Consider the following 57,671-nt stretch of genomic DNA (forward strand, 5'->3'; position numbering starts at 1 on the left):
GGGTGGATCAGGGTAACAACCATTTTGATGTTGTCGCCCGGCATTACCATCTCTACGCCTTCTGGCAGTTCGATGGTACCAGTCACGTCAGTAGTACGGAAGTAGAACTGCGGACGGTAGCCTTTGAAGAACGGAGTATGACGGCCGCCTTCGTCTTTGGACAGAATGTACACTTCAGATTCGAACTTGGTGTGCGGCTTGATAGAGCCCGGCTTAGCCAGTACCTGACCACGTTCGATTTCTTCACGTTTGATACCACGCAGCAGAACACCAACGTTCTCACCAGCACGGCCTTCGTCCAGCAGTTTGCGGAACATTTCAACGCCAGTACAGGTAGACTTAGCAGTCTCTTTGATACCAACGATTTCAACTTCTTCACCAACTTTGATGATACCGCGCTCTACACGACCGGTAACAACGGTACCACGACCGGAGATGGAGAATACGTCTTCGATAGGCAGCAGGAACGGCTTGTCAATCGCACGCTCTGGTTCTGGGATGTAAGAATCCAGGAAGCCAGCCAGTTCGATGATTTTCGCTTCCCACTCTGCTTCGCCTTCCAGCGCTTTCAGAGCAGAACCACGAACGATCGGAGTGTCGTCGCCCGGGAAATCGTACTGAGACAGAAGTTCACGAACTTCCATTTCTACCAGTTCCAGCAGCTCTTCGTCATCAACCATGTCGCATTTGTTCAGGAACACGATGATGTACGGAACGCCTACCTGACGACCCAGCAGGATGTGCTCACGAGTCTGCGGCATCGGGCCGTCAGTCGCAGCAACAACCAGGATCGCGCCGTCCATCTGCGCAGCACCGGTGATCATGTTTTTAACATAGTCGGCGTGGCCCGGGCAGTCTACGTGTGCGTAGTGGCGAGTCGGGGTGTCATATTCAACGTGAGAAGTGTTGATGGTGATACCACGAGCTTTTTCTTCCGGCGCGTTATCGATCTGGTCGAATGCACGAGCAGCACCGCCGTAGGTTTTAGCCAGTACGGTAGTGATTGCAGCGGTCAGGGTAGTTTTACCGTGGTCAACGTGGCCGATGGTGCCGACGTTAACGTGCGGTTTTGTACGTTCAAATTTTTCTTTAGACACGGCTATATTCCTTACTATAGTGCTCTCCCCTATGGAGAGAGCACGGGACTTAGGTTTTAATCCTGTGGATTATTTACCACGGGCTTCAATAACGGCCTGAGCAACGTTGTTCGGCGCATCGTCGTACTTCAGGAACTCCATGGAGTAAGAAGCACGGCCTTTGGTCAGAGAACGCAGCTGGGTTGCATATCCGAACATTTCAGACAGCGGAACTTCAGCATGGATAACAACGCCAGTGACGTTGGATTCCTGACCACGAAGCATACCACGACGGCGGCTCAAGTCACCGATTACGTCACCGGTGTTCTCTTCCGGAGTCTCTACTTCAACCTTCATGATAGGCTCAAGCAGAACTGGTTTCGCTTTCTTAAAGCCATCTTTGAAGGCGATAGAAGCGGCCAGTTTAAACGCCAGCTCAGAGGAGTCAACGTCATGGTAAGAACCGAAGTGCAGACGCACGCCCAGATCAACAACCGGGTAACCAGCCAGCGGGCCAGATTTCAGCTGTTCCTGGATGCCTTTATCAACGGCCGGGATGTATTCGCCAGGAATTACACCACCTTTGATGTCGTTGATGAACTCGTAGCCTTTCGGGTTTGAACCCGGCTCCAGCGGGTACATGTCGATAACAACATGACCGTACTGACCGCGACCACCAGACTGCTTAGCGTGTTTACCTTCGATATCGGTAACTTTCGCGCGAATCGCTTCGCGGTAAGCAACCTGAGGTTTACCGACGTTCGCTTCAACGTTGAATTCACGCTTCATACGGTCAACGATGATGTCGAGGTGCAGCTCACCCATACCAGCGATAATGGTCTGGTTAGATTCTTCGTCAGTCCATACGCGGAATGACGGGTCTTCTTTAGCCAGACGGCCCAGAGCCAGACCCATTTTTTCCTGGTCAGCTTTGGTTTTCGGTTCTACCGCGATGGAAATTACCGGCTCAGGGAATTCCATACGTTCCAGAATGATCGGGTGATCCGGGTCACACAGAGTGTCACCAGTGGTCACGTCTTTCAGACCGATTGCAGCAGCGATATCGCCCGCGCGAACTTCTTTGATCTCTTCACGTTTGTTAGCGTGCATCTGTACGATACGGCCGAAACGTTCACGTGCAGTTTTCACGGAGTTCAGGATGGTGTCACCGGAGTTAACCACACCAGAGTACACGCGGAAGAAGGTCAGGTTACCCACGAACGGGTCGGTAGCGATTTTGAATGCCAGAGCAGCAAACGGCTCGTCATCGCTAGCATGACGCTCAGCAGGAGTATCTTTACCGTCGTCCAGAATACCGTTGATCGCAGGTACGTCTACTGGGGATGGCAGGTAATCAATTACCGCATCCAGCATCGCCTGAACACCTTTGTTCTTGAACGCAGAACCACAGGTTACCAGGATGATTTCGTTGTTCAGAACGCGCTGACGCAGAGCTTTTTTGATCTCTTCTTCAGTCAGTTCTTCACCACCCAGGTATTTCTCCATCAGCTCTTCTGAAGCTTCTGCAGCGGACTCGATCAGGTTCTGGTGCCATTCTTCAGCCAGTTCCTGCATGTCAGCCGGGATATCTTCATAAGTGAAGGTTACGCCTGCATCTTCTTCGTTCCAGTTGATGGCTTTCATTTTCACCAGGTCAACAACACCGGTGAACGCTTCTTCAGCGCCAATTGCCAGCTGCAGCGGAACAGGGTTCGCGCCCAGACGGGTTTTGATCTGACCAACAACTTTCAGGAAGTTCGCACCCATACGGTCCATTTTGTTAACGAACGCAATGCGCGGAACTTTATATTTGTTTGCCTGACGCCATACGGTTTCAGACTGAGGCTGAACACCACCAACTGCGCAGTAAACCATTACTGCACCATCAAGCACACGCATGGAACGTTCTACTTCGATAGTGAAGTCAACGTGCCCCGGGGTGTCGATGATGTTTACGCGATGCGGTTCATACTGCTTAGCCATACCAGACCAGAATGCAGTAGTCGCTGCGGAGGTGATAGTAATACCACGTTCCTGCTCCTGCTCCATCCAGTCCATGGTGGCTGCGCCGTCATGAACTTCACCGATTTTATGGTTTACACCGGTGTAGAACAGAATACGTTCGGTAGTAGTGGTTTTACCGGCGTCGATGTGCGCACTGATACCGATGTTACGGTAGCGCGCGATGGGTGTTGTACGAGCCATTTGATTCCTCGTTTATCTTTTAGGCGTTCAATTTAAGTAGCCCAAAGCGGGCTGCTTACTAGAAGCGCCCGCCTGGTGACTAAAACTCCGAAGGGATTACCAACGGTAGTGTGCGAACGCCTTGTTGGCTTCTGCCATACGGTGAACGTCTTCACGTTTCTTAACTGCAGTACCTTTGTTTTCTGCAGCATCAGAAAGTTCGTTCGCCAGGCGCAGAGCCATGGATTTATCACCGCGTTTACGAGCAGCTTCAACGATCCAACGCATTGCCAGGGCATTACGACGGACCGGACGGACTTCAACTGGTACCTGATAAGTAGAACCACCAACGCGGCGAGACTTAACTTCGACAGTCGGGCGCACGTTTTCGAGAGCTACTTCGAAAGCTTCCAGTTCGTTTTTACCAGAACGCTGAGCCAGGGTCTCCAGCGCGCTGTATACGATAGTTTCGGCAGTAGATTTTTTACCATCTACCATCAGGATATTTACAAATTTAGCCAGCAGTTCTGATCCGAACTTCGGATCCGGCAGAATTTTACGCTGACCAATGACGCGACGACGTGGCATGGAAATACTCCGTTGTTAATTCAGGATTGTCCAAAACTCTAAGAGTTTAGTTTGACATTAATATAAAACGTTTGGCCTTACTTAACGGAGAACCATTAAGCCTTAGGACGTTTCACGCCATACTTGGAGCGTGATTGCTTACGGTCTTTAACGCCGGAGCAGTCAAGCGCACCACGAACGGTGTGGTAACGAACACCCGGGAGGTCTTTTACACGACCGCCACGGATCAGGATCACGGAGTGCTCCTGCAGGTTGTGACCTTCACCACCGATGTAGGAAGTCACTTCAAAACCGTTAGTCAGACGAACACGGCAAACTTTACGCAGTGCGGAGTTCGGTTTTTTAGGAGTGGTAGTATATACACGAGTACATACGCCACGTTTCTGCGGGCATGCTTCCAGCGCAGGCACGTTGCTTTTTGCAACTTTGCGTGCACGTGGTTTGCGTACCAGCTGGTTAACTGTTGCCATTAAATAGCTCCTGGTTTTAGCTTTTGCTTCGTAAACACGTAATAAAACGACCTCATACAATATGAGGACGCAGAATTTTAGGTCGGTGTCGAAAAGGTGTCAAGAAATATACAACGATCCCACAATTACCAGGACATCTGGCTGGGATGCTTCACCGTAAGTCTGACGAAGTCAGTATAGCTAACCCTGACGACACTGTCTGAAATTTGACCACTCAAACCGCGGGCCTTAATGTCTTCTTCCAGTACATAGACCTTAATGGAGGCATTTTGCAGACTTTCAAGGAAACGGCTTCCTTCAATTGCCGCCGTCACGCCATCCTGGAGCAATAAAAGCTCATCGTCTTTATCTACCAGGCGAAGAAGAGAGGAGAAATCGGTAAGCCACGCGGAGCGATGTAGTGTGTGCAGCATGAGAGTCTCAAAACCTTAAAATGACGTCAAAGTTGCCTAACTCACGGCGTAAATCTTCCGGTTCAAGCGCTGTCGCATCGACCACAAAATTAACCCCCTGCTGAAGGCCTCGCTCGCGTAATGAGGCAGCGCAGAGCCAACATTGATCGATATCGTACAACCCTAACAGCTTGAAGGTTGCGATATAGTCTCGCGCCAGCACGGCATCCGGTTGTTGTCCCTGGAGGATTTGAAAGACGCCATCGCCGATAAAAAACACGCCGAGGTCTTCCGTTAATGCAGATGTCGCTAGCAATGCATCTAATCCTTCACGGCCAGATGCGCTGCCATGCGGCACGGTAGAAAAGACAAAAGCAACACGTTTCATCAGAACTGCACCACGCGATCGCAGGTCAGGGATGCCTCAGCCAGCGATCCAAGCCCGCTGAGGTTAAAACCTGATTGTAAATTAGCCCCTGCCAGTCCCAGACGCTTTGCTTCAGTTTCATCAACAACGCCGCGACGCAACGCCGCCGCCACGCAGATATTCAGCGTTACACCATGCTGTTGGTTCAGTTGTTGCCAGGCCCGCACCAGATCATATTCATCACTGGCGGGTGAAGTCAGTAAGTTGGCGTTATATACACCTTCTCGATAGAAAAAGACGCTGCATAACTCATGCCCTTCTTCGAGAAGCGCATGTGCAAATTGCAACGCGCTACTCGCCTGCTGCGTGCCATAAGCAGGCCCTGTCACCATGATGGCAAAACGCATTACTTGTCTTGCCCCTGGAAATCGCCGCTTTTGAACTGACGAATATAGAGGTAGACCGTATGTTTGGAGATGTTCAGCCGATCGGCGACCTGGTTGATGGCATCTTTAATATCGAAGATGCCTTTCTCATATAAATTCAGGACGATCTGGCGGTTCTTCGCGTTGTTGGAAACATTGCGATCGGCATTCACTTCTTCGATCGTGAATTCCAGCGTCTGGGTAACCAGATCTTCCACCGAAGAAGCGAAGTTGACGGCAGAGCCCACTTCCGGGGTTTCCGGTGGGATAAAGGTATTCATTATCTGCGAGAAAGGAACATCAAGGTTCATGTTGATGCACAGCAGACCAATCACGCGATGCTCACGGTTGCGAATGGCAATCGTCACCGACTTCATCAAGACACCGCTTTTCGCACGTGTGAAGTAACACTTCGACACGCTGCTATCCGCACCCGTCATATCATGCAGCATACGCAACGCAAGGTCGGTAATCGGTGAGCCAATTTTACGGCCCGTGTGTTCACCGTTAGCAATGCGGATGGCCGAGCATTTCAAATCCTGCAAAGAGTGCAATACGATTTCACAATGGGAACCAATGAGCATCGCCAACCCGTCCACTACCGCTTCGTAGGATTTGAGGATATCGAAGTCGGTTTGATCGAAAGGACGTTGATCCAGCAAATCTAGCTCACTGGTTTCGTTGGTTAAAAGCGACCTGGACATGAAAAAAAGCACTCCTTTTCAGGAGCCTGTCGTTATGTTGTCAGGGCAGGCTCATCACTATTATAGGGGCATCTAAAGTAATACAGCGCACAAGGCGCTTTCCAGTATTAATTATATCCTGTCGATAATAAAAAACCGCCGCCCTGTGGGCGGCGGTTTCTGTTAGCTTATTTTTTGCTGCTGTCTGCAGCTTTATCTGCCGGTGCAGCATCTGGCTGCGCGTCAGCTTTCGGTGCCGGTTTGATGTCTAACAGTTCAACATCAAAGACCAGCGTAGAGTTGGCCGGAATACCCGGGACGCCGGTTTTGCCGTAAGCCAGATCCGGTGGGATAACCAGCTGGATTTTGCCGCCTTTCTTGATGTTTTTCAGGCCTTCAGTCCAGCCAGGGATGACACCGTCAAGACGGAAAGACAGCGGCTCACCACGGGTGTAGGAGTTATCAAACTCTTTACCATCGATCAGCGTACCTTTGTAGTTGACTACCACGGTATCGCTATCTTTCGGTGCAGCGCCAGTACCTTCTTTCTCTACTTTGTAGACCAGGCCAGTAGAAGAGGTTTTAACGCCTTTCTCTTTAGCAAATTTCTCGCGGTAAACTTTACCTTTGGCTTCGTTGTCAGCCGCGTCTTTTTCCATTTTCGCCTGAGCGGAGCTCTTCACGCGCGCTTCAAACGCCTGCAGAGTTTGTTCGATTTCCTGGTCAGACAGTTTGCTCTTGTCTGCAAACGCATCCTGAACACCAGCGATCAGCTGATCTTTATCCAGTTTGATGCCCAGTTTTTCCTGCTCTTTCAGAGAGTTTTCCATATAACGACCCAGGGACGCGCCCAGCGCGTAAGCGGCTTTTTGGTCGTCATTCTTGAATGCTGCTTTGCTGTCAGCAGTAGCGGCTGGTTTCGCAGCATCAGCAGCGAAGGTGATCGGGGCATGCAGAGCAACAGCCATTGTGGTCGCCAGCAGCGTTACTTTAAACAGTGATTTCATCCATATCTCCAGGGCCGGGGCATCTCACCCCAGGGTTAGCTAACATAAAAATGTACTATAAAGCGTTGCAGAACAAATCAACATACAGGCACGCCCTATTATCACCACTTTTCAGACTCTTTTTGTTTAAATTAGTTTCGTTACCGAAGATTGAGTGCTGTGCAAACAAGCAAAGTTAAGTAGAATTCGCCGCAGTCCGCGATCTGCCGGAGAAAAAAGAAAGAGGTGAATCATGCAGGATACAACAATGGAAACTCGCCTGGCTGAACTGGAAAGTCGCCTGGCATTTCAGGAGATCACCATTGAAGAGCTCAACGTGACGGTGACTGCGCATGAACTGGAAATGGCCAAACTGCGCGACCATCTGCGTCTGCTGACGGAAAAGCTCAAAGCAACGCAGCCGTCCCACATTGCGTCGCAGTCTGAAGAGACCCCGCCGCCACATTATTGAGACGTAAAAAAAGCGGGGATATCCCCGCTTTTTTGTGCCGGATGACGACGTAAACGTCTTATCCGGCCTACGGTAGGCCTGATAAGCGTAGCGCCATCAGGCAATCATACCGATCAGTGGCAACCGCAGCCGCCGCCGTTACCTTTACCGCCACCGCCGCAGCAGCCTTCGCCGCCGTGCTCGTGACCATGGTCGTGACCGTGACCACCGCAGCAACCGTCATGACCGTGGTCATGATCGTGGTCGTGACCGTGCGCACCGTGAACGTGGCCGTGAGCCAGTTCTTCTTCGGTCGCTTCGCGGATAGCAACAACTTCTACGTTGAATTTCAGATTCTGGCCAGCCAGCATGTGGTTACCGTCAACCACAACGTGGTCGTCTTCCACTTCGGTAATTTCTACCGGTACTGGACCCTGGTCAGTTTCAGCCAGGAAACGCATGCCAACCTGCAGTTCGTCAACGCCCATGAAGACGTCTTTAGGAACGCGCTGCACCAGGTTTTCGTCGTACTGACCGTATGCGTCGTTTGCGCCAACAGCAACATCGAATTTGTCGCCAACTTCATGACCGTCCAGCGCTGTTTCCAGGCCAGAAATCAGGGAACCGTGACCATGCAGGTAGTCCAGCGGTGCACTCACCGGAGACTCATCAACCAACACACCGTCTTCTGTACGTACCTGATAGGCCAGGCTGACCACCAGGTCCTTTGCTACTTTCATGATATCTCCTGAGCATGGAAAGAATAGTGGCGCAGATTGTAGCGGAATTCTGCACCCGTGTACCCTCTAGCTTAAAAAAAGCTGCGCCATATCGCTAGTCCGGATGAAAAATCCCGATCACTTGCTCTTCTTTGCGAACGTGCTCGCGCGCCTCTTTATCGGCTTCCCGCATCTGATGACCGCACTTAACACACTCAACAATATCGATATTATTTTCGCGCCACATCGCCAGCGTATCCTGCGACTGGCAGGACGGACATTTTGCACCTGCGATAAAACGTTTACGAATTGCCATGGTTATCCTCTACTCAAATTCATCCCAGCCATCCAGCTGACGTCGCTCTTGCTGCATCTCTCGTTGGAAAATTTCCTCCAGCTCGCGCCGGGCTTCCCTGGCTCGAGAGATTTGTACCGTATCTGTATGCACGGGGATCAGTTCCCGCAGCATGCGCATATCCAGCCGCCGAAAATGTAGCTGAGCGCGCTGAGCCTGGTGCGGATGCATTCCCAGTGTAACCAGCGTTTTACGCCCCAACTCCAGCGCACTGGAGAACGTTTCGCGGGAAAACTGCGTCACACCAGCCTGTAATAACTCATGCGCTTCTACACGTCCGCGCGCTCGCGCAAGAATATGCAAATGCGGAAAATACTGTTGGCACAGTTCCACCAGTTTCATGGTGTCTTCAGGCTCATTACAGGTAATAACAATAGATTGCGCCGCCTCTGCCCCTGCGGAGCGCAACAGTTCCACCTGCGTGGCATCACCGTAATAAACCTTATAGCCATATTTACGCATCAGATTCACCGCGCTGATATCCCGCTCCAAAACGGTAATCCGCATTTTATTGGCCATCAACAGACGACCAATAACCTGACCAAAACGCCCAAACCCCACCACAATCACCTGCGGTTTATCATCTTCCACCCAGGGTTTTTCGTCTTCCTCATCCGTGCCGTTAAACTGGCGGGAGAGCCATTTATCAATCAACTTCATCACCAGCGGCGTGGTCATCATCGACAGCGTGACGGTCACCAGCAGCAACGCCATTTGGTCGCCCTGAAACAGCCGTTGCGAGGATGCCGTTGAAAACAGCACGAAAGCGAATTCACCACCCTGACTTAAAACCCCGGCAAATTGCATCCGTTCAGAGCTTCTCATGCCGTTAAGACGCGCCAGCACATATAGCACCAGCATTTTTACGACCACCAGCACGATCACGCTCGCTGCCACCCACAGAATATGGGTGTAGAGCACGCCGAGGTTGAGCGACATGCCAACGGAGATAAAAAACAGCCCGAGCAACAGGCCTTTAAACGGATCGATTGCCGTTTCCAGCTCATGTCGGTATTCGCTTTCCGCCAGCAGCACGCCCGCGATAAACGTTCCCAGCGCCATTGACAGCCCCAGCGCATCCATAAATAGAGCAGACCCCAGCACCAACAGCAGCGTGGCAGCGGTGAACACTTCCCGCACGCCAGAATCCGCAATAAAGCGGAAAACCGGACGCAGCAAATAGCGACCGCCAATCAGCATGCCGGCAAAGGCCAGCACCTTCATTCCCACTTTGATCCAGTCAAAATGTTCGTCAGCAGAACCCGCCAGCAGCGGAACCAGCGCCAGCGCGGGGATCACCGCCAGATCCTGAAACAGCAGCACCGAAAAACCCAGTTGTCCGGATTCACTGCGGTTCATGCCTTTTTCGCGCATCAACTGTAGCGCCATAGCGGTCGATGACATCGCCAGACCAATGCCGCCAACCACTGCCGCCTGCCAGGAGAACGCAGTGAGCATCAATAATCCGGCCAGCACCACCGCGCTCAGCATCACCTGCGCGGCACCGACGCCAAAAATTGAACGCCGCAGTTGCCACAGTTTGGCGGGATTAAGTTCCAGCCCAATGATGAACATCAGAAAGACTACGCCCAGCTCGGAAAAATGCAGGATTTCATCCACATCGCTGATAAATCCTAATCCCCACGGGCCGATAGCAATACCCGCCAGCAAGTAACCCAGCACCGGACCGATACCCAGCTTTGAGGCCAGGGGAACTGCAGCCACCGCCGCGAAGAGGAACAACACTCCCGCTGTCAATAAATCAGAACCTTCCATCAGCGGCCTCCCACAGGGATCGGATTCGCCAGCCAGTCACCATACGCTTTCGCATGGCTGTCCAGCTCCTGCTTCGTTTGCCGTCTGGCCCAGTAAACGATAATTGGGCTCATCCAGTGCATGCGGCACATACCGGCCGTTAGCTCGAAAGGACGCAGCACATCGCTCATTGGATAACGGTTTAGCGCGTCATAGCGGTAGGCACTTTCCGGTTCTCCGGTAGTGATAACGCTACGCCAGTACTTTCCCGCCAGTTGATTCCCTCCGGGACCGCTGGCAAATCCGCGGCTCAGTACGCGGTCAAGCCATTCCTTTAACAGCGCCGGACAGCTATAGGTATAGAGTGGGTGCTGAAAAACAATCACATCATGCTCACGCAGCAGCGCCTGTTCATGCGGAATATCGATAAAAAAATCAGGATAGTGCGCGTAAAGGTCGTGCACGGTAACATTGCTGAGCTGCATGGCCGGTTTAAGCAGAACACGGTTCGCGACCGAGTCCTGAGATTCCGGATGGGCATACAGCAGCAAGACTTTCGCTGGCTGGAACATCATCCCCCTCCCGGTTTTGTCTTTTGTCTATTTTCGACGTTTTGGGCTACCATTGCGCCTCGGTGCGGCAAACGGCCCGCACATTACATTATCATAATGATAAATTAACATAGTCTGAACATACGGCGCCTTATGATTGTTTTCTCATCGTTACAAATTCGTCGCGGCGTGCGCGTCTTGCTGGACAATGCCACGGCCACCATTAATCCAGGGCAGAAGGTTGGCCTGGTGGGTAAAAATGGCTGCGGTAAATCTACCCTGCTGGCATTGCTGAAAAATGAACTCAGCGCCGACGCTGGAGGATTTACCTATCCGGGAAACTGGCAGCTCGCGTGGGTGAATCAGGAAACGCCTGCGTTGCCACAGCCCGCGCTGGAGTACGTCATTGACGGCGACCGCGAGTATCGTCAACTGGAAGCGCAGTTGAACGACGCCAACGAACGTAACGATGGACATGCCATTGCCACTGTCCATGGCAAGCTGGATGCCATCGACGCCTGGACCGTGCGCTCACGCGCCGCCAGCCTGCTGCATGGCCTCGGCTTCTCCAACGAACAGCTTGAGCGCCCGGTCAGCGACTTCTCCGGTGGCTGGCGTATGCGTCTCAACCTGGCCCAGGCGCTGATTTGCCGTTCAGACCTACTGCTGCTCGATGAACCCACCAACCACCTCGATCTCGACGCGGTGATCTGGCTGGAAAGATGGCTGAAAAGCTATCAGGGTACGCTGATTTTGATCTCCCACGATCGCGACTTCCTCGATCCGGTGGTAGATAAAATTATTCATATCGAACAGCAAACCATGTTCGAGTACACCGGCAACTACAGCGCGTTTGAAATCCAGCGTGCGACCCGCCTCGCACAGCAACAGGCAATGTACGAAAGCCAGCAGGAGCGCGTGGCGCATCTGCAAAGCTATATCGATCGTTTCCGCGCTAAAGCAACGAAAGCGAAGCAGGCACAGAGCCGTATCAAAATGCTGGAACGTATGGAGCTGATTGCCCCAGCGCACGTGGACAACCCGTTCCACTTCAGCTTCCGTGAGCCGGAAAGCCTGCCAAACCCGCTCTTGAAGATGGAAAAGGTTAGCGCTGGTTACGGCGATCGCGTCATTCTCGATTCGATCAAACTGAATCTGGTGCCGGGTTCCCGCATCGGCCTGCTCGGTCGCAACGGCGCGGGTAAATCGACGCTGATTAAGCTGCTGGCCGGCGAACTGCCCCCAATCAGCGGTGAGATTGGCCTGGCGAAAGGCATCAAACTGGGCTACTTCGCGCAGCACCAGCTGGAGTTTTTACGCGCCGATGAATCACCCATTCAGCATCTGGCACGCATGGCACCGCAGGAACTGGAGCAGAAACTGCGTGACTACCTGGGTGGATTCGGCTTCCAGGGCGATAAAGTCAGCGAAGAGACACGCCGCTTCTCCGGTGGCGAAAAAGCGCGTCTGGTACTGGCGTTGATCGTCTGGCAGCGCCCTAACCTGCTGCTGCTCGATGAACCAACCAACCACCTGGACCTGGATATGCGTCAGGCGCTGACCGAGGCGCTGATCGATTTTGAAGGCGCGCTGGTTGTCGTCTCGCACGACCGTCACCTGATCCGCTCCACCACCGACGACCTCTATCTGGTACACGACAAGAAAGTCGAGCCGTTTGATGGCGATCTGGAGGATTATCAGCAGTGGCTGAGCGATGTCCAGAAACAGGAAAACCAGGGCGACGAACCGGCGAAAGAGAGCGTTAACAGCGCCCAGGCGCGTAAAGACCAGAAGCGCCGCGAAGCGGAACTGCGCTCCCTGACGCAGCCGCTGCGTAAAGAGATTACCCGTCTGGAAAAAGAGATGGAGAAACTGCACGCACAGCTGGCGCAGGCGGAAGAAAAACTCGGCGACAGCGAACTGTACGACCAAAGTCGCAAAGCCGAACTTACCGCCTGTTTGCAGCAGCAGGCCAGTGCGAAATCCGGGCTGGAAGAGTGTGAAATGGCCTGGCTGGAGGCTCAGGAACAGCTTGAGCAGATGCTGGCCGAGTAGTCATCATTGCCGGATCCGACGCCAACACGTCTCATCCGGCATTTTTGTTGAATTATCCCTGTGTCGCCAGACGCTGGCGGATTTCTTCGAAATGCTCGCGGTTAAACAGCTTGCCGTTGAGAAAACGAGTTTTCAGCTCCCCTTCCTGCTCTTGCTCCCAGGTCTGTTCGTCATGCAGACGCAATTCCCCTTGCTCATCACGTGTGACGCGAAGCAGACCACGGGCTGAACGTTTCAGACCATTATCAGTTTTTGGTTCTTTAAAAATCGTCCGGCCTTTGCCGTCGACTTCTCCCCACGTCGCTTTCATCGCAAAGCCAAAGGTGTCACGTGTGTTGTATTGATAAGTAAAAGAACCAACGCCAAACACGACGTTTGAACTGGCAAATCCTTTCGCTTCCAGACGACGCAGGATCTCATTCGCTCGCTCAAGGGTGATGGAGTCGCCATAAATCAGTCCGACATGCGGGTTGAGCACCTTGTAACCTTTGGCGTTAATCGTGCCGCCAAAAATCTCCCACAGCACTTCCACAGACCCTTTCTCCTGAGCGGAACGAACGCTGCTTGTATCGTCATCTTCGCCAGTACCACACAGGATCTCCACCGGATTGCCGCTATCCGGACGGAATACCACCCGACCTTCACGCGCCAGAATGATGTTCTTCAGTTCGCGGGTATATTCCGTCAGCACCTGCCAGTAGTCCCAGGTATCAGAGACTATCGATACAAATCCTTGCGGGTAGAGATCGGCAATCAGGCGGCGGAAGGTTTCAATCTCATGCTCGCGCTCACCCATACACATCACGCTGTGTTCGGTAGCCGGAATGCTGGCGCCGATAAAATAGGGCTCGCCGTCGGTGTAGTAATCGCGAGCGTACAGCAGAGATGGAATACTGTCGGTCCCTTTAAAGCTTAACAAATGCCCACTGCCCGCCTGCATGGTGTCCTGTAATCCGGACATACCGCGAAATGAAAAGTCATGGCACTGGAAGTCAAGGTGCGTCAGGTCGCTACAGGTTTGCTCTGCCCAGCGAGCGCAGATTTTGCGGTAGTGGTGAGCTATCGTGGCATTTGTTGACGCCTTCCACAGCTCCGCCGACAGCACGGTCTCCAGGTAATTCACCAGCCAGAAAAACTCAGGTTGGGTGTTGATGATAGTTAAAACCGGTACCGCCATCGGGACTTTGCTGCCTTCATCCAGCGCCTTAATGTGCAGCGGCAGATAGCCCAACTGATGCAGTGCACGAATATGGTCCACCGCCACCGCATCTTTGCCCAGATAGCTGTCCATGACCTGTTTGTATTCCCTGACCACCTCGTCTTCCGGGCGGGCAAAGAACGCCTCATTAAACAGGTCGACTAAAAACCACTGCATAAAACCCTGCAGGCCGAAGAATACCAGTTTGCCATCCGCCAACGGCGAGGAGAAAAAGCGATCGCTGCGCGGGGTAAAGTTGGAATACACGCGATGGGTACCCTGCGGATACTGTACGCGATGAGAAACTTTGTAGCCGTCGATAGCCAGAATCGGGTTCATTTTCATAATCAGTCTCTCCCTCAGGCGCGGTAAATCGCGTCAATGTCGATAAGCTCAAGCTGCGGATGTACCAACGCTGGGGCAGCTAAAGAGGTGGTGGTGTAGATCGCGTCAATACCGTTTGCAAACAGGTGATCAACGCCCTTAGAAAAGATACCGTGGGTGACATACAGGCTGACACTGCGGGCGCCAGCATCACGTAACACCTGTGCAGAGCCTATAAACGTACCGCCTGCGTCACACAGATCGTCAACAATCAGCAGATCCCTACCCCTGACGTCTCCGGCCAATAATGCAAATCCCGTCAGGCTGCCGCTTGCCACATCACGTTTTTTGCTCAGGATGGCATACTGCTCCACACCGGCCGCTCTGGCTACGGCATCAATCTTCTTCAGCGATCCCGCATCGGGAGCAACCAGCATCAGCGCGTTTTGCTGAAACAGCCGCGATAATGACGCGCTTTGCATCAGGCAGACCTCCTGGGGGATCGCCACAAAGTTGTCGATTGCAGCCGCCGCCGCATCGCTGTGCGGGTCGAGCACGTTAACCTTGTCAAATTTCAACGTATTAAGCTGACTGGCGAAGACTTTCAGCGCAAAGCTGTCACCCGAGACCATATGTCTGTCCTGACGCGCCCACGGCAGCCAAGGGAGGTCGAGATGGCTGACCAGTACATCGGTCTGATGACGTACCGCCTCAACCAGTTGCGCCAGCAGCATAAAATCGTTCATATCACGCATAGCCGTGGCACGGATGTGCATCAGGCGAGCAAAGGTTGGCAACGCATCGGTGACTTTTAACCAGACAGCACCATCAGGAAAAACACCGCTGGCAACGGCATAGGTCTGGTCGTCCAAAGTTAGTGTCAATTTTATGTTCATCGCGCTTCCCCCTCAATTGTGTCCCTTCGACACAATTAATAATGTCCCTGTGACACATATTAAGCAAGTATAAAATGAATTATTTTTAAGACGTGAGCTAATCCACTGATAAGCAATAAGAAAAAACGAACCTTGCCCCCCGGTGTCGGGCTGGTACACTTGTCAGCGTTACAAATCATCGTGAGTATCTTATGACCACCGAAGCCGACTACCTGAATCAGTACGATGCCAGCCGCTTCCCTTCACCTCTGGTGACGGTAGATAGCGTGTTATTTACCCTGCATCAGCAGGCGCTGTGCGTATTACTGGTCGAGCGGGCAAATCAGCCGCAAAAAGGGCGTTGGGGATTACCCGGCGGCTTTATTGATATCGAAAACGATGATTCAACCCGCGCCACCGCGCTGCGCAAACTCACCGAAAAAACAGGCGTTTCGCCTTCGTGGCTGGAACAACTGGATACCTTTTCCGGCCCTGATCGTGACCCGCGCGGCTGGAGCCTGACGGTCACCTGGTTTGCACTAATCGCCTGGGTAGACTGCGCGCCCCATATCGCCAGCGTCAGCAATGCCCGTTGGGTGCCGGTTGATGAACTGAAAAACTATTCACTCGCGTTTGATCACGAGAAAATCATTACCGCGGCGCTACACCGCTTACGGCAAAAAACGATGTACTCGCTCCTGCCCGTATACTGCTTGCCGGAAACATTTACCCATGGGCAACTGCTCGAAGCCACTGAGGTGATCCTCGGCCAGTCGATCCAGCGTAAAAGTCTGATTCGTCGCTTTGAAGCGTCAGGAATGTTTGAAGATACCGGAGAAAGCGTGGCGACAGGGACGCGTAAAGCCCGCCTGTGGCGACGTAAACACAACGTCGATTTTCATCTTTTCTCGCGTAACCTGCTGACTGACTAGCGACAAAATCACATATTGGCTAACCCGCACGCGCTGTGCGCGGTATAGTTATTCTTTCCGATTATTAATTGCTCCGGTGTTATGGTTGAAATCACGTCCACAGAAATGACCCCACCTACCGACGATTCGCGAGAATTCCGCCCGATGCGCGGTATCAGTAACCGCCATCTGCAGACGATGCTGCCGCGTTTAATTCGCCGCAAGGTGAAGTTCGACGCCCACTGGCAGCGTCTGGAATTGCCCGACGGTGATTTCGTCGATCTGGCGTGGAGTGAAGATCCGCAACAGGCGAAACACAAACCGCGCCTGGTGGTTTTTCACGGTCTGGAAGGCAGTCTGAACAGCCCCTACGCACATGGCCTGATTGAAGCAGCACAAAAGCGCGGCTGGCTGGGCGTGGTAATGCACTTTCGCGGTTGCAGCGGCGAACCCAATCGTCTGAACCGCATTTATCACTCCGGTGAAACAGAAGATGGCACCTGGTTTTTACACTGGCTGGAGCGTGAGTTCGGTCGCGTACCGACCGCGGCGGTAGGTTATTCACTCGGTGGAAACATGCTGGCTTGCCTGCTGGCAAAAGAAGGCAACGATATTCCGATAGATGCGGCGGTTATCGTTTCTGCACCTTTCGTGCTCGAAGCCTGTAGCTACCATATGGACAAGGGCTTCTCCCGGGTCTACCAGCGCTACCTGCTCAATCTGTTGAAAGCCAATGCCTCACGGAAGCTTGAAGCTTATCCAGGTTCGTTGCCGGTGAGTCTGGCCCAGTTGAAATCTTTACGCCGCATTCGCGATTTTGACGATCTAATCACCGCCAAAATCCACGGTTTCGCCGATGCTATAGACTATTACCGCCAGTGCAGCGCCATGCCGTTGCTCAATCGGATAGCCAAACCAACGCTGATTATCCATGCGAAAGACGATCCGTTTATGGATCATCATGTGATCCCGAAACCGGAAAATCTGCCCTCACAGGTGGAGTACCAGCTTACTGAACACGGCGGCCACGTCGGATTTATAGGTGGCACGGTGCGCCGTCCTGTGATGTGGCTGGAATCAAGAATCCCGGACTGGCTGACAACGTATCTGGAGGCATCATCATGATTATCCCCTGGCAAGATATCTCCCCGGACGCGCTGGACAATTTGATTGAAAGCTTTGTCTTGCGCGAAGGCACCGATTATGGTGAACATGAACGCTCGCTCGAACAAAAAGTCGCCGACGTCAAACGCCAACTACAATCAGGTGAAGCCGTGCTGGTGTGGTCTGAACTGCATGAAACGGTCAACATTATGCCGAGGAAGCAGATTCACGAGTAATCCGTAGCCGCCGGCCGACTTTACTATAATTACAACCATTTCATGGAGTTGTTATGTCTGCCAAACATCCGGTGATTGCGGTAACAGGATCCAGCGGCGCGGGGACCACCACCACCAGCCTCGCGTTTCGTAAAATTTTCGCGCAGTTAAATCTGCGCGCCGCCGAGGTGGAAGGTGACAGTTTTCATCGCTATACCCGTCCGGAAATGGACATGGCGATTCGCAAAGCGCGCGATGCCGGGCGGCATATCAGCTATTTTGGCCCTGAAGCTAATGACTTCGGCTTGCTGGAACAAACCTTCATCGAATACGGTCAGACGGGCAAAGGCCAGTCGCGAAAATATCTGCACACTTACGATGAGGCCGTACCATGGAACCAGGTTCCGGGGACATTCACGCCCTGGCAGCCGCTGCCTGAACCGACGGATGTACTGTTCTACGAAGGGCTGCACGGCGGTGTTGTCACCCCGCAGCAAAACGTGGCCCGGCATGTCGATCTGCTGGTTGGCGTGGTACCTATCGTAAACCTGGAATGGATCCAGAAGCTGACCCGCGATACCAGCGAGCGTGGACATTCGCGTGAAGCGGTGATGGACTCGGTGGTGCGTTCAATGGACGATTACATCAATTACATCACGCCGCAGTTTTCCCGGACGCATATTAACTTCCAGCGCGTACCGACCGTCGATACCTCCAACCCCTTTGCCGCTAAGAGCATTCCATCACTGGATGAAAGCTTTGTCGTGATTCATTTTCGTAACCTGGAAGGGATCGACTTCCCGTGGTTACTGGCCATGTTGCAGGGATCATTCATTTCCCATATCAATACGTTAGTCGTACCTGGCGGCAAGATGGGTCTGGCGATGGAATTGATTATGCTGCCGCTGGTACAGCGACTGATGGAAGGTAAGAAGATAGAGTGATGTGGTCTTTTGCCGGATGGCGGCTGATGCCTTATCCGGCCTACGTGTTTATATCCTGTAGGCCTGATAAGTGAAACGCCATCAGGCATGACATCACGCAGCAGCAACCACTTCATAGGAATGGGTAATATTCACTGCCTTTTCCAGCATCAACGCCACGGAGCAGTATTTTTCCGCTGAAAGATCGACGGCGCGGGAGACTGACGCATCTTTCAGATCGTTACCCGTTACGATGAAATGCAGGTTGATGTGGGTAAACAGGCGCGGTGCTTCATCACGACGCTCTGAAGTCAGTTTCACTTCGCAGTTGGTCACATCCTGACGACCCTTTTGCAGGATCGATACCACATCAATTGCGCTACAACCACCGGCAGCCATTAATACCATTTCCATCGGGCTCGGCGCTTTATCACCAGAGTTACCGTCCATCAAAATTTGGTGGCCAGAGGCGGACTCACCGAGGAAGGTTAACCCCTCAACCCACTTTACACGCGCTTGCATATTTCGTAACTCCAATGTTTCAATTTTCCTGACAGATTACGCGCACATAACAATTCTCGCAACGGAAGGCGACCTGCATCATGCTGAAGCGAGACACCAGGAGACACACGGCGAAAGCTATGCTAAAACAGACGGGATGCTACAGTAATACATTGACGTACTGCATGTATGCAGAGGACATCACATTACAGGCTGCAGTATATTTTTGACAGCCCCTTTCCCAGGTAGCGGGAAGCATATTTTTGCAAACCCAGAGGCAGCGTCGTTTTCTGGCTCTGGAGACAGCTTATAACAGAGGATAACCGCGCATGGTGCTTGGCAAACCGCAAACAGACCCGACTCTCGAATGGTTCTTGTCTCATTGCCATATTCATAAGTACCCATCGAAGAGCACGCTGATTCACCAGGGTGAAAAAGCGGAAACGTTGTATTACATCGTTAAAGGCTCCGTGGCAGTGCTGATCAAAGATGAAGAAGGGAAAGAAATGATCCTTTCTTATCTGAATCAGGGCGATTTTATTGGTGAATTAGGCCTCTTCGAAGAAGGTCAGGAACGTAGCGCCTGGGTACGTGCCAAAACCGCATGTGAAGTCGCTGAAATTTCCTACAAAAAATTTCGCCAATTAATCCAGGTCAACCCGGATATTCTGATGCGCCTGTCTTCTCAGATGGCTCGTCGTCTGCAGGTCACGTCTGAAAAAGTGGGCAACCTTGCCTTCCTCGACGTAACCGGTCGTATCGCGCAGACTCTGCTGAATCTGGCGAAACAGCCTGATGCGATGACCCACCCGGACGGCATGCAGATTAAAATCACCCGTCAGGAAATCGGCCAGATCGTTGGCTGCTCCCGTGAGACCGTCGGTCGTATTCTGAAGATGCTGGAAGATCAGAACCTGATCTCCGCACACGGTAAGACCATCGTCGTCTACGGCACGCGTTAACCCCATCGAAGTGGCGCGTTACCCAGTAATGCGCCACTTTTGTTTACTCCGATGTGGCGAAGACTGATATACCACCCAGAGATCAACTACGCACTACGACAAACGCTGGTGCTATGTTTACCTGTGGCTGTTGGTCTGATCATCGGTCAGCTTCATTTGGGGCTTCTCTTTTCCCTCGTCCCTGCCTGCTGCAACATTGCCGGTCTTGATACCCCGCACAAGCGCTTTTTCAAACGCTTAGTCATTGGTGCATCGCTGTTTGCCGGGTGCAGCTTGATCATGCAGCTACTGCTTGCGCAAACTATACCGCTACCATTGATCCTCACCGGCCTGACGCTCATTCTTGGCGTAACCGCCGAGCTAAGCCCCTTGCATGCGCGATTACTGCCAGCCTCGCTTATCGCGGCGATTTTCACGCTCAGCCTGGCCGGGAATATGCCCGTCTGGGAGCCGCTGCTGATCTACGCGCTGGGCACGTTATGGTATGGCCTGTTCAACTGGTTCTGGTTCTGGATGTGGCGCGAGCAACCGCTCCGCGAATCGCTCAGCTTGCTGTACCGTGAATTAGCCGATTACTGTGAAGCCAAGTACAGCATGCTGACCCAGCATGCCGACCCAGAAAAAGCGCTGCCTCCCCTGCTGGTTCGCCAACAAAAGGCGGTGGATCTGATTACCCAGTGCTATCAGCAAATGCATATGCTGTCGGCACATCACAACAACGAATACAAACGCCTGCTGCGTGCCTTTCAGGAGGCGCTGGATTTACAGGAGCATATTTCCGTTAGCCTCCACCAGCCAGAAGAAGTGCAAAAACTGGTTGAGCGTAGCCACGCGGAGCAGGTAATTCGCTGGAACGCGCGAACCGTCGCCGAACGCCTTCGGGTACTGGCCGATGATATTTTGTATCACCGCTTGCCGACCCGTTTCTCGATGGAAAAGCAGATTGGCACGCTGGAGAAAATCGCCAGGCAGCATCCGGACAATCCGGTGGGGCAATTTTGCTACTGGCACTTCAGCCGTATTGCCCGCGTGCTACGGACCCAGCGCCCGCTGTATGCCCGTGACTTAATGGCTGACAAGCAGCGTCGGTTGCCGCTGATCCCTGCCCTGAAAAACTACCTGTCGTTGAAATCCCCAGCGCTGCGCAATGCCGGACGCATCAGCGTTATGTTGAGTATCGCCAGCCTGATGGGCAGCGCTTTACACCTGCCAAAGCCTTACTGGATTTTGATGACAGTCCTGTTTGTTACGCAAAATGGCTACGGGGCGACCCGGGTGCGCATCTTACACCGTTCCGTAGGTACGCTCGTTGGACTGGTTATTGCCGGCGTCACATTGCACTTTCATATTCCCGAAGGTTTCACGCTGGCGGCCATGCTGCTGATCACCCTGGTGAGCTATCTGATCATCCGTAAAAACTACGGCTGGGCTACCGTCGGTTTTACGGTAACGGCGGTATACACCCTGCAACTACTGACGCTGAATGGGGAAGAGTTTATCGTGCCGCGGTTTGTCGATACGGTCATTGGCTGCTTAATCGCCTTTGGCGGCACGCTCTGGCTGTGGCCACAGTGGCAGAGCGGTCTGCTGCGTAAGAACGCCCACGATGCGTTAGAAGCCGACCAGGAGGCCATTCGTCTGATCCTCAGCAACGATCCACAGGCCACGCCGCTGGCGTATCAACGCATGCGCGTCAACCAGACGCAAAACACGCTGTTCAACTCGCTGAACCAGGCAATGCAGGAGCCGGGATTTAACTCGCACTACCTTGCAGACATGAAACTGTGGGTCACGCACAGCCAGTTCATCGTTGAACACATCAACGCGATGACCACGCTGGCAAGGGAACATACGATGCTGACGCCGGATTTGGCGCAGCGGTATCTGGAATCCTGCGAAATCGCGCTCCAGCGCTGTCAGCAGCGGCTGGAATATGATGGACCGGGAAGCTCCGGAGATGTGAATATTCTCGAGGCACCAGAGATGCTGTCCCACGGTCCGTTAAGCACCCTGGAGCAGCATCTACAAAGGGTATTGGGACATCTGAATACCATGCACACCATTTCGTCGGTAGCATGGCGTCAGCGACCGCACCACGGGATCTGGCTGAGCCGTCGGTTGCGGGATATGAAGGGTTAAGCTCGACTGCCGGATGCGCTACGCTTATCCGGCCTACGAATCACAGCTTACCCTGTACGCCATCCGGCAATCAGCCCACCACCTTCGCTACCGCCTGCGCGAAACGTTGCATTCCTTCATCGATATCCGCCTGCTCCACCACCAGCGACGGCGCGAAACGCATCACGTCCGGCCCGGCGTTCAGCACCATCACCCCTTCGTGCGCGGCGGCATAGAGGAAATCGCGCGCCCGGCCTTTAAACTGCGGTTTCAGCTCGGCGCCAATCAGCAGCCCCATGCCGCGAATATCGCTGAAAATATCGAACTGTTGATCAATCTTGTGCAAATGCTGGACAAACGCCTGACGCCGGGCCTGAATGCCTCCCAGCACGTCCGGCGTGTTGATGATATCAAACGCTGCCCCCGCTACCGCGCAGGCCAGCGGGTTACCGCCGTAAGTGGAGCCGTGCGAACCCACGTGGAACGCGGAGGCAATCTCCTGAGTGGTCAACACCGCGCTTACCGGGAAGCCGCCACCGAGCGCCTTCGCGCTGGTGAGGATATCCGGCGTCACGCCGTAGTGCATATAGGCAAACAAATCGCCGGTACGCCCCATTCCACTCTGCACTTCATCAAATACCAACAGCGCCTGGTGCTGGTCACAAAGTTCACGCAAACCTTGCAGGAATTCCGGCGTAGCCGCAGTGACGCCACCCTCTCCCTGAATAGGCTCAACGACCACCGCGCAGGTGTGATCGTCCATCACCGCTTTGACCGCATGCAGATCGTTAAACGGGACATGGATGATATCCGCCGGTTTTGGCCCAAAGCCGTCGGAGTATTTCGGCTGCCCACCAACGGACACGGTAAACAGCGAACGGCCGTGAAACGCATTATGGAAGGCAATGATTTTGGTTTTGAACGGACTATGACGCACGCAGGCATAATGGCGCGCCAGCTTAAAGGCGGTTTCGTTGGCTTCAGTACCGGAGTTCATGAACAGCACGCGCTCGGCAAAGGTCGCATCAATGATTTTACGGCCTAAGCGCAACGCCGGTTCGTTGGTAAATACGTTGCTGGTATGCCACAGGGTTTCGCCCTGGGTTTTTAACGCCTCAACCAATGCCGGATGGCAATGCCCTAACGCGGTCACTGCAATGCCGCCCGCGAAATCAACATACTCTTTGCCCTGTTGATCCCACACTCGACTCCCTTTTCCTTTTACCGGGATAAACTCAGCCGGTGCATAAATCGGCAGAATCACTTCATCGAATGTCGCGCGCGTAATTGCAGTTTGTTCAGTTGCCATGTCATTACCACCCTGTTAAGCAGAAACGCCAGTGAAATTATAATCACAAAATATGAATAAAAAATCACTGAATAGCAACTACAAATCAGCGATTGAGAAAATTAGCCAGCAGCTGATGCCCCTGTTCGCTGAGAATACTCTCCGGGTGAAACTGTACCCCTTCCATATCCCACTCGCGGTGACGAATGCCCATTATCTCCTGCGTTTCACTCCAGGCTGTCACCTCAAAGCACTCAGGAAGCGTCTCAGGGGCAACCACCAGAGAGTGGTAGCGCGTTACCGTTAATGGGTTGGCGAGTCCCTGAAAAACGCCCTGCCCGTTATGGGTAATCGGCGAGGTTTTACCGTGCATCACTTTAGCCGCCCGAACCACACTCGCGCCAAAGGCCTGCGCCATCGCCTGGTGGCCAAGACAAACACCCAACAAGGGGAGCTTACCGGCGAAATGACGAATAACATCCAGTGAGATACCGGCGTCATCCGGCGTGCATGGCCCAGGGGAAATCACGATTTTTTGCGGGTTCAGCGCGTCGATTTGCGCCAGCGTCAGCTCGTCGTTGCGCCGGACAAGGACATCAGCGCCCAGTTCGCAGAAGTATTGGTACAGGTTCCAGGTAAAAGAATCATAGTTATCAATAAGCAGGATCATGGCGGCTCCGGTACATAAGAACCGCGCTATTCTACTCAGTTTCCGGGGCTTCGCTTACCACTTTACGAAATATCGCCCGCAGTGCAGACAGGTCACCCATCGCCCCGCTCTGATTAGCCTGATTCCACTCCTCAACCGGAATGCCATCCCAGCTCAGCATATACCCGGCATGAATCGCTAACTGTTCGAAGAAAATACGCTGCGCCAGGCCACTGCCAATGCGAAACGGATGCAGCACATTGATTTCGCAATAATAGTGGGCAAGACGATCGACAAACTTGTCTTCCGGTATTCCCACCAGCCAGGACTCATCTTCCAGGTCCTGCATCAGCGCATTGCCCTCTTTCTCGATATAGGCGAAGTGGCAAAAGCGAGTATCGCCCTGGTAAATATCGACTTCACGCAGGTGTCCCGCCCAGTCAAAAATATCCCGATACAGCTGGCGATGAATGGCGCACAGGTGCGGTAAGCCCCGTTTAAGCGGCCCCAATTCGATAGTCGCCGCACGCAGTGCTGTCAGTTCATAAGCCGCCTGCGCTAAACGCTGCGCCTGATGAATCCCCAGACGGTTACGCATGACATTCAGGCCCGGATATAAATACGGGTCGCGACCATCACCGAATTTATCGCTCATAGTGCCTCCTCAGCTCTTCAAGACGCGCCAGGGCGTCTTCAGCACTCAGAGTAACCCGTGGAATATCTACGCCTTCCAGCCGTCGGCTGGCCTGGAAATTGGCGTTTCGCCGTTGTTCCCACAGCCTGGACTTTTGTTTATCGGTGAGTTTTTTCACGTGACCTCCCTGAATGAGCCGACACTTGCCACAAGTATAAGCAGCAATTTCGGGTTACGCAGAGAGAGGGGTGAACGCGGGCAAGAACTACCCGCGCAAGATACGATTACGGCAGGACTTTAGCAGAAAGGATAACAATCGGTTTTGACGGGACATTCTGGTATGGACCGACATCATGGGTCTGTACCTGAGAGATCTTATCCGCGACATCCATACCTTTCACAACTTTACCGAAAACAGCGTAGCCAAAGTCGCGCTGGCCGTGATCGAGGAAAGCGTTATCTGCAATGTTGATAAAGAACTGGCTGGTCGCGCTGTCTTTATCCGCTGTACGCGCCATAGCAATCGTGCCGCGAGTGTTACGCAGTCCGTTATCGGCTTCATTCTTGATTGGCGGGTTAGGTTTCTTCTGCTGCATCTGCTCGGTAAAACCGCCGCCCTGCACCATGAAGCCTGGGATCACACGGTGGAACGTGGTGTTGTTATAGAAACCACTGTTGACATAATCGACAAAGTTTTGCACTGAAACCGGGGCTTTCTGACTGTTCAGCTCCAGCTCAATGTTACCAGCAGAGGTTGTCAGCAGAACATGTGGATCACCTTTTGCTGCCAGTGCTGCGGGAGAGAGAGCAGAAAGAGCGAGAACAGCTGCAACAGCCGCCAGAGTCGATTTGAGCATGAGAATTCCTTAACAAGAGCAGAAATGAAGCAAGTGAATTGATTCTAAAGAGCCTTCAAGGACAAGGCCATCCCTTTACTTAATTTTACGTACCTGAAACAAATGTAACCTCATGGCTGCAAGTATCAATGTGATCAAGATCACATAGAAAAATGTAACGCACCAAGTTATTACCAATAAATATTTAAATGCGTCACTAAAGCGCCTAAAATCTGCCCGCTCACGGCGCAGTCAATGCGCCTTACACTTCTATACAGGCCAGTCATGACTAACAGCAATCGCATCAAGCTCACATGGATTAGCTTTCTCTCCTACGCCCTGACAGGTGCGTTGGTAATTGTCACCGGGATGGTGATGGGAAACATCGCAGATTACTTCCATTTGCCCGTTTCCAGCATGAGTAACACCTTCACCTTCCTGAATGCCGGCATTCTGATCTCTATCTTTCTGAATGCATGGTTAATGGAAATCGTGCCACTGAAAACCCAGTTGCGCTTCGGCTTTATCCTGATGGTACTGGCCGTTGCCGGACTGATGTTCAGCCATAGCCTGGCCTTGTTCTCCGCCGCCATGTTTGTATTGGGCCTGGTAAGCGGTATCACCATGTCGATTGGTACGTTCCTGGTAACTCAAATGTACGAAGGTCGTCAGCGCGGTTCCCGCCTGCTGTTTACTGACTCCTTCTTCAGCATGGCCGGTATGATTTTCCCAATGGTTGCCGCGTTCCTGTTAGCGCGCAGCATCGAATGGTATTGGGTCTATGCCTGCATCGGCCTCGTATACGTCGCCATTTTCCTGCTGACCTTCGGTTGTGAATTCCCGGCACTGGGTAAACACGCTCAGCAGTCAGACGCGCCGGTAGTAAAAGAAAAATGGGGGATTGGCGTGCTGTTTCTGGCGATCGCTGCACTGTGCTACATCCTTGGTCAGCTGGGTTTTATCTCCTGGGTCCCGGAGTACGCCAAAAGCCTGGGCATGAGCCTGAACGATGCGGGTAAACTGGTCAGCGACTTCTGGATGTCTTACATGGTTGGCATGTGGGCATTTAGCTTTATTCTGCGTTTCTTCGATTTGCAGCGCATCCTGACCGTACTGGCGGGTCTGGCTACCGTCCTGATGTATCTGTTTATCACCGGTACGCCAGAGCATATGCCGTGGTTTATTATGACGCTGGGCTTCTTCTCCAGTGCGATTTATACCACCATCATTACCCTTGGCTCCCAGCAGACGAAGGTCGCCTCACCCAAACTGGTTAACTTCGTTCTGACCTGCGGCACCATCGGCACCATGCTCACTTTCGTCGTCACCGGCCCTATCGTGGCACACAGCGGCCCTCAGGCGGCATTGCAAACAGCTAACGGCTTGTATGCGGTTGTATTCGTGATGTGCTTTATTCTTGGGTTTGTCACGCGCCATCGCCAGCATAACGCCCCAGCAACGCATTAATCTCACCGCCGGATGGTATCCACATCATCCGGCACATTCTCACCCTCCTCTTCTTTCATTGGTCATGTAGGCCAATTCTTACAAAAACCCCTTAATTTGTACGCTATTTATACAAACACGAAAACCCAAATAATTCCGTCACTTATAAAAATGCTGACAAATCAGTTATATACCTCTTAAGGAGTATATAAGGGCGAATTTGATTTGTATCAATAAGCGCGGTAGCTGAATCGTTAAGGTAGGCAGTAATAGAAAAGAAATCGAGGCAAAAATGAGCAAAGTCAGACTCGCTATTATCGGTAATGGTATGGTCGGCCATCGCTTTATTGAGGATCTTCTTGATAAATCCGACGCTGCCAATTTTGATATTACCGTCTTCTGTGAAGAACCCCGCAAAGCGTACGACCGTGTACACCTGTCTTCCTACTTCTCCCACCACACCGCCGAAGAGCTTTCTCTGGTGCGTGAAGGATTCTACGAGAAGCACGGTGTTAAGGTGTTAGTGGGCGAGCGCGCAATTACCATTAACCGCCAGGAGAAGGTGATCCACTCCAGCGCAGGTCGTACGGTTTACTACGATAAGCTGATCATGGCGACGGGCTCTTACCCGTGGATCCCACCGATTAAAGGTTCGGAAACCCAGGACTGCTTCGTTTACCGCACCATTGAAGACCTCAACGCGATTGAGTCTTGCGCGCGACGCAGCAAACGCGGTGCTGTTGTCGGCGGTGGTCTGCTGGGCCTGGAAGCCGCCGGTGCGCTGAAAAGCCTCGGCATTGAAACCCACGTGATTGAATTTGCCCCAATGCTGATGGCTGAACAGCTGGATCATATGGGTGGCGAGCAGTTACGTCGCAAAATTGAAAGCATGGGCGTGCGTGTGCACACCAGCAAAAACACCAAAGAGATCGTTCAGGAAGGCACCGAAGCGCGCAAAACCATGCGTTTTGCCGACGATAGCGAACTGGAAGTCGATTTCATCGTCTTCTCTACCGGTATTCGTCCACGCGACAAACTGGCCACCCAGTGCGGTCTGGACGTCGCGCCACGCGGCGGTATCGTCATTAACGACACTTGCCAGACATCTGACCCGGACATCTATGCCATCGGCGAATGCGCCAGTTGGAACAACCGCGTGTATGGTCTGGTCGCTCCAGGCTATAAAATGGCGCAGGTTGCCGTTGACCATATTCTCGAAACTGAAAACGCCTTTGAAGGCGCGGACCTGAGCGCCAAGCTGAAGCTGCTCGGCGTTGACGTCGGCGGTATTGGCGACGCGCATGCGCGCACGCCGGGCGCACGTAGCTACGTCTATCTCGACGAAAGCAAAGAAGTCTACAAACGCCTGATCGTTAGCGAAGATAACAAAACCCTGCTCGGCGCGGTTCTGGTAGGCGACACCAGCGATTACGGCAATCTGCTGCAACTGGTGCTGAACGCCATCGAACTGCCGGAAAATCCGGATTCACTGATTCTGCCAGCACACGCGGGCAGCGGTAAGCCGTCTATCGGTGTCGATAAACTGCCGGACAGCGCGCAGATTTGCTCCTGTTTTGACGTCACCAAAGGCATGCTGGTTGCCGCTATCAACAAGGGCTGCCATACCGTTGCGGCGCTGAAAGCAGAAACCAAAGCCGGTACCGGCTGCGGCGGGTGTATCCCGCTGGTAACGCAGGTTCTGAACGCCGAACTGGCGAAACAGGGCATCGAAGTTAACAACAATCTGTGTGAACACTTCCCGTACTCACGTCAGGAACTGTTCCATCTCATCCGCGTAGAAGGCATCAAAACCTTCGAAGAGCTGCTGGCAAAACACGGGAAAGGTTACGGCTGTGAAGTATGTAAACCTACCGTAGGTTCCCTGCTGGCTTCCTGCTGGAATGAGTACATCCTCAAACCGCAGCACACGCCGTTGCAGGACACCAACGACAACTTCCTGGCGAACATCCAGAAAGACGGTACTTACTCCGTGATCCCGCGCTCTGCGGGTGGCGAAATTACCCCTGAAGGCCTGGTAGCTGTGGGCCGTATCGCGCGTGAATTTAACCTGTACACCAAAATTACCGGTTCTCAACGTATCGGCTTGTTCGGCGCGCAGAAAGATGACCTGCCGGAAATCTGGCGTCAGCTGATTGAAGCCGGTTTTGAAACCGGTCACGCGTATGCCAAAGCGCTGCGTATGGCGAAAACCTGCGTAGGCAGCACCTGGTGCCGTTACGGCGTCGGCGATAGCGTGGGCTTCGGCGTGGAGCTGGAAAATCGCTACAAAGGCATTCGTACCCCGCACAAAATGAAATTCGGCGTCTCCGGCTGTACCCGTGAATGTGCGGAAGCTCAGGGTAAAGACGTGGGTATCATCGCCACTGAGAAAGGCTGGAACCTGTACGTTTGCGGTAACGGCGGGATGAAACCTCGTCATGCAGACCTGCTGGCAGCGGATATCGATCGCGAAACGCTGCTCAAGTACCTTGACCGTTTCATGATGTTCTACATCCGTACTGCCGACAAACTGACCCGTACCGCACCGTGGTTAGACAATCTGGAAGGCGGTATTGAGTATCTGAAGTCCGTCATCATCGACGACAAGTTGGGTCTGAACCAGCATCTTGAAGAAGAGATGGCCCGTCTGCGTGAAGCAGTGGTGTGTGAGTGGACAGAAACCGTTAACACCCCATCCGCGCAGGTTCGCTTCAAACACTTTATCAACAGCGAAAAACGCGATCCGAATGTCCAGGTTGTGCCTGAACGTGAACAACATCGTCCGGCCACGCCTTATGAGCGTATCCCGGTGACTCTGGTGGAGGAAAACGCATGAGCCAGTGGAAAAACATCTGCAAAATCGATGACATTCTGCCTGCAACAGGCGTCTGTGCCCTGTTAGGTAACGAGCAGGTTGCGATTTTCCGCCCGTATCACAGCGACCAGGTGTTTGCGATCAGCAACATCGACCCGTTCTTTGAGTCCAGCGTGCTTTCTCGTGGGCTGATTGCTGAACATCAGGGCGAATTGTGGGTTGCCAGCCCGCTGAAAAAACAGCGTTTTCGCTTAAGCGACGGTCTGTGCATGGAAGACGAACAGTTCTCCGTGAAACATTACGAAGCGCGAGTGAAAGACGGCACGGTGCAACTGCGCGGTTAATTAATTTTGGGAGGCGCAACGCCTCCCCTTTTTTGACGTATTTGTAGGTCTTTTATTAGTAGGCCTGATAAGCGTAGCGCCATCAGGCAATTGCACAAGCACATTGCCGGATGGCGGCATAAATGCCTTATCCGGCCTACGGTTACGATTTCTTTTTATTGTTTGTACTTCAAGGATAATCAACACATGTTCACAGACACTATCAATAAGTGTGCGGCTAACGCTGCGCGCATCGCACGCCTGTCGGCTAATAACCCGCTCGGATTCTGGATCAGTTCGGCAATGGCGGGAGCCTATGTGGGTCTCGGCATCATTCTTATTTTCACCCTCGGTAATCTGCTCGACCCGTCCGTTCGTCCTCTTGTGATGGGTGCAACCTTTGGTATCGCCTTAACGCTGGTCATTATTGCCGGTTCGGAACTGTTTACCGGTCACACCATGTTTCTGACGCTCGGCGTCAAAGCAGGCACCATCAGCCACGGTCAGATGTGGGCAATCCTGCCAAAAACCTGGCTGGGTAACCTGGTCGGTTCCGTGTTTGTCGCTCTGCTTTACAGCTGGGGTGGCGGTAGCCTGCTGCCGGTCGATACCAGCATCGTCCATTCGGTTGCTCTGGCGAAAACGACCGCGCCTGCAATGGTTTTGTTCTTTAAAGGCGCACTGTGTAACTGGTTGGTTTGTCTGGCAATCTGGATGGCAATCCGTACCGAAGGCGCGGCAAAATTCCTCGCTATCTGGTGGTGTCTGCTGGCGTTTATCGCTTCCGGCTACGAGCACTCCGTTGCCAACATGACGCTGTTTGCCCTCTCCTGGTTCGGCCATCACAGCGAAGCCTATACCCTGTCAGGAATTGGTCATAACCTGCTGTGGGTGACACTCGGTAATACTTTGTCCGGTGTCGTATTCATGGGATTAGGTTATTGGTATGCTACGCCAAAATCGGAGCGTCCGGCTCCGGCAAAAATCAATCAGCCAGAGGCTGCTGCCAATAATTAAGGGGTAATGTCGTGGATCATTTGCCTATATTTTGTCAACTACGTGACCGCGACTGCTTGATCGTCGGCGGTGGTGATGTCGCAGAACGCAAAGCGCGGTTACTGCTGGAAGCGGGCGCACGTTTAACGGTTAATGCGCTGGCGTTTATTCCGCAGTTCAAAGTATGGGCAGATGAAAACATGCTGACGCTGGTTGAGGGGCCGTTCGATGAGTCCTTGCTCGACACCTGCTGGTTGGCTATTGCCGCCACCGATGACGATGCCGTCAATCAAAGCGTCAGCACCGCCGCCGAATCACGGCGTATTTTCTGCAACGTGGTCGATGCGCCAAAAGCAGCCAGTTTTATCATGCCCTCCATTATCGACCGCTCGCCGCTGATGGTGGCGGTCTCCTCTGGCGGCACTTCACCGGTGCTGGCCCGTCTGCTGCGTGAAAAGCTTGAATCCATGCTACCTCAGCATCTGGGCCAGGTCGCGCAATATGCCGGCAAGCTGCGCTCTCGGGTTAAAAAACAGTTTGCCAGTATGGGTGAACGTCGCCGCTTCTGGGAAAAATTGTTCATTAATGACCGCCTGGCGCAGTCGCTGGCAAACAGTGACACAAAAGCCATCGAAGAAACCACCGAGCAGTTGCTTAGCGAACCACTGGATCACCGTGGAGAAGTGGTGCTGGTTGGTGCCGGTCCTGGCGATGCCGGGCTGCTGACGCTGAAAGGGCTGCAGCAGATCCAGCAGGCAGACGTAGTAGTTTATGACCGTCTGGTTTCCGACGATATTATGAACCTCGTGCGCCGCGATGCCGACCGGGTATTCGTCGGTAAACGTGCGGGTTACCACTGCGTACCGCAGGAAGAGATTAACCAGATCCTGCTGCGTGAAGCGCAACAGGGTAAACGCGTCGTGAGACTGAAAGGTGGCGACCCGTTCATCTTTGGTCGCGGTGGCGAAGAGCTGGAAACGCTTTGCCACGCCGGTATTCCATTCTCTGTCGTACCGGGTATTACCGCAGCCTCCGGTTGTTCCGCCTATTCCGGCATTCCACTGACCCATCGTGATTACGCCCAGAGCGTTCGTCTGGTTACCGGGCACCTGAAAACCGGCGGCGAGTTGGACTGGGAAAATCTGGCGGCAGAGAAACAGACGCTGGTGTTCTACATGGGGCTGAACCAGGCGGCCACGATCCAGGAAAAACTGATCGAATTTGGCATGCAGCCCGATATGCCCGTCGCACTTGTAGAAAACGGCACCTCCGTGAAACAACGCGTCGTCAACGGTGTGCTGGCGCAGCTCGGGGAATTAGCGCAGCAGGTTGAAAGCCCGGCGCTGATTATCGTCGGTCGTGTGGTTGGGCTACGCGATAAGCTGAACTGGTTCTCTAATCATTGATTTAAATTCTGCCCTGTTATTCAGGGCATTTATTTATTCTTTTTCCATTCATTCTTTATTCTCAAATCTAAATGAAGAAAAATTAAACTCATTCACCCCGCAAATAAACAATCACATTAATTCATCAAAACCGCACAAAATATCCTTCACACATCCTTAATGACAATAAATGAATTCACGTCTTCAATAAGTCATAGTTATCATAATTATTTCGCGAAATAGCGTTATCCGAAAGCAAGCAATACAATATTGGCTCCTCAAAATAAGTTTACATCTTGCGTCAGATATATAGTTCACTAAGGATAACAATTATGCAAAGGAAAAAACTCATTGCAGTAGGTATTGCAATAGCACTCCAAACCTACTACGTTCCAGCAATAGCTGCCGACAACGATGATGACAGCGATTGCCCCGCAAATATATCTGTATTATCTAAACAAGAACGCGACAAACTTTCAGCACGTTGCCTCGCTGGCTACGAAGAACAAGACAACCATTGGGGATGGGTGGCTGGCGGAGTCGCAGCGCTCGCCGCAGGTGTAGCGATTGGCATCGATAACAATGGTGGCGGGCATTCCCAACATAATAACACCCCAATCCTCCCACCAGATGACGGCGGCGATGTTACCCCTGTCCCACCCGACGATGGCGGCGACGTTACCCCGCCCGATGACGGCGGCGATGTTACCCCTGTCCCACCCGACGATGGCGGCGACGTTACCCCGCCTGACGACGGCGGCGATGTTACCCCTGTCCCACCCGACGATGGCGGCGACGTTACCCCGCCTGACGACGGCGACGATGTTACCCCTGTCCCACCCGACGATGGCGGCGACGTTACCCCGCCCGATGACGGCGGAGATACACCCACACCGCCTGATGACACCACCGTCACCACTTTCAGCAACGGCGTCACCCTCGATAAAGGCAAAAACACGCTGGCGTTCGACGACATCAAACTGGATGACGGCACGCACCTCGGCGCCGCCACGCTCAGCTACGCCGAAAAAGACGGCCAGTGGCAGCTCACCACCGCTGACGGCAAAACGCTGAACGTAACCGGCTGGAACGTCACCGACACCAACGCCGCCGTGATTGAAGGCACCCAACAGAATGGCAACTACTGGAAGTATGATAGCGAAGGTTATCTGATCCTCGCCAATGACCAGACCACTGTCGTCACCGGGGACGATAAAACCCACCAGTCCGATCGCGACGCGCAAATCAGCGGCGACAACAACACTGGCGTGATTATCTCCGGCGACCGGACAAACAACACCCTGAGCGGCGACTCCACCGTCACCGATGGCGCAACGGGCATCGTCATCACCGGCGATAACACCACCAACACCATCTCCGGTAAGTCCACGGTGGACGGCGGCACCGGCGCGTTAATCTCCGGCGACGGCACTAACACCACCCTTGCCGGCGACATCACCGTCAGCGGCGGCGGCACCGCCATCGTTCTCGACGGCGACAATATCACCGTGGATAACAGCGGTATCTCACACATCAGCGGCGCAGGCTCCACCGGTGCCATCATTACCGGCGATAACGCCCACGTCAGCAACGAGGGTGAACTGACCATCACCGACGGCGGCACCGGCTCGAAAATCACCGGCGACGGCGCACTGGTTGATAACAAGGGCAACTCCACCACCAGCGGCGAAGGCTCCACCGGGCTGTATATTGACGGCAACGATGCGCTGGTCATTAATGAAGGCGATCAGACCATCTCCGGCGGTGCAGCAGGCACCAAAGTTGACGGCGACAATACCCGCATGATCAACACCGGCGATCTGAACGTCGATGGCGCAGGCTCGGCGGGCGTGACGATCAACGGCGATAACGCCAACATCACGCAACGGGGCGACCTGCTGGTCACCAACGGCGCCGTGGGGATCGCCACTACCGGTAAGGGCAACAAAGTCACCAACGCCGGTAAAACCACCGTACGCGACGCAGACTCCGTTGGCTTTGAGGTGACGGGCGAGCAGAACACCTTTAACAATAAGGGCGACATTACCGTCTCACAAAAAGGCACCGGACTGGAGGTCACGGGGATCAATAATAGCGTAGAAAACAAAGGTGATATCTACACCACAGATGCTGGCAGTACGGGTATCTCAATCGATGGCGATAACAGTCAGTTTGCTAACAACGGCTCTCTTAATGTTACAACGTCCTCTACGGGGATAGACATTAATGGGGCGGGTAGTAACGTAAACCTGATGGGGACGATTAATGTCAAAGCAACATCAGATGATGGGCTTGACACCCCGGATGGTCTGCGTTTTGCAAATGGTAATGGTTTTATTGGCGTGAATATCAACGCGCAGAATACACAGGATCAACATGGCGAACTGTTAATTGATGGTGACATCAATGTCTCGTCCGAGCGTGATAATCCCAACGACTGGCCTGATAATTCAGGCGAAAATCCGGCCTATGGCCGGGATTTAGCAGGTGTTATGATGAACGGTGATTTTAACGATGTGCATATCACAGGCAGTGTTTCTGTCGATGCCACACCGTATCATCTTGATCTGGCCACTGGTATTTCTGCTAAAGGAACCCAGTATCAGGATAATGTTTCCGGGATCATCATTGACGGTCAAAATAATACCGTCACTATTGATGGCGGTGTTGATGTATCCAGTGCGCAGACGACCACAGACTGGACGGCCATACCTGTCGTGACGGGTATTGACGTATCCGGTAGTAATAATATGGTCGTACTCAATGGCTAATCGTCAATCACCGCGAGGAGCGCGTCTAACACTAACATTGCTTTTGCCAACATCAGCAATAGTTCTTCAATGTATATCAGCGAAGGCGCTACACTCAACATTGACTCTCAGTTGTCCACTGCGGCTGCGCCATTAACCGACCCGCATGGGATTATTAATATTAGTAGCCAGTCAACATTAGTCAACGATGGGAATATCTCTGGTCACTATGTGTCCATGATGGACAGTTCGATTATTTCTCTACAGGACAGTGCATTTACGAACGATACGCTGGGGACCATAGATATTGATGTCAGCCAGGATAATACAGCTCCCCCCATATTTTTTGGCATCGTGCAATCCGATAACAGCCAGGTCAGCAATAAAGGAAGTATTTCTTTAACTGCCAGCGATTTTGCATCCATGACGCCCACCGGCGTCGATGACCATTCAACAATTATCGCCATTAATAGCTCGATGCAATTTTCTGCGATTGAACTCTGGGATGATTCCAGTGCTATCAATGAAGGTACGATATCAACATCAGGCGGTAATACATGGGGAATCCTGTTAACCGATACATCAACGGCTGAAAATAAAGGAACAATTAATCACGAAGGCGTATGGAAAGATCAGAGCGGTAATAATCTGAACTGCGATTCTGACATTACCCGCTGTTTTGTTGCGCTTGGCGGAGGAATGGTAGTAACTGATACAGCAGTCGGCACCAATACTGGAACGATTAATGTAGTGAATGCCGGCACAGGAATGTGGGCGAATGGCTCCGGCAGCACCGCAATTAACCAGGGAGAAATAAATTTAACCAGCAACGAGAGCGTGGGTACTGACACGCCTTATCTGATTGGTATGGCAGCAACGAATGGCGGCACCGTCATTAATGACAAGACCGGCACGATTAATATTGATGCCTCATATGGTCAACCCTTCTATGCCGATGCCAGCAGCACCGTCATCAACTACGGTCAGGTCTGCTTCGGCGACAACTGTCAGAATAGCGAGGAATACAACCCGACGGATGAGTATGTCAGCAGTGCCTATTTCGACGGGCTGATCGCCGATACCGGCGAGACGGTCGTTCTGGCGAAAAACACTTCTATTATGGGCGATGTGGGCAATAACGGTACCGTGAACGGCGACCTGATTGTGATTAAGTCCGACGACTACACGCTGACCAATAATGCTTCCGGCACCATCAACAGCAAGATTGAGATCGACAACGGCACGCTGGATAACAAAGGTACGGTGAACAGCGTTACCCTCAACGGCGGCACGTTTAATAATACCGGCACCGCAGATGCGCTGGTGACAGTCAACAACGGCACCTTTAACAACCTTGCCGGAGGCGAAGTTAACCGCGGCGGCAAACTGAGTAACAATGCCGTGGTCAACAACAGCGGCACCTGGTCTCTCGGCTACGCCGGAGAAGGCGCATACGCCAGCACGCTCGATCTTAACAACCACGCGGTATTCAACAACAGCGGCGAGCTGATTATCGATAACGCGGAAAATAGCGTTAACTTCCGCGGCAATGGTCGCCTCTACAATACCGGCCATATCGTGATAAGCGATGCCAAAGGCAGCGCCGGGCTGAATGTCCAGGGCAACACCGGCGTATTCATTAACGCCGGCGTGGTGGACACCACCGCCAAATCCGTGATGGCCAGCGCCGGAAACGCCGATGCTGGCCTCGCGTTCTTCTGGAACCAGCAGGCAGGCATAATTAACTACGATGTGGATAACGGCAAAGCGGTCAGCTTTACCCACAACAACTACGTCGCGCAAAACGACGGCACCATGAACATCAGCGGCAACAACGCCTACGGCATGTACGGCAGCAAAAACGCCCAACTGGTGAACAACGGCACCATCAACCTCGGGACGGAAGGCACCACCGACACCGGCATGGTGGCAATGGCGCTGGACGCTAACGCCACGGCTGACGCGGTGATTGAGAACAACGGCACCATCAACATCCATGCCAGTGACTCTTACGCCTTCAGCGTGGCGGGCGCAGGCCATGTGGTCAATAACGGCATCGTGGACATTGACGACGATGTCACCGGTTCCGGCCTGATTAAGCAGGGCGACAGCGTGAACGTGGAAGGGACTAACGGCAATAATGGCAACGCAACCGAAGTGCATTATGCCGGTTACACCCTGCCGGACGTACCGGACACCACCGTCACCGGCGGCAACAGTTCCTCCCCGTCCTCCGGTACCAACGACCTGACCGGCTACGTGGTCGGCACCAGCGCCGACGGCAGCGCAGGCCAGCTTAAAGTCAGCAACGCCAGCATGAACGGCGTGGAAATCAACACCGGCTTTACCGCCGGCACCGCCGACACCACCGCCACCTTCGACAACGTGGTGCAGGGCAGCAACCTGACTGACGCTTCAGCCATCCAGTCCACCACCGTGGTGTGGAACGCCCAGGGCAGCCAGGACAGCGACGGCAACATTGACGTCACCATGACCAAAAATGCCTATGCCGATGTGGCAACCGACAGCAGCGTTTCTGACGTAGCAAGCGCACTCGATGCCGGCTACACCAACAACGAGCTGTACACCAGCCTTAACGTAAGCACCACCGCTGAGCTGAACAGCGCTCTGAAACAGGTAAGCGGCAGTCAGGCTATCACCGCGTTCCGTGAAGCCCGCGTGCTAAGCAACCGCTTTACCATGCTGGCCGATGCCGCGCCGCAAATTAAAGATGGCCTGGCATTCAACGTTGTGGCGAAAGGCGACCCGCGCGCCGAGCTGGGTAACGATACCCAGTACGACATGTTGGCATTGCGCCAGACGTTGGATCTGACTGCCAGCCAGAATCTGACCATGGAGTACGGCATCGCCCGTCTGGATGGCAACGGTTCGCAGACCGCAGGCGACAACGGTCTGACCGGCGGCTACAGCCAGTTCTTTGGCCTGAAGCACAGCATGGCGTTTAATGAAGGTCTGGCGTGGAAGAACAGCCTGCGTTATGACGTGCACAATCTCGACAGCAGCCGTTCTGTCTCTTATGGCGACACCAACAAGGTGGCGGATTCCAACGCACGTCAGCAGTATCTTGAGTTTCGCAGCGAAGGGGCGAAAACCTTCACCATGCTCAACGATACGTTGAAAGTCACGCCGTACGCCGGGGTGAAATTCCGTCATACGCTGGAAGGCGGCTACAAAGAGCGCAGCGCGGGGGACTTTAACCTGTCGATGAACGATGGCAGCGAAACCGCCGTAGATTCCATTGTCGGAATGAAGTTCGACTATACCGGTGAAAATGGCTGGAGCGCCAGCGCCACACTGGAAGGCGGTCCGAACCTGAGCTACAGCAAAAGCCAGCGTACTGCGTCACTGCAAGGTGCCGCAGGCCAGTCCTTTGGCGTAGACGACGAGCAAAAAGGCGGAGGCATCAACGGTCTGGCGACGGTCGGTGTGAAATACAGCGCCAAAGACGCCAGCCTGAATCTGGACGCTTACCAGTGGAAAGAGGACAACATCAGCGATAAGGGCTTTATGTTGAATTTCAGAAAAACATTTCGCTAATTAATTAAACCCAGCAGCCTGGTATTATTTATTAATACCAGGCTTTTTTATTTAAATTCAATTCACTAATCGTATGTTTTATATATAAAGCGACATGTCCTTTTCTGGACTACTTAAAGTTTATGTTAGTTGATATCTTATCCGGCGAAAAATGGACTTCATCCATTTATAAATAGATATCTAACAAGGATTTTGACATGCTGAAATTTGCAAAAATCACCTTAGTTGCTGGTGTTCTGGCTACGCTGACCGCGTGTACTGGTCATATCGAAAACACAAAAAATAACTGCAGCTACGATTATTTCCTGCACCCAGCAATTTCGATTTCAAAAATTATTGGTGGCTGTGGCCCGGCTGCGAATCAGTAATAGAAGCGATTGCGCAGATACAAAAAAACCGGGGTCTTCCCGGTTTTTTCATTTTCAGATTCTATGCTCATTCATATGCTATCGCATTCACGCTCTCACGCAAAATACGTAGTACGGTCTCTTCTCCACTCCGGTTTGGATTAATACGAATCGCATAATCGCCCAGCGACGGATTTGCTTCGCGAAACGTCCCGGAAAGACGATAAAACAGAGGAGGGATCTCATATTTCGACTCTGCCCCCACCGGGTATGGCAGCGCACCTCTCTCTTGTGCCGCTTTCAGCACACGAGCGGCAATCGGCTGGTGAAACTCCACGATCAGCACCTTCGACTGAGCATTGGCGATGACGGCTTTTTTCACCCCGGGCAGCACTCCGCTATTGAGCATCGTCAGTAACCGTGCTGAAACGCCAGCCTGTATTGCATGCATCACCGGAGCAAAAACCAAACCACGAAGCACCTCCAGGGCCTGCGCCCCCTGAATTTGGCTACCGCCGGAATAGAGAGTCGCACGGATTCTGGCGATAACCTCCGCCTTGCCGATAACCGCCCCAACTCCCTCCGGGCCAAAGAGCTTGAAGCAGGAAAATGTAGACAGCGTCGCCCCATGTTCACAGCCGATACCGTCTACCTTCATGACGGCGTAGTTATCATCGGTTAACGTCGGCACGCCGCACTTTGTTATTTCCGCCAACACCTCGGCTAACACGTAACGATCCTGCGGTTGCTGACGCGTATGCTGCACCAGTGCGGCGTCAGGACGATGCTGCGTAATCGCCTGCGTGATTGTCGGGAGGCAGTTGAAATCCGCCCTGACCAGGGTAATACCCATCTGCTCAATGAGTACCTGCGTTGTGGGATACACAGGCGCATCATGAACCAGCAGACGCTGGCCGGGTTTGAGCAGCGCAGCCAGCCCGGCGCGAATAGCCCCGGTGCCCGCCCCCTGAACCAGCGCTGCGGCCTCAGCATGAAATGCCTCGGCCAGCACCTTTTCCACACGTTGCGTCACCCGAGGCTGATTTAGCCCCGGAGCCAATCCCAAATCACCTCCGGCCAGAAAATCAGCGCCAGGAAAGTGACGGCAAATCGTATCCACCAGCGCAAACTGCTTTTGCTGTGCTTGCGTGAGCGTCAGGCTTTGCAGAGGAAACGTCTTCATGTTTTACGCCTCCTCAGGCCGGAACAAACAGACCAAACCAGTAGAGAATATTCAGTACAATACCCGTGATCATCACCGCCACGACCGGCGCCGCCATCTTCTGTACCGGACGTCCAATCGATTCATTGAGGAAGTAGATCGCTACCGCAATTGAGAAACCGGTGTAGCCTGCCATCTTGATGGCGGCAAAAATCGAACCGATCAACAGCGCCATTTCCATCAGCATATTCATGGCATTACGAATATTGTCCGATGCGTTACGCACTGACGGATAACGCCCCAGCCATTTGCCAATAGAGCGCAGCAGCAGCACTTCCGCTGAAATCACGATAGCGCCAAGGATTGCCGCAATCCACGGATTCGGTGCCAGGTAGCCAACGGAATAAACGAAGGTGAAACCCGCTACCGCGTAAACGCCCGTCGCCAGCGCGGTTGTCGCAATCATCGGTACAAAGCCCAGCCCGCGCATAAACTCCGCCAACGCCGCCTGGTTAACCAGCGTCTGCGACTGCTCCGGCGTAATCCCTGCCGAATAGGCTTTTTCCAGCGTAAAAATTGAGACCTCGCTACCAGCAAAAATTTTCATACTGGCAACGGCAGCAATCAGCGCGCCGACGATGGCAATATACGGCAGGTTTTTAATAATCCGCGAAGTTCGTTCTTCAAACACCGATAGCCCGCTGGCATCCATCTCCTCATCACCGCGGTGGCGAATATCATGCGTAATGGCGATCGCCAGCAGCATCATCATCCCCACAAAAATCTCAATCGATTCTGGGTTCAGATGCGGGAAGTAACGCACCACCACCACGCGGGTCATCAGTACTACCACCGCCGCGATAATGCTGTGCTTCCAGCCAAACTGGTAGAAAATCGCCACCAGCGGGAAGAGTGCGAATGCGGAAACCACTGGAGAACTCAGTTCACCGAGGCTACCCAGTACATCAACCGGCAGCGCCGTGAGCAGATGGTTCACCGGCAGCAGGCAGGTCAGAATCAATACGCCCCAGATAGCGCCCAGACCGAACGCCAGCAGGCTGTTCATCGCCAGCACGCCGAGAATATCCGTCGGCAGGAACAGCAGCCAGGCGTTGAGCAAGCCGGTTTTCAGGGTAAAGGAAATCCCCACCGACGCCACAAAGCCGATACTCAGACCAAACGCGATACTTCCCGCCTCACGGCGATTCATGTACCCCTCGATCAGCTGCGGCAGAATCGGGCGGATGCCGTCATGAAAGACGGCCGCCGAGCGGTGTGCCAGAAGTGACGTCATGCCGGTCAGGCAGGCCACCACCACAATCTGAATATACAGATCCATAGTCATGCCTTTTATTTCAGGTGGTTAACCAGCATCGGAATCGCATGTTCAACATGTTCGACGGAGAGACCAAAAGCCACTTTCCCTTCCGCAACCATTTTTGCGATATGTTCGTCTTTCGCCTTAATACCCGGCTTGGCGATAGTGCAGCTTTTGTTGTAGCCAATCACCGCGATAGCAATCGACAGCGCTGCACCCGCGCCGGTGTTACAAGCGCCGATGTAGTAATCCAGTTGTCCGGATTTCACCTTCATCGCCGCTTCCATATCGTTATGAATGGAGACTTCAAAGCAGCCCGGTGCTGCGGTTTCGATGGTCTTTTTAATCTGCTCACGCTGTAAGCCAGCAACGCCAATCTTTTTCATGATTCTGTCCTTATTGGAAAAATTGTGAGGGGTTATCACGCAACATCGTGTCCACATCGGCCTGGCTGAATCCTGACTGGCGCAACTGTGGGATAAAAGTGGTTAACAGATAGTCATAGCCATTGCCGCCATTGGCTTTTAAATGCGAGCGGCGGGTAATATCCATGGAGAGCATCACGCGATTAAGCAGCCCGCGATTACGTAGCTCATGCAGCATGCCAATGCGCTTCTCGTCCGGGTAATAGTTGTTTTTACCGATGGTATCGAATTGCACATACGCGCCGAGATCGATCATGCGTAAGATATTGTCGAGGTTATCTTTCAGGTCGCAGTGACCAACGGTTACGCGGGAAAGGTCAACGCCGTGCGCCTGTAGCAACACCAGCTGTTCCACCCCCATCGTGCTAAAAGAGGTATGGGTTGAGATGGGGCGTCCGGTTTCGATATGTGCCCGCGCCGCGGCGATAAACACCTTCTCTTCAAGCGGCGTAATCACGCCTTCACTGGAGCCGATTTCCGCGATAATTCCGGCCTTTAATTCAGTACCATCAATACCGATGACTATCTCATCGACCATCTCCTGCGCGAGCTGTTCCACGCTGCGGGCCGCAACATGTTCAGGGAAGAACGCATCCTGGTAATAGCCTGTGCAGGCCACGACGTTGATTCCGGTCTCGCGCATCAGGTCGAGCATGAATTGCGGACTACGCCCCATATAGCGGTTGGTCATCTCAATAATGTTGCTGACGCCTAACGCCCGGAGATCCTTCATTTCCTGACAAATGAGATCGTACTGATCTAACCGGCAGTCGAGGTTATTCTTGAACCCGGAGAGATCGATATGCAGATGTTCGTGGACCCAGGTGTAGCCCGTCGGATCAAAGTTCATAAAGTGTCTCCTGTAAGGCGCAATGCCGAGAGAAAAGAACAGCCATTTTGTGGTGCCGCCGCGCCGAAAAATTCACACACCGTAGCGCCAACGTCAGATAACGTCGCCCGGATGCCTAATTGCGCAGGCTCCAGCCCCTGTTGATATACCAATACCGGCACAACTTCCCGGGTATGATGGCTGTGACCAATGGTCGGATCGTTACCGTGATCGGCCATAACCACCAGGCAGTCATTTGGATCCATAGCGGCCAGAAGGCGCGAAAGATTAAGATCGACAAGCTGCAACCGCTCCGCATAACGTGCCACGTCTTCCGCGTGTCCGGCGAGGTCGGTCTCCTGAATGTTGGTACAGATAAATACCGTCGACTCAGCGTTAAATTCGTTAAGCGTGATATCCATGATCTGCTGGCTATCCACCAGGTTTTGCCAGCTGCGCCCGTGCGGATTGCCAACGATGTCCGCCACTTTACCGACCAGCACGGTAGGGATTCCGGCGTCATGCAGTTTTTGCGGTACCTGTACCTGCTCATCTACACCAAAACCCATATGCCTGACCTGGAAGCCATTTTCATAGGCGCCGGAGCGTGGGGCGTTAATACCGATAAAGCGTCCCTCTTTGGTCTCGGCTGCATCCAGAATGCGCTGGCTGTCTGCAAGCTGACCGCCAAACGCGATCACGCGCCCAACCTGAACCTGCTCACGCACCACCTGGCCTATCTTTAGCACCTCATCAAACGGGATAACGGCAAGATTGGCGGTAATGTTGTAGACCTGACCTAAATCCGCTTCGAGGTTATCGCCCACCGCAACCGCATCGTTGACCCAAAGAAACGCCAGGTCGTCGCCGCGGCGTTCCACATGCCAGCCCGCGGCTTTCAGCGCCTGTTCAACTCCATCGATGACGTCGCTAAATGGCATCCGCAGCGGAGCCTGAGGCCGCGTGCCTAAAATCTCCTGATGGCCCATAAAGGTATCTCCCCCTTCATGCTGTAGCTCTGCAACGCCCCAGACTGCAGATGCTGAAGGTTTCATCACGCCCGGCGCAAAGCCCAGAGCGTTAATCAGCCCCAACTTCTCAAGCGTTGGCAGCCGTAACTGCGGGAGTTCGCCCAGGATATGACCACAGGTATTCGCTCCGGCATCCTGCGGCCTGACCCGCGTGACGTCTTTCATTGCACCAACGCCAAAACTGTCGATTACTAACACCACGAATCGGGCCATTAGTCCTCCAGAATATTGCCGAGACTGTCGTAACGCGCGACGATTTCAGCTGCACCGTGCTGAATACCCGACACCAGCACCACGTCGCTACGCGTCACGAAGATCTGGGTGCGAAAACAGAAGATCACCGCGCTGCTCACCGGAAACTCCCCGGCAACAGGCAGGTAGTAGTCAATACTGCTGTCATCTACGGGTTTTAGCTTCGCTGCGATCGGCGAGTCACTTTCTGGCGTAAAGACCAGCGCATTTTGCGCATGGCCGCGACGGTAATAACCCCCACCGTAGCAATAACTGTCCCCGCGAAAATTGTGCGATACCTCGCTCAGCCAGAGCATCGCGATTCGTTCCGGCTGGTCGCCTTTTTGATTGGAAGGAATAGTGCCTGTCAGTGCATGACCCGGCTCGGCGTGGGTGACGCCATATTCCGCCAGCAGAGGGAGTGACGAACAGCTACTGGCTGACGGCGCGTTAAGTTGCTCAATGGCAATCCCGGCTTCCGCCAACTGACGTCGTGCATTCACCAGCGTGTGCAGATTAGGCGTCGGCATCGTCTGCGCTGAGTTTTCATCCCATAACAGGCAGGGGAAATGGGTCAACCCGCTCAGGCGTAAGCCCGGCAGTCTGCGAATTTCATTGACCACATCCGTCAGATACATCAGCGGAAATCCGCTTTCCTGCCCCGGATAGAGAAAATCATCCTTGTCGTACACTTTCAGCATCACGTTCTGTTCACAGCTGGCCTTCACCGCTGCAGCTGAAACTTCACGCGCTTTCTCCAGCGAGAACAACGTGATGACCTCGGTGCCCTGCGCCACTGCGTCATTGACCAGTCGCGACGGGATCTGCACCAGATGTCCCTGGTGCGCAACCGGTAACCCGGCACGACGCATCACACGACTCTCCTTGTAATCGACAACCACGATGCCTTCATAGCCAAGCTGCAACAGCTTGTCCGCCAGCCACGGGTTACGTCCTACCTGTTTGGTCATCAGATATAGCGAGATGCCATGTTGCCTCGCGACATCCAGCAGACGTTTGCCATTCTCAATAACCTGGTCAACATCAATAACCCAACTGTCAGGTGCGATCTTTCCCTGCTGCCACAACGCGATAGCAGCCGAGATAAGCGTGGGGTTCTGGCGTTTCAATGCCTCTATAAACATTTCTCTGCCTCGTTTCTAATCCTTCAGCTAAATATTCATTTTTTTGAATATTTAGGGTGCAATAGGCTAATTCTCCATGGGTTTTAGACGCCTTCGTTCGCAGCCATCCACAATCCATACAAGTTCGCCAGCATGTAGCCTTCTTCATTCGTGTGCAGCGTCACCGTGAACTCTTTCAGCAGCGCCTGATGTACCAGCAAAATAGTTGGCCAGAGATGAGATTGCGTCAGCTCCTCTAACAGCTCACCATCCAGTGCTTCAATCACTTCGCCCTTGCGGCTACGCATTAACGCGCTCGCCATATGGGTCATCGCCATGATTCCTTGCTCATTTTGAATCGGCAAACACCACTCTTCATCCAACCGCCTGACTACTTGCAGCATGCCGCTGCAAATATCCTTGTCGATAACGCCTGCTTCGCACAGCAGGTTAAGCCTGTTTTCCATGTCGTTCGCCTTCACTTAATAACTGGGTTCCTGTTCACCGTTCGCCACACGTTGCTGGTGGGCAAGCAGCGCCTCTTTATTAACAACGGCCCGCAGTAGCTGTTGCATCGGATAATCCTCTGCCCGGGTCAGTACCACGGCCTCCGTGGCCTGAAGAAACCGCGGATCGTTGGTGAGCGGCGTGGCTTCTAATCCCAAAACTGCCAGCTCGGCCTCCGCAACTACGTTCCAGATAACCGCGTCCACGTCCCCTTTCGCGATGCGCTGCAAACTCTCGTGATAGGGCATATCGATCAATTCAACGTCACGGTCGCCAAAACAGGCCTCGGTCATGATTTTCTGATCCGCCGAACGGTTATCCAAACCGACACGTTTTACTGTTGCAGATTCGCCCTTGCGACAAATCAGCTGGTGCTCGCCAACGTAGGTATGCGGCCCCAGTGCCAACGTGATACGCAATCTGTCCTGGGCAAGGTAACTTTCCGCCGCCAGACGAGAAACCACCGCCATGTCGTAGACGCCGTTTAGCAGGCATTCCACGCGAATATCAGCCCCACGCATGTGTGCGTAATAAAATGGGATCCCGTCGAACTGCGCCTTCAGCCCACTCGCCAGCCCTTCATATAAACGGGTGTAGGGCAGCGGCATCGCACAAACTACGTTATTAATATCTACATGCTTTAGCAGCGTACGGTTATCCATCTCCACCAGATAGCTACCGTTACGTCCGCGACGCTCAATACGGATCGCCCCTGAGGATTCCAGCGTTTTCAACGCGGCCTGGGTTAACCCTACCGATGAGTGACACTCGGCTGCCAGTTCATCAATAGTTTTCAGTCTGTTACCACACTTCTCACCGAGCAGGTAACGGGCCAGGGTTGTCAGCACAACCCCCTCTTTCTTGATAAATGTCCGACGCATTTTATATTTTCAGTAAATTGAATATTTATATCTTCATTAAAGTGAAGATATAACGCAATGAGGAAATATGCAAACGGCGAGGCGCTTCACATTTTTTGAGGTTCACAAACGAGCAGGCGAAAAAAAACCGGGCGTAACCCGGTTTCTTCAGTATCGCAGAGCGCATTACGGCTTGGCGACAAAACCAATCGCTTCGTAAACGGCTTTCAGCGTAACAGATGCGCGGGCGCTGGCTTTTTCCGCACCTTCTTTCATCACTTTCTGCAGGAAAGCTTCATCGTTACGGAAACGGTGATAACGTTCCTGAAGCTCGGTCAGCATACCGGAAACGGCCTCTGCGACTTCACCTTTCAGATGACCATACATTTTGCCTTCGAAGTGCTGTTCCAGCTCCGGAATGCTCTTACCGGTAACGGCGGAGAGAATATCCAACAGGTTGGAAACACCCGCTTTGTTCTGCACGTCGTAGCGTACAACTGGCGGCTCTTCAGAGTCGGTCATCGCACGTTTGATTTTCTTAACCACAGATTTCGGATCTTCCAGCAGACCGATCACGTTGTTGCGGTTGTCATCCGACTTGGACATTTTCTTCGTCGGCTCCAGCAGCGACATCACGCGCGCGCCGGATTTAGGAATGAACGGCTCAGGCACTTTGAAGATGTCGCCATACAGGGCATTAAAGCGCTGGGCGATATCGCGGCTCAGTTCCAGATGCTGTTTCTGATCTTCGCCAACCGGTACCTGGTTGGTCTGATACAACAGGATGTCTGCCGCCATCAGTACCGGATAATCAAACAGACCGGCGTTGATGTTCTCCGCATAGCGCGCGGATTTGTCTTTGAACTGGGTCATACGGCTCAGTTCGCCGAAGTAGGTGTAGCAGTTCAACGCCCAACCTAACTGTGCATGCTCCGGTACGTGAGACTGCACGAAAATGGTGCTTTTTTCAGGATCGATACCGCATGCCAGATACAGCGCCAGCGTATCGAGCGTTGCTTTACGCAGCTGCTGAGCATCCTGACGAACGGTGATGGCATGTTGGTCAACGATGCAGTAGATGCAATGGTAGTCATCCTGCATGCTCACCCACTGACGCAGCGCACCCATATAGTTGCCAATGGTCAATTCACCTGAGGGCTGTGCGCCACTAAAAACGATGGGCTTAGTCATTTTTTGATTCCTGATTTTCGCTATGCGGAAGCCCGAGAGCGGGCAGTAGTTCATTAATACGGTCGTAAATAACGTCGGGCTGGCTCAGCGCGATCGACTCGCCGTAGTTGTAGCCATAGGTCAGGCCAACGGACGGACAGCCAGCAGCTTTTGCCGCCTGAATATCATTGCGTGAATCCCCTACGAAGAGCATTTGCTCAGGCTTGATACCAAGCTTGCTTGCCACCAGCAGCAGCGGATCCGGATGCGGTTTTTTATTCTGCACGTCGTCACCACCGATGACCACGCTAAAGTACTTGGCGATATCTAATGCTTCGAGCAATGGCGCGACAAACGGGGTCGGTTTGTTGGTCACCAGACCCAGCGGCAATCCTTTCGCATGCAGCGCGCCCAGCGTGTCGGCAACATCAGGGAACAGGAATGTCCCCTCTTCTGCGACATCGCCGTAGTATCTGTCGAACAGCTTACGCAAAATACGTACCTGCTCCTCGGCGGGAATATCATCATCAACGGGCGGTTTACCCATCGTTTTACGTAATGTTGCGCGCTCCTGACGAGACCACGCCAGCGCGCGCTCCATCAGTACATCTGCACCGTTACCAATCCAGGTGATAACGCGTTCTTCTCCGGCAACAGGCAGTTCCAGCGCATACAGCGCCATGTCCACCGCTGCGGCTAATCCCGGCGCGCTGTCGACCAGCGTGCCGTCGAGGTCAAATGCAGCGCCCCGAATATCCTGAAACTTATCCATGACTTACCTTCGCCAGTTCATTGCGCATTTCATCAATGACTTTTTTGTAGTCTGGTTGGTCGAAAATGGCGGAGCCTGCGACAAACATATCTGCGCCTGCTGCGGCAATTTCACCAATGTTATTCACTTTGACGCCACCGTCCACTTCGAGGCGGATATCGTAGCCAGATTCATCAATACGACGACGCACTTCACGCAGCTTATCCAGCGTTTGTGGGATGAAGGACTGTCCGCCAAAGCCTGGGTTAACGGACATTAGCAGGATCACATCGAGCTTATCCATGACGTAGTCCAGATAACTCAGTGGTGTTGCCGGGTTGAATACCAGGCCCGCTTTACAGCCATGCTCTTTGATCAGCTGTAAAGTGCGATCGACATGCTCGGAGGCTTCCGGATGAAAAGTAATGATGCTGGCGCCAGCGGCGGCGAAGTCCGGGACAATCCGATCGACCGGTTTCACCATCAGGTGAACATCAATCGGGGCGGTGATGCCATATTTACGCAGCGATTTCAGTACCATCGGTCCGATGGTCAGGTTCGGTACGTAGTGATTGTCCATGACGTCGAAGTGCACGACATCGGCACCGGCAGTCAGCGCTCTCGCGGTGTCCTCACCCAGGCGGGCAAAATCAGCCGACAGAATTGAGGGGGCGATCAAATACTGTTTCATCCGCTTCTCCTTGAGATTTATTTCTTCGCAGGCGTTACAACTCCTGGTTTATACAGTGCCAGCAGTTCGTTCACCTTTTTACGCGTGCCGCCATTGCTGCTTATGCTGCGCCGCACTTTGACCTGAAAATGTTTCGCCGCTCGGTACCATTCACGGGTATCGGGCGTATCGTGGTTCGAAATTAACACCGGGATCTGCTTACTGACCAGCTTTTCTGCCATCTCGGCCAAATGCGCCTGCTCTTTCGGGCTAAAGCTGTTGGTGTGATACGCAGTGAAATTTGCCGTCGCCGAAAGTGGTGCATAAGGCGGGTCACAATAGACCACAGAGTTGCTATCCGCACGGTCCATGCACTCTTCATAGGAAAGGCAATGGAACTCCGCATTCTGCGCTTTCTCAGCAAAATGGTACAACTCGGCTTCCGGGAAGTAAGGTTTTTTATAACGCCCAAACGGGACGTTAAACTCGCCGCGCAGGTTATAACGGCACAATCCGTTGTAACCAAAGCGGTTCAGATACAAGAACAGCACTGCTCTGCGGAACGGATCCTCGCTGGCATTAAATTCTTCTCTGAACCGATAGTACACCTCAGCCTGATTGGTTTCAGGCATAAACAGCTCACGCGAAGCCTGCACATACTCATCGGTACGCGTCTTCACGATGTTATAGAGACTGATAAGGTCGCTGTTGATATCGGCAAGAATATAACGAGAAAAGTCGGTGTTGAGAAACACCGACCCGGCACCCACGAAAGGTTCAATCAGGCACTCACCCTGAGGTAAATGCCGTTTGATATCATCAAGCAGGGGGTATTTCCCCCCTGCCCATTTCAAAAAAGCGCGATTTTTTTTCATGCTGACTAACTAATTACACCTTCTCCGGCTGTGGAGAAAGCTCCGACAGCATCCTGCGCTTTAGTCTTTGTCCCGCAATTGGGCGAAACATCAAACCATTGCAGAACATATCCTATCTTACTTCAAATCGGCCTGAACCTGATGCAGCGGTTTTGCCCACGGGTTTTTCGCCTGAATATCAGCGGGTAACGTAGACACTGCACGTTTCGCATCTTCTTTAGACGCATACACGCCTGTCACCAGAACATACCACGGTTGACCGTTACGCGTCGTCTGGTACACCACGTAGTTCTTCAGGTTTTCTTTCTTCGCCCAACCGTTCAGGTTGTCGTAGTTAGAAGAACTGCTGAGCTGCAACGTGTAATGGCTGGACGGCGCAGATTTTAACGCTCCAACATTACCTGCACTTTTCGCTCCACCAGCAACAGGCGTTGTCGTTGTTGCTGTCGCCGTTGGCGCAGGCGTTGCGGTCTGCGTTGGCGTCGCAGTTGCTTTCGGCTCAGCGGTCGCTTTCGGCGTAGCGGTTACCACAGGTGCTTTAGTTGTGGTGGTCGGCGCGGTAGCAGTTACGGTTGGTTTTGCCTGAGCAACAGGTTTCGGCTCTGTCGGCGTCGCTTTCACCGTAGTTTGCGGTTTGCTCTTCGGCTCAATAACGGCCTGTTTACGTTCCTGGCGCGTAGCAGCAGGACGCTCAGTCGTTTCCGTTTTCGCCGTCTGGCGCGCAGCATTACCATTACGCATCGGCGCAACGGTCGCAGGTTCGGTCGGCAGCGTAGAGTTAACCACTGCGTTGTTAACCTGCTCCTGACCCTGTGGTTGTGTCAGAGCATTGTTCAAATTGCCCTGCACTTCAACACGCTGCTGGCCTTCGGTTGCCGCAGGTGCCTGACCTTGAGTCGGGGTAGAGGAAATCGGTGGCAGGGAAACATCCTGCTGGGTATTGCCAGCGGTCTGCTCAGTGCCCGTTGCAGGTGTCGTTGCGCTCGTCTGATCCGTTGCATTGCTGCCAGAAAGATCGATGCTCTTCTCACCAGATGCTGCCTGCTCATTGGAAGAAGATGAGGGGGCTTTCAGCGCAGAACCAATGCCGATAATCAGCAGCAGCAGTACCAGAACACCCACACCCATCATCATGTATTGGCGGGAGGCAGGTTTGCTGGCGGCTTTCTTACGCTTGCGCGGACGACGTTCTACACGCTCTTCATCCACGGCATCGTCATCAGATTCATACTCTTCTTCAATGTCCTGCTCTTCTTCACGCTCTTTGCGTGCACGTGCAGGACGGCGATCGTCAGCATCCAGATCAACATCATCAAAATTGATTTGCGGCTCATTATCGCGTTCAGACGATTGACGAGAACGACCAGTACGACGATCGCTGGGATCGGGTTTCAGCTCGTCTTCTGGTTTGAATTCATCCATTTAACACCCCACTCAAAGGTTAATGCTTACGACTTTGCACATAACCTGAAGCTAAAAGACCTACGTTTCGCAACGTAAGCCTGACCTTTCTTGTTGTTACGCCTGCTGGCAATCAGCAATAGCGTTAAGAACCACCTCGTGCGACACTCCGCCGCGCACTTCACTCTTCCCTATCGCTCGCGGAAGCACCAAACGAATCTCTCCCGCTAACACTTTTTTATCTCGCAGCATGTGCGGCAGATAAGCCTCGGTGGACATTTCACGCGGCCCATTCACCGGTAAGCCAGCTCGCTGTAACAGCGTAATGATGCGCTGCGTATCAGCGGAGGTGAACTGACCCAAACGTTCTGACGTACGGGCAGCCATTACCATACCTGCTGCGACTGCTTCACCATGTAACCAATTGCCATAACCCATTTCAGCTTCGATCGCATGGCCAAACGTGTGTCCCAGATTCAGTAAAGCACGTAAGCCCATTTCACGCTCGTCTGCTGCGACAACTTCTGCTTTAAGCTCACAACAACGACGGATACAGTACGCCATTGCCGGACCATCCAGACGCAGTAACGCATCCAGATTGTCTTCCAGCCAGCTGAAAAATTCACCGTCAAGAATGATGCCGTATTTGATCACTTCCGCCAGCCCCGATGCCAGCTCACGCGCAGGAAGCGTTTTCAGACAATCGAGATCCACCACCACGGATGCCGGTTGGTAAAACGCGCCAATCATGTTTTTACCGAGGGGATGGTTTACGGCGGTTTTGCCGCCAACGGAGGAGTCGACCTGCGACAACAGAGTTGTCGGGACTTGAATAAAACGAACACCACGTTGATAGCTGGCTGCCGCAAAACCGGTCAGATCGCCAATCACGCCGCCGCCAAGGGCAACTAACGTGGTATCACGACCGTGCGGTTTTTGCAGTAACGCGGTGAAAACCGTATCCAGAACCGTCAGGCTTTTATACTGCTCGCCATCGGGAAGGATAACGCTATCAACGTTAACACCCGCCTGTTCAAGTACGCCGCGAACCTTATCGAGATAAAGGGGAGCCAGGGTTTCGTTGGTCACCAACATAACCTGATCGCCCGATTTCAGCGGTAAGAATGAAGCTGGCTCATTGAACAAACCAGCCGCGATGGTGATAGGGTAACTACGTTCCCCGAGAGTGACTGTGATCCTCTCCATTACGCGACATCCACCTTAGTTACTTGTACCCGCAGACGAGTGTGTATTCAGCCAGAATTAGTTGCTTTCCAACATATGAATAATCTGGTTTGCTACGACTTTTGCGCTCTGATCGTCGGTGCGAATGGTCACGTCAGCAATCTCTTCGTACAGAGGATTGCGTTCGTCAGCCAACGCTTCCAGAACTTCACGAGGCGGTGATTCTACCTGCAGCAGCGGGCGTTTCTTGTCACGTTGAGTACGTGCAAGTTGTTTTTCAATTGTCGTTTCAAGATAGACCACGACGCCACGCGCGGAAAGACGGTTACGTGTTTCACGTGATTTTACAGAGCCACCGCCAGTTGCCAGCACAATACCCTGTTTTTCCGTCAACTCGTTGATGACTTTTTCTTCGCGATCACGGAAGCCGTCTTCACCTTCTACATCGAAGACCCAGCCCACATCAGCTCCGGTTCGTTTCTCAATCTCTTGATCAGAATCGTAAAATTCCATATTGAGTTGTTGAGCTAACTGGCGCCCAATAGTGCTTTTTCCGGCACCCATAGGCCCAACCAGAAAGATATTGCGTTTCTCTGCCATTTTTTCGGTACTACTAAGACTATTCGTTAATGGTAAACCCGCTTCGCAGACACCCAGCGCAGCAGGACATGAACTGAAACCTCATAAGATATTGCGAGAGTCAGACTGAAAATTATCTCAATACTCAAGCGGGTTTGGCAACTGAATAAATCACCAAACCTAACGCATTTCTGGTCGTGGCAGGCATGCTACCCTGCAAACATCAGACCTGGCGACGTATCGCGCAGTCAAATGACACCCAATAAGCCTATGGCACACCACCGGAAAGGCAAAGCGTATTCACTGCCGCATAAGTAAAGAAAAGTACCGACGCTCAAATCGGTACTCCTTGTATGCTAAATACACCCTCACGTCAAATCCCTGAAACGTGTTCAGTGCAAAAACAACGGCTTTTCATGCATAAGTTATTCCGTTGAAACCAGTCTGGGCGTAATAAAGACCACTAATTCGCGCCGTTCGTCTTCTTTACCATCATGGCGAAAAAGAGAGCCAAGCCAGGGAATGTCGCCTAATAGCGGCACGCTGTCGGCTGCGGATTTATTCTTATGTGAAAAAATCCCGCCAAGCGCAATCGTCTCGCCGCTTTTTACCTCGACCTGCGTTTCAATCTCCTGCTTGTCGATAGCCAGCACTTCGCCATCTGCCTGCTGTAGAACCTGTCCGGGAACATTCTGGCTGATATGCAGTTTCAGCCTGATTCTCCCTTTCTGCAACACCGTTGGTGTTACCTCCATCCCCAGTACCGCTTCCTTGAACTCGACGGATGTCGCACCGCTTTCACCGCTGGAGACCTGATAAGGGATCTCACTGCCCTGCTTAATACTGGCAGGTTGCAGGTGAGATGCCAGTAATCGTGGACTGGCGATGATATCCAACTGCTGTTTTTGCTCCAGCGCAGACAACTCCAGTTCCAGTAAACGACCGTTAATACGGCCAATGTTAAATCCCACACGGGATGTGGCGGTGGCTACAGAAAGGTCGCTGGCGAGCGTCGTGACATTCCCAACCGCCCCCGAGTGTTGTGCGTCAGCCAGCGACCACTTCACTCCCAGCTCGCGCAAACTTTTTTCATTAATAGTCACGATATGCGCCGCCAGTTCGACCTGGGCAACCGGCAAATCCATTTGCGATACCCACTTTTCCAGGGTGTTAAGCGCAACGCTATTATCACGCAGCAGTAAGCGGTTGGTCCGTTTATCCACCGTCATGCTTCCCTTGGCACTGAGCAGCTTTTCTCCTGCTTTTGCCAGCTCGGCAGCATCGGCATAGTGCAAAATAATGCTGCGCTGCTCCAGCGGCATACTAGCCTGAATCCGCGCCTGTTCATTGTCCTGGCGGGCCGCATTTTCACTCTGCCATTGAACAGAATGTACATGCAGGATGTTTCCCTCCTGGCGTAATACCAGTCCGGCACTTTTTACCACCGTCTGCAATGCCTGCTTCCAGGGGACATCCGTCAAATGCAGCGACAGCACACCGCTGACATCTGGCGAAACCACCAGGTTTTTCTGTTCCTGTTCAGCCAGCGCCTGCAATACTTGCGTAACCGGCACATCATCAACCACCAGCGTCACGTTTTGCGGTTTCGTCGCCAGTGCGCTCGTTATCCCGACCGCCAGCGCTATTACTATCCACGCTATCCATCGCTTCATTTACCGCTCCTTGTCGTTGCCACTGCCACCGCGGCGGTTCGCAGTTTTTTTCTGTGCCGAGGGTTATGTTCTGGGCCGTTATCTGCGTAATCGTCCAACCGTTTTTCAGGACGTCATTTGGCTTAACCCGCCGCCATTTTTTCTGGCTATCCTGAACGATGCCGATGGGTCGCGTGCCCTGGCTCACCATGCCCTGAAAACGCCATGTCGACAGCTCAGCAATTTGGCAACGGTCCTCCGGCGGCAGGAAGGGATTACGCATACCGGTGAGCATCAGTACGCTCATACATGCCAACAGCCAGCGTTCAACCGTCATTCAGGCGCTCCAGCTGTAGCGTTAGCAGCAGCTCCGTGTCTTCTGCGCTAAGCGAAAATCGGCTGACGCTCATCCCCTGATCCGCCAACTGGACAAACGTCTGCGGGATAGCATCCCAGGCCGATATCAGCGCCATCTCTCCGCCTTGCGCAGAGGGTTGCCAGTGGATAAGACGAGTAAGTGAAGTCTGAAACAGTAGTGGAGAGAACAGGGTCAGTTTCTCTTCCGGCTCTGCTGTTGATGCCGCCAGCAGATAGACATCTCGCCATTGCATCTGAATAGCTGCACGTTGCTGGACCAGCGTCTCGCGTTGCATCGTCCGCTCCCGCGCTACGGGATAAAGACATAACGTCACCAGTATGAGTAGCCCCAACATCCAGCCGCACCAGCAGATGAGTCGAAAGCGCGGCGACTGCGCTAACCAGACATCACAGAGCGTTATCATGCGCACCGCTCCGTGTCAGTCGATAGTGGAATTGCCATCGTCCCTGCGCATCCTGCTGCGTTTCACCGGGGCTGCTCAACTGAAATAATGGCTGCTGGCGTAATTGCGCTTCCAGAGTCTTCAGCGCGGCAAAGTTCAGCGTGTTTCCCGTCAGTTCCAGCGCGTCCTGCTGCCAGGTCATTTTTGTTAACCACGCCTGCTCAGGCAGTAATTCCGCCAGCTCTTGCAAAACCGACTGCCAGCTTCGGGTCTGCTCACGCTGTTTGTTCCGTGCCTGTGCCTGTTGCCATCGTTGCTGGCGCTGCTGCATACGCGGCTTTAGCGCCATTAAGGCCTCGACACGCGTTTTTTCGGCATCTGCCAGCAACAATTCAGCCCGATTTTCTACACTCAACACGCTGTAATAGCGCAACAACACGCCAATACTAAGCAGTAGCGAAGCGCTAAATAAGATGCCCCAGAAGCGCAGGCAAGCGTAACGCCGAGTCTGACGCCAGGGCAGAAGATTAATGGTCGCTATCATCGGTACGCGCCTCCCATAGCGAGTCCCAGCGCAATGGCGAAGTGATGACTTTGCGTTGGAATGGGCGGCTGGCGTACAGACACGGCGCTCAAAGGATCGAAGCCGCCAGGGGAGCATTGCGCAATGGCTGTCGTGGGCAGAGATAATGTCGTGGCAAGCTCATCGATACTGCCAATATCGCCCGTTGATTTACGTCCCCATGCCGAACGGGTCGCCCATAACCACTGGGCGTCATCACGCCATACCAGACACTGCTGATGCTCTGGCAAGAAGGGAATAAATCGCTGTAACGCGCTGGCATCCGGTGTAATCGCCGTAACCTGCACCTTCAGGGTTTGGATAAGCGTCAGAAGCGCTGAAATCTCTTTGCTTTGCGCAGCAGTGACGTTAAACGCCGGGCTCAACGTGTCTTCGCTATAATCAAAATACAGCGCATCCGGCGCCATATCCAGTTCACGCGCCATCGAACCAGACAACCATGCGGTTTGCTCTGGCTCGCGTAACGTCATTGTCGGACGAGGAAACTTTTTTTGTAACGTCCTGTTGGCGGGAAAAGAGAGATGAATATGGTGTCGGCGAGGAAGCTCCCGGCTCCACGGCAGCAGCGCGGCGACCAGCTGTTCAGGCTCGCGAATGTGGCCATCGACGATAGCCTGAGGCGTCAGCGGTATACGCCACCAGCGTTGCAGATACCAACCGGATGCGTCGCGAACGATAGCGACAGCCAGCGCTTCATGTTGCTGAATATGCAGACCAATTTTCCAGATATTGAAAGCCATTGCTGATGATCTCCTTATCACCCGTCGCTTTAACGGGTATATCAATGCGTCTGGCTTGCCTTTATACTACCGCGCGTTTGTTTATAAACTGCCCAAATGCCACTAAATGGGAAATCTCCAGTGAAGTTCGTAAAGTATTTATTAATCCTTGCAGTATGTTGCATCCTGCTGGGAGCAGGCTCGATTTATGGCCTCTATCGCTATATCGAGCCGCAATTGCCTGACGTCGCGACGCTCAAAGATGTGCGTTTACAGATCCCGATGCAGGTTTACAGCGCTGACGGCGAGCTGATCGCGCAATATGGCGAGAAACGTCGAATCCCGGTCACGCTGGATCAGATGCCGCCGGTAATGCTCAAAGCCTTTATCGCCACAGAAGACAGCCGCTTTTATGAGCACCACGGGGTAGACCCGGTGGGGATCTTCCGTGCGGCAAGCGTCGCGCTGTTCTCCGGTCACGCGTCGCAAGGGGCGAGTACCATTACCCAACAGTTGGCGAGAAACTTCTTCCTGAGCCCGGAACGTACGCTGATGCGTAAGATCAAGGAAGTGTTCCTGGCAATCCGCATTGAACAACTGCTGAGTAAAGATGAGATCCTCGA

The 57,671-nt window shown here is 53.1% G+C and carries 56 protein-coding genes and 2 pseudogenes (1 of these 58 running past the window's edge); 17 read left to right on the plus strand and 41 right to left on the minus strand.

The window, feature by feature from the left end:
• The 9 genes from tuf to fkpA form a co-directional block, all read right to left on the minus strand.
• A partial coding sequence (tuf, locus tag OGX86_RS12990) for an elongation factor Tu (RefSeq protein WP_118262821.1) occupies positions 1–1,097 on the minus strand: 1,097 nt, incomplete at its 3' end.
• A 69-nt stretch (positions 1,098–1,166) separates the two neighbouring features.
• On the minus strand, positions 1,167–3,281 hold the full coding sequence (fusA, locus tag OGX86_RS12995; protein ID WP_003023659.1) for an elongation factor G: 2,115 nt from the start codon (positions 3,279–3,281) through the stop codon (positions 1,167–1,169).
• 96 nt (positions 3,282–3,377) lie between these two features.
• On the minus strand, positions 3,378–3,848 hold the full coding sequence (rpsG, locus tag OGX86_RS13000) for a 30S ribosomal protein S7 (RefSeq protein ID WP_003023657.1): 471 nt from the start codon (positions 3,846–3,848) through the stop codon (positions 3,378–3,380).
• Between the two features lie 95 nt (positions 3,849–3,943).
• Positions 3,944–4,318: a 30S ribosomal protein S12 gene (gene rpsL, locus OGX86_RS13005; RefSeq protein ID WP_003023654.1), complete on the minus strand. Its 375-nt coding sequence runs from the start codon at positions 4,316–4,318 to the stop codon at positions 3,944–3,946.
• A gap of 125 nt (positions 4,319–4,443) precedes the next feature.
• The gene (tusB, locus tag OGX86_RS13010) at positions 4,444–4,731 is read right to left on the minus strand and encodes a sulfurtransferase complex subunit TusB (RefSeq protein ID WP_008786292.1); all 288 of its coding nucleotides are present in this window, start codon (positions 4,729–4,731) and stop codon (positions 4,444–4,446) included.
• Between the two features lie 7 nt (positions 4,732–4,738).
• Positions 4,739–5,098 (minus strand): sulfurtransferase complex subunit TusC, encoded by a 360-nt coding sequence (gene tusC / locus OGX86_RS13015; protein ID WP_003827771.1) that lies wholly within the window; start codon positions 5,096–5,098, stop codon positions 4,739–4,741.
• On the minus strand, positions 5,098–5,484 hold the full coding sequence (gene tusD / locus OGX86_RS13020) for a sulfurtransferase complex subunit TusD (protein ID WP_008786293.1): 387 nt from the start codon (positions 5,482–5,484) through the stop codon (positions 5,098–5,100). Before tusD ends, tusC begins: the two co-directional genes overlap by 1 nt.
• The gene (locus OGX86_RS13025) at positions 5,484–6,206 is read right to left on the minus strand and encodes a helix-turn-helix transcriptional regulator (protein ID WP_003023643.1); all 723 of its coding nucleotides are present in this window, start codon (positions 6,204–6,206) and stop codon (positions 5,484–5,486) included. Before OGX86_RS13025 ends, tusD begins: the two co-directional genes overlap by 1 nt.
• Before the next feature lie 167 nt (positions 6,207–6,373).
• A complete protein-coding gene (fkpA, locus tag OGX86_RS13030) occupies positions 6,374–7,192 on the minus strand; it encodes an FKBP-type peptidyl-prolyl cis-trans isomerase (RefSeq protein ID WP_003827768.1) in 819 nt (272 codons plus the stop codon).
• 232 nt (positions 7,193–7,424) lie between these two features.
• Here fkpA and OGX86_RS13035 point away from each other — a divergent pair, with 232 nt between their 5' ends.
• Entirely contained in the window at positions 7,425–7,643 is a 219-nt protein-coding gene (locus tag OGX86_RS13035; RefSeq protein ID WP_003023639.1) for a protein SlyX, read from the plus strand.
• Between the two features lie 113 nt (positions 7,644–7,756).
• Here OGX86_RS13035 and slyD read toward each other — a convergent pair whose 3' ends face one another.
• The 4 genes from slyD to kefG all read right to left on the minus strand — a co-directional run bounded on the left by slyD (position 7,757) and on the right by kefG (position 11,023).
• Complete coding sequence (gene slyD / locus OGX86_RS13040; protein ID WP_003023634.1) at positions 7,757–8,362, minus strand: peptidylprolyl isomerase; 606 nt, start codon at positions 8,360–8,362, stop codon at positions 7,757–7,759.
• 94 nt (positions 8,363–8,456) lie between these two features.
• Positions 8,457–8,657 (minus strand): YheV family putative zinc ribbon protein, encoded by a 201-nt coding sequence (locus tag OGX86_RS13045; RefSeq protein ID WP_003023632.1) that lies wholly within the window; start codon positions 8,655–8,657, stop codon positions 8,457–8,459.
• A 9-nt stretch (positions 8,658–8,666) separates the two neighbouring features.
• Positions 8,667–10,472, minus strand: a complete 1,806-nt coding sequence (gene kefB, locus OGX86_RS13050) for a glutathione-regulated potassium-efflux system protein KefB (RefSeq protein ID WP_286640203.1) — start codon at positions 10,470–10,472, stop codon at positions 8,667–8,669.
• A complete protein-coding gene (gene kefG, locus OGX86_RS13055) occupies positions 10,472–11,023 on the minus strand; it encodes a glutathione-regulated potassium-efflux system ancillary protein KefG (protein ID WP_003023629.1) in 552 nt (183 codons plus the stop codon). The genes kefB and kefG overlap by 1 nt, the downstream gene beginning before the upstream one ends.
• A 132-nt stretch (positions 11,024–11,155) precedes the next feature.
• On the opposite strand from kefG, the gene OGX86_RS13060 reads away from it, so the two are divergent.
• Positions 11,156–13,057: an ABC transporter ATP-binding protein gene (locus OGX86_RS13060; protein WP_048227390.1), complete on the plus strand. Its 1,902-nt coding sequence runs from the start codon at positions 11,156–11,158 to the stop codon at positions 13,055–13,057.
• Between the two features lie 52 nt (positions 13,058–13,109).
• Here OGX86_RS13060 and OGX86_RS13065 read toward each other — a convergent pair whose 3' ends face one another.
• Positions 13,110–14,600, minus strand: a complete 1,491-nt coding sequence (locus tag OGX86_RS13065; protein WP_284106067.1) for a nicotinate phosphoribosyltransferase — start codon at positions 14,598–14,600, stop codon at positions 13,110–13,112.
• A gap of 14 nt (positions 14,601–14,614) precedes the next feature.
• Entirely contained in the window at positions 14,615–15,475 is an 861-nt protein-coding gene (prs, locus tag OGX86_RS13070) for a ribose-phosphate diphosphokinase (protein WP_284106068.1), read from the minus strand.
• Positions 15,476–15,666: 191 nt separating this feature from the next.
• Here prs and OGX86_RS13075 point away from each other — a divergent pair, with 191 nt between their 5' ends.
• The 4 genes and pseudogenes from OGX86_RS13075 (at position 15,667) to OGX86_RS13090 (ending at position 18,628) form a co-directional block, all read left to right on the plus strand.
• Positions 15,667–16,386, plus strand: coding sequence for an NUDIX domain-containing protein (locus tag OGX86_RS13075; protein ID WP_286640204.1), 720 nt, complete (start codon positions 15,667–15,669; stop codon positions 16,384–16,386).
• Positions 16,387–16,421: 35 nt separating this feature from the next.
• Positions 16,422–17,490: pseudogene (locus tag OGX86_RS13080) on the plus strand (hydrolase).
• Positions 17,487–17,705 (plus strand): YheU family protein, encoded by a 219-nt coding sequence (locus OGX86_RS13085; protein ID WP_003023615.1) that lies wholly within the window; start codon positions 17,487–17,489, stop codon positions 17,703–17,705. The pseudogene OGX86_RS13080 and the gene OGX86_RS13085 overlap by 4 nt, the downstream one beginning before the upstream one ends.
• A 53-nt stretch (positions 17,706–17,758) precedes the next feature.
• Complete coding sequence (locus OGX86_RS13090) at positions 17,759–18,628, plus strand: phosphoribulokinase (RefSeq protein ID WP_003827751.1); 870 nt, start codon at positions 17,759–17,761, stop codon at positions 18,626–18,628.
• Between the two features lie 93 nt (positions 18,629–18,721).
• On the opposite strand, the gene OGX86_RS13095 is transcribed toward OGX86_RS13090, so the two are convergent.
• Positions 18,722–19,129, minus strand: a complete 408-nt coding sequence (locus OGX86_RS13095) for an OsmC family protein (RefSeq protein ID WP_003827750.1) — start codon at positions 19,127–19,129, stop codon at positions 18,722–18,724.
• A gap of 308 nt (positions 19,130–19,437) precedes the next feature.
• Between OGX86_RS13095 and crp the strand changes: the two genes are divergently transcribed.
• Both crp and OGX86_RS13105 read left to right on the plus strand, forming a co-directional pair.
• The gene (gene crp / locus OGX86_RS13100; RefSeq protein ID WP_000242758.1) at positions 19,438–20,070 is read left to right on the plus strand and encodes a cAMP-activated global transcriptional regulator CRP; all 633 of its coding nucleotides are present in this window, start codon (positions 19,438–19,440) and stop codon (positions 20,068–20,070) included.
• A 51-nt stretch (positions 20,071–20,121) separates the two neighbouring features.
• The gene (locus tag OGX86_RS13105) at positions 20,122–22,209 is read left to right on the plus strand and encodes a YccS/YhfK family putative transporter (protein WP_008786302.1); all 2,088 of its coding nucleotides are present in this window, start codon (positions 20,122–20,124) and stop codon (positions 22,207–22,209) included.
• A gap of 70 nt (positions 22,210–22,279) precedes the next feature.
• Here OGX86_RS13105 and argD read toward each other — a convergent pair whose 3' ends face one another.
• The 5 genes from argD to ppiA all read right to left on the minus strand — a co-directional run bounded on the left by argD (position 22,280) and on the right by ppiA (position 25,616).
• Positions 22,280–23,497: a bifunctional acetylornithine/succinyldiaminopimelate transaminase gene (gene argD / locus OGX86_RS13110; RefSeq protein ID WP_008786303.1), complete on the minus strand. Its 1,218-nt coding sequence runs from the start codon at positions 23,495–23,497 to the stop codon at positions 22,280–22,282.
• 85 nt (positions 23,498–23,582) lie between these two features.
• Positions 23,583–24,146: an aminodeoxychorismate synthase component 2 gene (gene pabA, locus OGX86_RS13115; protein ID WP_048227393.1), complete on the minus strand. Its 564-nt coding sequence runs from the start codon at positions 24,144–24,146 to the stop codon at positions 23,583–23,585.
• Positions 24,147–24,177: 31 nt separating this feature from the next.
• Positions 24,178–24,780 carry a putative adenosine monophosphate-protein transferase Fic gene (locus OGX86_RS13120; protein WP_071446671.1) on the minus strand — a complete coding sequence of 201 codons (603 nt, stop codon included), beginning with the start codon at positions 24,778–24,780 and terminating at the stop codon, positions 24,178–24,180.
• Positions 24,770–24,937: a FicA/YhfG family antitoxin gene (ficA, locus tag OGX86_RS13125; RefSeq protein ID WP_003827708.1), complete on the minus strand. Its 168-nt coding sequence runs from the start codon at positions 24,935–24,937 to the stop codon at positions 24,770–24,772. Before ficA ends, OGX86_RS13120 begins: the two co-directional genes overlap by 11 nt.
• Before the next feature lie 106 nt (positions 24,938–25,043).
• Positions 25,044–25,616, minus strand: a complete 573-nt coding sequence (ppiA, locus tag OGX86_RS13130) for a peptidylprolyl isomerase A (protein ID WP_003023595.1) — start codon at positions 25,614–25,616, stop codon at positions 25,044–25,046.
• A 264-nt stretch (positions 25,617–25,880) separates the two neighbouring features.
• Here ppiA and tsgA point away from each other — a divergent pair, with 264 nt between their 5' ends.
• From tsgA to OGX86_RS13165, 8 genes and pseudogenes are all read left to right on the plus strand, one after another.
• Positions 25,881–27,062: an MFS transporter TsgA gene (gene tsgA / locus OGX86_RS13135; RefSeq protein ID WP_032945197.1), complete on the plus strand. Its 1,182-nt coding sequence runs from the start codon at positions 25,881–25,883 to the stop codon at positions 27,060–27,062.
• 271 nt (positions 27,063–27,333) lie between these two features.
• On the plus strand, positions 27,334–29,877 hold the full coding sequence (gene nirB, locus OGX86_RS13140) for an NADPH-nitrite reductase large subunit (protein WP_286640205.1): 2,544 nt from the start codon (positions 27,334–27,336) through the stop codon (positions 29,875–29,877).
• Positions 29,874–30,200: a nitrite reductase small subunit NirD gene (gene nirD, locus OGX86_RS13145; protein WP_003023590.1), complete on the plus strand. Its 327-nt coding sequence runs from the start codon at positions 29,874–29,876 to the stop codon at positions 30,198–30,200. Before nirB ends, nirD begins: the two co-directional genes overlap by 4 nt.
• 186 nt (positions 30,201–30,386) lie before the next feature.
• Positions 30,387–31,196, plus strand: coding sequence for a nitrite transporter NirC (gene nirC, locus OGX86_RS13150; RefSeq protein ID WP_008786308.1), 810 nt, complete (start codon positions 30,387–30,389; stop codon positions 31,194–31,196).
• Between the two features lie 11 nt (positions 31,197–31,207).
• A complete protein-coding gene (gene cysG / locus OGX86_RS13155) occupies positions 31,208–32,581 on the plus strand; it encodes a siroheme synthase CysG (RefSeq protein ID WP_048227396.1) in 1,374 nt (457 codons plus the stop codon).
• Positions 32,582–32,892: 311 nt separating this feature from the next.
• Positions 32,893–34,677, plus strand: a pseudogene (locus tag OGX86_RS22850) (BigA/YdbA N-terminal beta-barrel domain-containing protein); the annotation flags it as partial.
• 705 nt (positions 34,678–35,382) lie between these two features.
• A complete protein-coding gene (locus tag OGX86_RS22855) occupies positions 35,383–38,868 on the plus strand; it encodes a pectate lyase-fold domain-containing protein (RefSeq protein ID WP_502872552.1) in 3,486 nt (1,161 codons plus the stop codon).
• Positions 38,869–39,065: 197 nt separating this feature from the next.
• Positions 39,066–39,236, plus strand: a complete 171-nt coding sequence (locus OGX86_RS13165) for a YhfL family protein (protein ID WP_003827690.1) — start codon at positions 39,066–39,068, stop codon at positions 39,234–39,236.
• A gap of 67 nt (positions 39,237–39,303) precedes the next feature.
• Here the strand turns inward: OGX86_RS13165 and OGX86_RS13170 are convergent, their stop codons facing one another.
• The 20 genes from OGX86_RS13170 to OGX86_RS13265 all read right to left on the minus strand — a co-directional run bounded on the left by OGX86_RS13170 (position 39,304) and on the right by OGX86_RS13265 (position 57,069).
• Positions 39,304–40,398 carry an aminotransferase class I/II-fold pyridoxal phosphate-dependent enzyme gene (locus OGX86_RS13170; RefSeq protein ID WP_286640206.1) on the minus strand — a complete coding sequence of 365 codons (1,095 nt, stop codon included), beginning with the start codon at positions 40,396–40,398 and terminating at the stop codon, positions 39,304–39,306.
• A gap of 13 nt (positions 40,399–40,411) precedes the next feature.
• The gene (locus tag OGX86_RS13175; RefSeq protein ID WP_008786313.1) at positions 40,412–41,716 is read right to left on the minus strand and encodes a YhfT family protein; all 1,305 of its coding nucleotides are present in this window, start codon (positions 41,714–41,716) and stop codon (positions 40,412–40,414) included.
• Positions 41,717–41,727: 11 nt separating this feature from the next.
• Complete coding sequence (locus OGX86_RS13180; RefSeq protein ID WP_003023576.1) at positions 41,728–42,081, minus strand: DUF2620 domain-containing protein; 354 nt, start codon at positions 42,079–42,081, stop codon at positions 41,728–41,730.
• 10 nt (positions 42,082–42,091) lie between these two features.
• Positions 42,092–42,970 (minus strand): phosphotriesterase-related protein, encoded by an 879-nt coding sequence (locus OGX86_RS13185; RefSeq protein WP_103014744.1) that lies wholly within the window; start codon positions 42,968–42,970, stop codon positions 42,092–42,094.
• Complete coding sequence (locus OGX86_RS13190; RefSeq protein WP_048227399.1) at positions 42,967–44,193, minus strand: phosphopentomutase; 1,227 nt, start codon at positions 44,191–44,193, stop codon at positions 42,967–42,969. The genes OGX86_RS13185 and OGX86_RS13190 overlap by 4 nt, the downstream gene beginning before the upstream one ends.
• Positions 44,193–45,356, minus strand: a complete 1,164-nt coding sequence (locus OGX86_RS13195) for a YhfX family PLP-dependent enzyme (protein WP_048215412.1) — start codon at positions 45,354–45,356, stop codon at positions 44,193–44,195. Before OGX86_RS13195 ends, OGX86_RS13190 begins: the two co-directional genes overlap by 1 nt.
• Before the next feature lie 83 nt (positions 45,357–45,439).
• The gene (locus OGX86_RS13200; RefSeq protein ID WP_286640207.1) at positions 45,440–45,802 is read right to left on the minus strand and encodes a PRD domain-containing protein; all 363 of its coding nucleotides are present in this window, start codon (positions 45,800–45,802) and stop codon (positions 45,440–45,442) included.
• A gap of 15 nt (positions 45,803–45,817) precedes the next feature.
• A complete protein-coding gene (yhfZ, locus tag OGX86_RS13205) occupies positions 45,818–46,723 on the minus strand; it encodes a GntR family transcriptional regulator YhfZ (protein ID WP_008786319.1) in 906 nt (301 codons plus the stop codon).
• A 165-nt stretch (positions 46,724–46,888) separates the two neighbouring features.
• Complete coding sequence (gene trpS / locus OGX86_RS13210) at positions 46,889–47,893, minus strand: tryptophan--tRNA ligase (RefSeq protein ID WP_003827687.1); 1,005 nt, start codon at positions 47,891–47,893, stop codon at positions 46,889–46,891.
• Positions 47,886–48,644: a phosphoglycolate phosphatase gene (gene gph / locus OGX86_RS13215; protein WP_003837920.1), complete on the minus strand. Its 759-nt coding sequence runs from the start codon at positions 48,642–48,644 to the stop codon at positions 47,886–47,888. Before gph ends, trpS begins: the two co-directional genes overlap by 8 nt.
• Positions 48,637–49,314, minus strand: coding sequence for a ribulose-phosphate 3-epimerase (rpe, locus tag OGX86_RS13220; protein WP_003023561.1), 678 nt, complete (start codon positions 49,312–49,314; stop codon positions 48,637–48,639). Before rpe ends, gph begins: the two co-directional genes overlap by 8 nt.
• 17 nt (positions 49,315–49,331) lie before the next feature.
• Positions 49,332–50,168: an adenine-specific DNA-methyltransferase gene (dam, locus tag OGX86_RS13225; RefSeq protein WP_048215408.1), complete on the minus strand. Its 837-nt coding sequence runs from the start codon at positions 50,166–50,168 to the stop codon at positions 49,332–49,334.
• Between the two features lie 117 nt (positions 50,169–50,285).
• Positions 50,286–51,590, minus strand: coding sequence for a cell division protein DamX (gene damX, locus OGX86_RS13230; protein WP_128316736.1), 1,305 nt, complete (start codon positions 51,588–51,590; stop codon positions 50,286–50,288).
• Between the two features lie 96 nt (positions 51,591–51,686).
• Entirely contained in the window at positions 51,687–52,775 is a 1,089-nt protein-coding gene (gene aroB / locus OGX86_RS13235; RefSeq protein WP_003827681.1) for a 3-dehydroquinate synthase, read from the minus strand.
• 57 nt (positions 52,776–52,832) lie between these two features.
• The gene (aroK, locus tag OGX86_RS13240) at positions 52,833–53,354 is read right to left on the minus strand and encodes a shikimate kinase AroK (RefSeq protein ID WP_003023552.1); all 522 of its coding nucleotides are present in this window, start codon (positions 53,352–53,354) and stop codon (positions 52,833–52,835) included.
• Positions 53,355–53,758: 404 nt separating this feature from the next.
• Positions 53,759–55,006: a DNA uptake porin HofQ gene (gene hofQ, locus OGX86_RS13245; protein ID WP_128316735.1), complete on the minus strand. Its 1,248-nt coding sequence runs from the start codon at positions 55,004–55,006 to the stop codon at positions 53,759–53,761.
• Positions 54,912–55,322 (minus strand): HofP DNA utilization family protein, encoded by a 411-nt coding sequence (locus OGX86_RS13250; RefSeq protein ID WP_128316734.1) that lies wholly within the window; start codon positions 55,320–55,322, stop codon positions 54,912–54,914. The genes hofQ and OGX86_RS13250 overlap by 95 nt, the downstream gene beginning before the upstream one ends.
• Positions 55,312–55,767 carry a HofO family protein gene (locus tag OGX86_RS13255; protein WP_008786324.1) on the minus strand — a complete coding sequence of 152 codons (456 nt, stop codon included), beginning with the start codon at positions 55,765–55,767 and terminating at the stop codon, positions 55,312–55,314. The genes OGX86_RS13250 and OGX86_RS13255 overlap by 11 nt, the downstream gene beginning before the upstream one ends.
• Positions 55,751–56,290 carry a PilN domain-containing protein gene (locus OGX86_RS13260; RefSeq protein WP_128316733.1) on the minus strand — a complete coding sequence of 180 codons (540 nt, stop codon included), beginning with the start codon at positions 56,288–56,290 and terminating at the stop codon, positions 55,751–55,753. The genes OGX86_RS13255 and OGX86_RS13260 overlap by 17 nt, the downstream gene beginning before the upstream one ends.
• On the minus strand, positions 56,287–57,069 hold the full coding sequence (locus OGX86_RS13265; protein WP_128316732.1) for a type IV pilus biogenesis protein PilM: 783 nt from the start codon (positions 57,067–57,069) through the stop codon (positions 56,287–56,289). Before OGX86_RS13265 ends, OGX86_RS13260 begins: the two co-directional genes overlap by 4 nt.
• Before the next feature lie 120 nt (positions 57,070–57,189).
• On the opposite strand from OGX86_RS13265, the gene mrcA reads away from it, so the two are divergent.
• Positions 57,190–57,671, plus strand: the 5' end (the start) of a protein-coding gene (mrcA, locus tag OGX86_RS13270; RefSeq protein WP_048227408.1) for a peptidoglycan glycosyltransferase/peptidoglycan DD-transpeptidase MrcA. 2,071 nt of this gene lie beyond the right edge of the window; only the first 482 of its 2,553 coding nucleotides appear in the window; its start codon is at positions 57,190–57,192; its stop codon lies beyond the right edge, outside the window.

It is taken from the genome of Citrobacter sp. Cpo040 (genome assembly GCF_030332915.1).
GTDB lineage: Bacteria > Pseudomonadota > Gammaproteobacteria > Enterobacterales > Enterobacteriaceae > Citrobacter > Citrobacter portucalensis.

What these genes read in the sequence shown, in the direction of transcription:
- fusA (WP_003023659.1), bottom strand. Translation starts at nt 3,281, where the DNA reads ATGGCTCGTACAACACCCATCGCGCGCTACCGTAACATCGGTATCAGT.
- rpsG (WP_003023657.1), bottom strand. Translation starts at nt 3,848, where the DNA reads ATGCCACGTCGTCGCGTCATTGGTCAGCGTAAAATTCTGCCGGATCCG.
- rpsL (WP_003023654.1), bottom strand. Translation starts at nt 4,318, where the DNA reads ATGGCAACAGTTAACCAGCTGGTACGCAAACCACGTGCACGCAAAGTT.
- tusB (WP_008786292.1), bottom strand. Translation starts at nt 4,731, where the DNA reads ATGCTGCACACACTACATCGCTCCGCGTGGCTTACCGATTTCTCCTCT.
- tusC (WP_003827771.1), bottom strand. Translation starts at nt 5,098, where the DNA reads ATGAAACGTGTTGCTTTTGTCTTTTCTACCGTGCCGCATGGCAGCGCA.
- tusD (WP_008786293.1), bottom strand. Translation starts at nt 5,484, where the DNA reads ATGCGTTTTGCCATCATGGTGACAGGGCCTGCTTATGGCACGCAGCAG.
- OGX86_RS13025 (WP_003023643.1), bottom strand. Translation starts at nt 6,206, where the DNA reads ATGTCCAGGTCGCTTTTAACCAACGAAACCAGTGAGCTAGATTTGCTG.
- fkpA (WP_003827768.1), bottom strand. Translation starts at nt 7,192, where the DNA reads ATGAAATCACTGTTTAAAGTAACGCTGCTGGCGACCACAATGGCTGTT.
- OGX86_RS13035 (WP_003023639.1), top strand. Translation starts at nt 7,425, where the DNA reads ATGCAGGATACAACAATGGAAACTCGCCTGGCTGAACTGGAAAGTCGC.
- slyD (WP_003023634.1), bottom strand. Translation starts at nt 8,362, where the DNA reads ATGAAAGTAGCAAAGGACCTGGTGGTCAGCCTGGCCTATCAGGTACGT.
- OGX86_RS13045 (WP_003023632.1), bottom strand. Translation starts at nt 8,657, where the DNA reads ATGGCAATTCGTAAACGTTTTATCGCAGGTGCAAAATGTCCGTCCTGC.
- kefB (WP_286640203.1), bottom strand. Translation starts at nt 10,472, where the DNA reads ATGGAAGGTTCTGATTTATTGACAGCGGGAGTGTTGTTCCTCTTCGCG.
- kefG (WP_003023629.1), bottom strand. Translation starts at nt 11,023, where the DNA reads ATGTTCCAGCCAGCGAAAGTCTTGCTGCTGTATGCCCATCCGGAATCT.
- OGX86_RS13060 (WP_048227390.1), top strand. Translation starts at nt 11,156, where the DNA reads ATGATTGTTTTCTCATCGTTACAAATTCGTCGCGGCGTGCGCGTCTTG.
- OGX86_RS13065 (WP_284106067.1), bottom strand. Translation starts at nt 14,600, where the DNA reads ATGAAAATGAACCCGATTCTGGCTATCGACGGCTACAAAGTTTCTCAT.
- prs (WP_284106068.1), bottom strand. Translation starts at nt 15,475, where the DNA reads ATGAACATAAAATTGACACTAACTTTGGACGACCAGACCTATGCCGTT.
- OGX86_RS13075 (WP_286640204.1), top strand. Translation starts at nt 15,667, where the DNA reads ATGACCACCGAAGCCGACTACCTGAATCAGTACGATGCCAGCCGCTTC.
- OGX86_RS13085 (WP_003023615.1), top strand. Translation starts at nt 17,487, where the DNA reads ATGATTATCCCCTGGCAAGATATCTCCCCGGACGCGCTGGACAATTTG.
- OGX86_RS13090 (WP_003827751.1), top strand. Translation starts at nt 17,759, where the DNA reads ATGTCTGCCAAACATCCGGTGATTGCGGTAACAGGATCCAGCGGCGCG.
- OGX86_RS13095 (WP_003827750.1), bottom strand. Translation starts at nt 19,129, where the DNA reads ATGCAAGCGCGTGTAAAGTGGGTTGAGGGGTTAACCTTCCTCGGTGAG.
- crp (WP_000242758.1), top strand. Translation starts at nt 19,438, where the DNA reads ATGGTGCTTGGCAAACCGCAAACAGACCCGACTCTCGAATGGTTCTTG.
- OGX86_RS13105 (WP_008786302.1), top strand. Translation starts at nt 20,122, where the DNA reads ATGTGGCGAAGACTGATATACCACCCAGAGATCAACTACGCACTACGA.
- argD (WP_008786303.1), bottom strand. Translation starts at nt 23,497, where the DNA reads ATGGCAACTGAACAAACTGCAATTACGCGCGCGACATTCGATGAAGTG.
- pabA (WP_048227393.1), bottom strand. Translation starts at nt 24,146, where the DNA reads ATGATCCTGCTTATTGATAACTATGATTCTTTTACCTGGAACCTGTAC.
- OGX86_RS13120 (WP_071446671.1), bottom strand. Translation starts at nt 24,780, where the DNA reads ATGAGCGATAAATTCGGTGATGGTCGCGACCCGTATTTATATCCGGGC.
- ppiA (WP_003023595.1), bottom strand. Translation starts at nt 25,616, where the DNA reads ATGCTCAAATCGACTCTGGCGGCTGTTGCAGCTGTTCTCGCTCTTTCT.
- tsgA (WP_032945197.1), top strand. Translation starts at nt 25,881, where the DNA reads ATGACTAACAGCAATCGCATCAAGCTCACATGGATTAGCTTTCTCTCC.
- nirB (WP_286640205.1), top strand. Translation starts at nt 27,334, where the DNA reads ATGAGCAAAGTCAGACTCGCTATTATCGGTAATGGTATGGTCGGCCAT.
- nirD (WP_003023590.1), top strand. Translation starts at nt 29,874, where the DNA reads ATGAGCCAGTGGAAAAACATCTGCAAAATCGATGACATTCTGCCTGCA.
- nirC (WP_008786308.1), top strand. Translation starts at nt 30,387, where the DNA reads ATGTTCACAGACACTATCAATAAGTGTGCGGCTAACGCTGCGCGCATC.
- OGX86_RS13165 (WP_003827690.1), top strand. Translation starts at nt 39,066, where the DNA reads ATGCTGAAATTTGCAAAAATCACCTTAGTTGCTGGTGTTCTGGCTACG.
- OGX86_RS13170 (WP_286640206.1), bottom strand. Translation starts at nt 40,398, where the DNA reads ATGAAGACGTTTCCTCTGCAAAGCCTGACGCTCACGCAAGCACAGCAA.
- OGX86_RS13175 (WP_008786313.1), bottom strand. Translation starts at nt 41,716, where the DNA reads ATGGATCTGTATATTCAGATTGTGGTGGTGGCCTGCCTGACCGGCATG.
- OGX86_RS13180 (WP_003023576.1), bottom strand. Translation starts at nt 42,081, where the DNA reads ATGAAAAAGATTGGCGTTGCTGGCTTACAGCGTGAGCAGATTAAAAAG.
- OGX86_RS13185 (WP_103014744.1), bottom strand. Translation starts at nt 42,970, where the DNA reads ATGAACTTTGATCCGACGGGCTACACCTGGGTCCACGAACATCTGCAT.
- OGX86_RS13190 (WP_048227399.1), bottom strand. Translation starts at nt 44,193, where the DNA reads ATGGCCCGATTCGTGGTGTTAGTAATCGACAGTTTTGGCGTTGGTGCA.
- OGX86_RS13195 (WP_048215412.1), bottom strand. Translation starts at nt 45,356, where the DNA reads ATGTTTATAGAGGCATTGAAACGCCAGAACCCCACGCTTATCTCGGCT.
- OGX86_RS13200 (WP_286640207.1), bottom strand. Translation starts at nt 45,802, where the DNA reads ATGGAAAACAGGCTTAACCTGCTGTGCGAAGCAGGCGTTATCGACAAG.
- yhfZ (WP_008786319.1), bottom strand. Translation starts at nt 46,723, where the DNA reads ATGCGTCGGACATTTATCAAGAAAGAGGGGGTTGTGCTGACAACCCTG.
- trpS (WP_003827687.1), bottom strand. Translation starts at nt 47,893, where the DNA reads ATGACTAAGCCCATCGTTTTTAGTGGCGCACAGCCCTCAGGTGAATTG.
- gph (WP_003837920.1), bottom strand. Translation starts at nt 48,644, where the DNA reads ATGGATAAGTTTCAGGATATTCGGGGCGCTGCATTTGACCTCGACGGC.
- rpe (WP_003023561.1), bottom strand. Translation starts at nt 49,314, where the DNA reads ATGAAACAGTATTTGATCGCCCCCTCAATTCTGTCGGCTGATTTTGCC.
- dam (WP_048215408.1), bottom strand. Translation starts at nt 50,168, where the DNA reads ATGAAAAAAAATCGCGCTTTTTTGAAATGGGCAGGGGGGAAATACCCC.
- damX (WP_128316736.1), bottom strand. Translation starts at nt 51,590, where the DNA reads ATGGATGAATTCAAACCAGAAGACGAGCTGAAACCCGATCCCAGCGAT.
- aroB (WP_003827681.1), bottom strand. Translation starts at nt 52,775, where the DNA reads ATGGAGAGGATCACAGTCACTCTCGGGGAACGTAGTTACCCTATCACC.
- aroK (WP_003023552.1), bottom strand. Translation starts at nt 53,354, where the DNA reads ATGGCAGAGAAACGCAATATCTTTCTGGTTGGGCCTATGGGTGCCGGA.
- hofQ (WP_128316735.1), bottom strand. Translation starts at nt 55,006, where the DNA reads ATGAAGCGATGGATAGCGTGGATAGTAATAGCGCTGGCGGTCGGGATA.
- OGX86_RS13250 (WP_128316734.1), bottom strand. Translation starts at nt 55,322, where the DNA reads ATGACGGTTGAACGCTGGCTGTTGGCATGTATGAGCGTACTGATGCTC.
- OGX86_RS13255 (WP_008786324.1), bottom strand. Translation starts at nt 55,767, where the DNA reads ATGATAACGCTCTGTGATGTCTGGTTAGCGCAGTCGCCGCGCTTTCGA.
- OGX86_RS13260 (WP_128316733.1), bottom strand. Translation starts at nt 56,290, where the DNA reads ATGATAGCGACCATTAATCTTCTGCCCTGGCGTCAGACTCGGCGTTAC.
- OGX86_RS13265 (WP_128316732.1), bottom strand. Translation starts at nt 57,069, where the DNA reads ATGGCTTTCAATATCTGGAAAATTGGTCTGCATATTCAGCAACATGAA.